Source organism: Herbidospora galbida (assembly GCF_005233835.1).
GTDB classification, from domain to species: Bacteria; Actinomycetota; Actinomycetes; order Streptosporangiales; family Streptosporangiaceae; genus Herbidospora; species Herbidospora galbida.
In genome coordinates this window covers 1-57671 of record NZ_SZQA01000007.1, presented here as the reverse complement: position 1 = coordinate 57671, position 57671 = coordinate 1, and the positions used below count along the sequence as shown (strand labels likewise).

Below are 57671 nucleotides of genomic sequence, written 5' to 3'. Positions count from 1 at the left end.
TACCCCGTCACTCTGCCGGGGCTGGTCTCCTCGCATCTGCTCGACGGCTGCGGGCACTGGATCCAGCAGGAACGTCCCGGGGAGATCAACGAGATCCTTACCGGCTGGCTCGACGTCCTGCCCTAGGCCACCTTGGGTGCGCTCGCCGTCCAGGTGTTGCAGGCGCCGGGCTTGCCGGCCTGGTAGCCCTTCTTGGTCCAGTGGAGCCGGTTGGCGGGTGAGCCGTTCCACTTGTAGCGGGCGTACTCGCGGGGCTCCATGCCGGCGATGAACGGCTTGAAGTCCGTGATCTTGCGCCCCAGGGTCTTGGCGGACACCCCGGCCAGGCAGTCGGCCTGGAGGTAGAAGCGGTGCCGCTGCTCGGCCATGTCCTCGCCGGTCCGGTCGTTGGGCATGTTCCAGTAGGCCCGGCCGATGCCCGTCTGCCCCTGGACGACGCCGCTCCACTCCCGCATGAGCGCCCCGAACACGTGGACGTCGTTCTTGGCCTTGATCCAGTCGTCCGCCAGGCGGACCTCGATGGTCTGACCGCAGATCTCGGAGTAGGAGCCGGCGATCTTCACCCCGGTGGAGCAGGACTCCTTGTCGGACTTGAACGTGACCGCCACCTGCTGGAAGCCGTCGATCGTGCCCTTCCAGGCGGTGTTCAGGCAGGAGACGAGCTTCCTGACGTACTTCTCGGTCGAGGCCCGGGTGGTGCCCTTGACCGCCTTGCACGAGACCTTCGGGAGCACGCCCTTCTTGTAGATCGCGTTGTGGGTGAGCGTGGGCTGACCCTTCACGGGCGCGGCGTGGGCCGTGCCGGAGATCAGGAAGAGGCCGGTCGCCGTGGTGGCCAGTAAGCGAGTGATCATGCGACGGAGGCTAGCGGCGGCCGTTTCCGTGATCGACGAAATGCACGGAATCTCCACACGTGTAGATTTCGGCGTATCCCCTCGACCGGCGGGGCCCGGAACCCGACCGGCTCAACCGCCACCTGCGCGAGCTGGGGATCGACCCGGCCGCCGAGGACTCCATCGACAACCCCAACACGATGGCCCTCGCCCTGGCCTCCCGGGTGACCGGTGTCCTGATCACCCCGGACGACCTGCGCCGGCCCGTCCTCGGAGCCGCGATCCCCGCCGGCCGTGAGGCGGCTACTGCGGGGCGAGGCTGATCGCCACCGATTGGGCGCGGTGGTCGGACAGGCCGCGCGGGTCGGGCAGGTCGCTCGTGTGGACGCTCACCCCTCTGGTGAAGGTCCAGTCGAGCTGCCACAGCGGGAGCGCGCCCGCGTACCACGACGTCGGGTAGAGCGACCGGTTCGCCCTGTTCGCGCTGGTGAGCCGGTCGAACAGGGGACGCAGCTCCCCCATCGCGCCGGTGCTGTTGAAGTCGCCGCTGACCAGGGCGGCGGAGGGGTTGGCGGCGAGGTCGGCCAGCAGGCCGCGGAACTGGGCGTCGCGGCGGTCGGCCCGGCCGCGCAGCTCCGTGTAGAAGCGGGACGTGAACGGGTTCTCGTCCAGGACGTACTGGGCCGGGATGTGGACGTTGTAGACGGACAGGGTCGCGGCGCCGATCCGCAGGTCGGTGCGGAGGACCTTGGCGAGGTCGAAGGCCGCCTGCCACGACGGCCGGGGCCCGAGCGCGGCCGCCGGGCCGACCCTGCGGACGACCGTGACGGGGAAACGGGACAGCGTGACGAGTTCGCCCTCGGCCGCCAGATGGTAGCCGGGGAAGGCGCGGCGCAGCGCCGCCAGGTCGTCGACCTCGCGGGGGCGGTCGTCGACCCAGTTCAGGTACTCCTGCAGGACGTAGACGTCGGCGCGCTGGTCGGTGAGGAAGCGGTAGAAGCTCTGGGGGTCGTCGTCCTGGTGCCAGTATTCGGTGTTCCACGAGAACACCCGCACCGCCCCGGCCGGCGGCGGGCCGTCCGGGGCGGTCAGCGCGCCGGGGTTCAGGCCGCCGTGCGGGGCGGCCAGCAGCAGCGATCCGGCCGCCAGCAGGGCCGCCGGGCCGCGGCACCGGGCGGCGGCCAGGAGGGTCACCGGCACGGCCAGATAGAGGGCGGGCGGGATCAGGTCGGGGATCAGCCACAGCCAGAACCGGCCCGTGAGCAGGTGGTGCAGGATCACGAAGCCCAGCCAGACGGCCGCCGCGACCCCGGCCGCCTTCCTCAACGGGCCGGCTCGGGGGTGCGGGCGTCGTACAGGCGCCGGAAGGAAGAGGAGGCCAGCCACTGCAGGGCGCCGGTCGCGACGCCCGCGAGGATGACGAGACCGACCACGAAGTGGACGGCGACGAAGTAGGCGCCGAAGAGCGGGCACTTGCGGGCGAACACGAACCGGAACATCCCGGCGTCGCCGAGCGCCCACGCGGCCAGTGCCGTCAGCGGCAGCGCCGCCCACCACGGGCCCAGCAGGAACGGCGCGGGGAGGGTGAGGACGGCCAGCGCCGACGCCAGCGATGCGAGCGCCCGCGCGGGGGTCTCGTAGCCCTGGGCGAAGCGGCGCTGGCGCGCGTAGAGCGGGACGCGCAGGCGGCCGCGCTGGAACAGCTTGCGCAGCAGGGTCGGGAGTTCGCGGTCGTGGCCCATCCGGCCGCGGACGGCGCGCGTGATCCGCACCCGGTAATGATCGCTGAGACGCCGGCCGTAGTCGACCTCCTCGGTGTGGCGCAGATCGGGGTTGAACGGGCCGGTCTCGCGGAACACCGAGGCGCGGATGGCGAACATCGCCGACCACAGGAACGACACCTCCCCCTCCGACGCGATCGACCAGTAGTGGTGCTGGTGGGCGCGGTAGTCCTCGACGCGGGTGGAGCGGATCAGCGGGTCGGGGTCCTCGATGCCGCAGACCGCGCCGAGCGACGGGTCGGCCGCCAGCAGGGCCACGCCGGTGGCGACCGCGTCGGGGGCCAGGGCGACGTCGGAGTCGACGAAGAAGAGGATCTCCCCGTTCGCGTGCGCGGCGCCGAGATTCCTGGCCACGGCGGGGCCGCTGTTGCCCGGGGTGCGGATCACCGGTACGCCCATCGACGCCGCGACGGCGGCCGAGTCGTCGGTGCTGCAGTCGTCCACGACGACGACCTCCAGCGGGGCGTGGGTCTGCTCCCGGATCGCCGTCAGGACCAGCGGGAGGAACCGGGCGTGGTTGTAGGTCGGGACGATGACGGTGACCAACGGGGGTTCCATCGGGGTCACACCTCCGAGATGAGCAGCTCTTGCAGGTGATGGGTGGACAGGCCCTCGGGCGAGTGCAGGTCGTAGTCGTGGACGGCCAGCTCCGGGGAGGTGAAGGTCCAGTCCATGCGCCACAGGCGGAGGCCGGCGAAGGACAGGGTCGCCGGGTAGAGCGGGCCCTGGGCCGCCGTCAGGCCGTCGAGGCCGCGCAGCCGGCCCATGCCGGGCAGGGCGTTGAAGTTGCCGGAGGCCACGACCGGGTTCGGGTTGCCGCCGGCGTCGGCGGCGAGCGCGTCGACCTGGACCTTCCTGGCGGCGTCGAGGGTCGCGATGGCCCGGTAGAAGCGCGGGGACAGGGGACTCGCGCTCAGGTAGAGCATGTCGAACAGGTGAACGTTGTAGACCGAGACGGTCCGCCCGCCGAGGTCGAGGTCGGTGCGCAGCGCGGCGTGCCGCCAGCTCGGCGCGTACGGGTTGAGCGCCTCCCCCACCGCCGCCTGGCCGGTCACCGGGAAGCGGGAGATGGTGAGGAGGCCGTCGAGGGTGACGATGTGGTGGCCGGGGAACTCGCGCCGCAGCACGTCGGCGTCGTCGATGGGGGTGGGCGCGCCCGGCCCGCAGCCGGAGTGCTCCTGGAGCAGGTAGACGTCGGCCCGCCACTTCTTCAGGTAGCGCAGGAAGCGGTCCGGGTCGTCGTCGGTGTTCCAGCAGTAGGCGTCCCAGGAGACGACCTTCACCGCGTCGCGCGGCACCGGGCCGCCGCCTCCGCCGAGGTGCACCCCCGACTGGGTCGCGCCCAGCACCAGCGCGACCGAGGCGAGACTCGCCGTCCACCACCGGGTCCTGGTCGCCAGCGGCACGGCCAGCAGCAGGGCCACCGGCACCAGGAGGAACAGCAGCGGCGGGATCACCAGGTCGGGGACGACCCAGAGCCAGGTCCGCCCGCTGAGGATCCGGCGGGCCACGATGAGCGCGAGCGCCGCGATCGCCAGGCTGACCAGCGCCCGGTCGCGCCGCGACGACACCCGGTGGCGGAGCAGGACCATCGGCACGGCGGCGACCGCCAGCAGCGGGACGGCGAAGAAGACCACCAGCGGCGCCCCGCCGCCCCACCACCAGAAGTCCCCGCTCAGCCAGTTGACGACCGTGACCGCCAGCCAGGCGGCCGGAACGGCGACCGCCGCCCACCGGATGATGCGAACGGCGCCGGGAGCCCGCTTCTCCGGGGCCTCCTCGCGCCGCGCCGAATCGAGCATCACGTCCGCCGGAACCAGAACGAGGCGGGCAGGTAGTGCTGGGTGACGCCGAGCCGCTCCCACAGCGGGCGCAGCAGGCCGCGCAGGTCCGGGTCGTGCTGGACGAACGCGCTGGGGAGTTCGACGTCGTACCGGCCGGGGTCGCCGAGCAGGAAGGCGGCCAGCAGGTACTGCTCCGAGTAGTGCCGCCAGCGCCACTCGGGCGGGTAGTCGAACGGGAGCATGATGTCGTGCAGGTGCACCAGCACGCCGGGCGGCAGCAGCGGCAGCACCTCGAAGAAGAACACCGTCACGTCGGAGCCCATCAGCACCCGGTGGGAGCCGTCGAGGAAGACGACGTCACCGGGTTCGAGACCGGCGAAGATCTGCAGGTCCGCGCGTTCGAGCGGGCTGCGGACCGTGACGTCGCAGAGGGCGTCGACGTTGGCGCGGGGGGCCGGGTCGATCGAGGTGATCCGGGTGCGCAGGCCGTGGTCGTCGATGGCACGGCGGGCGAACTTGGTCGAGTTGCCCGAGCCGATCTCGACGTACCGGCGCGGATCGGTCTCGGCGAGCAGGCCGTACAGGCCGAGCGCGTCCAGCGGGGGCAGCCAGCCGTTGTCCCAGTAGGGCGTGGTCCCCGAAGGCCGGTCGCGGACGGGGATCGCGGCCAGCGCGTCGGCCAGGTCCCGGAATCTCCTCAACCGGTCGGCGTAGCGGTCGCGGTTGGCCTCGATCAGCGCGGTCAGCTCGCCGTGCGCCGGCCGACCGTGGCCGAACCTCGGCTCGGGGTCGATCGGGTGGTCGATGAAGATCGGGCGGCGCAGCCCGAACGCCGACAGCACCACCCCGTGCACGCCCGGGTGCCGTTCCAGCCACGCCAGCGGCCGGTCGGCGAACGGCACGGCGCTGATCATCCGCAGCAGCGCCCCCGACACCGGCCCCGCGGGCACCTGCCTGGCCAGATGCCTGATCTGAGTGGTCATGACGACGCTCCTTGGGTGAGGGGGGCGGTACGGGTGAGGGTCAGCACGCCGAGGACGACGGCGGTCGACACGACGTCGACGACGGTGATCAGCACCCGGCTCAGCGCGACCAGGGTGATCAGGCCCGGCCCGGTCAGCAGGGTGGCGAGGGTGAGCCCGAGCACGACCTCGCGCGGGCCGAGCCCGGAGGGCATCACGAGGGTGAAGATCCCGGCCACGGTGGAGAGCGCGAACCCGCCGATCCCCACCGACAGCGCCCCGCCGGGCGGCGCGCCGAGCGCGACCGCGAGCAGGCCGACGTGCAGGCCGCTGATCAGCCAGCCGAGCGTCATCAGCCCGGTGACGGCGAGCAGCGTCCGCCGGTCGGGCAGCACGACCGGCCGGCCCTCGCCCCGGCGCAGGATCCGCTGCGCCGTCCCGAGAAGCCGTCCGAACAGCCCGGGAGCCAGCAGCGGCAGGAGCGCCGCGCCCAGCAGCGGCAGCAGCGCCCACCAGAGCGGGTCGGCGGCCACCAGCCACGGCAGGGCGACGAGCCCGACCACGAGCCCCGCCACCACGCCCAGGCCCTGGCTGGCGACGAAGGCCCCGGCCAGCCGCGCGGCGGGCGCGCCCAGCGGACGGGCCATGGCCGCGTGGGCGACCGCGGGCCAGACCCCGCCGGGCAGGTAGCGGGTGATCCCGGCGAGGAAGAAGACGCGGGCGGCGACCGGCAGGGACAGCCGGGTGCCCAGGCCCGCGAGCAGCATGCGCCACCCGAAGAAGCCGGGCAGGCCGCCGATCGACGCCAGCACGGCCGCGAGGATCGCGGTCGACCAGCCGACCTGGCGCAGGCTGTCGCCGACGCCGTGCCGCACCCGCCAGAGCTGCCAGCCGAGGAAGGCGAGCACGAGCACGACGGCGGCCCAGCGCAGGACGGCGAACACGCGTCCCCGGGTCACGCGGGCACCCGGGCGTACAGGCGGCGGAAGGAGCGGGAGGTGAGCCACTGGAGGATGCCGACGCCCGCGCCGGCGGCGATGGTCAGGTTGATCAGGAAGTGCATGGCGGCGAAGTAGAGGGTGAAGGCGAGGCCTCGGCTGCTGAGCACGAACCGGTACATCCGGCGGTCGATCCAGAGCCACGACAGCAGCAGCAGGACGGGCAGCGCGGCGGTCCAGGCCAGGCCGGTGAGCAGGGGCAGGGGGAGGGTGGCGGCGCTCAGCGCGGCGGCCAGGCTCGCGCCCGACTCCGGCGAGCCGACCACCCCGGCGGCGTACCGGCGTTGCAGGAAGAACGGCACGTGGACGCGGGTGCGGGTGAAGACCTTCCGCAGCGCGGTGCGCAGCTGCGCGTCGTCGTCGTGCCGGCCGCGCACGGCCGAGGTGAGAACCACCGTGTAGCCGCGGTCGGCGAGGCGTTCGCCGACGTCGGCGCCCTCCGACTGGGTGAGCACGTCGGTCCACGGCCCGACCTCGGCCCAGACGCGGGCGGGGAAGGCGATGATGGCGACCGGCAGGAAGCCGGTGATCGGGCCCTCGGCGACCAGGTACCAGTAGTGGCGGTAGAGGTTGCGGTACTCGCGTACCAGGCTGACGCGGTTGAGCGGGATCGCCTCGTAGTTGCCGCTGACCGCGCCGATCCCGGGGTCGGCCGACAGCAGGGCGACCGCCTCGGCGACGGCGTCGGGGGCGAGGGCGACGTCGGAGTCGAGGAAGAACAGGATCTCGCCGTTCGCGTGCGCGACGCCGAGGTTGCGGGCGACGCAGACCCCGCCGTTGCGCGGGGTGCTGAGCGGTTCGATCCCCATGGCGCGGGCGACGGCCACGGAGTCGTCGGTGCTGCAGTCGTCCACGAGGACGATCTCCACATGGGGGTAGGTCTGCGCGCGGACCGCCTCCAGGCACTGCCCGAGCACGTACCCGTAGTTGTAGTTGGGGATGATCACGGAGACCAGCGGTCTCATGAGTCACCGGCCTTTCTGGGGAGCAATCCGGCCGCCGCCCCGGCGAGCAGGGCCGTGTGGACGAGGAAGTGCACCACGACGAAGTAGACGAGGAAGGCGGGCCCGCGCTCGCGCCAGACGAACCTGGCCAGCGGCGGATCGGCGGCCGCGAACGCGAGCAGGAAGAACACCGGCAGCGCGGGGGCGACCGGGCCGAGCGGGAGAGTGGCGAGGGTGAGCGCGGCGGCCAGGATCCCGCTCGCGCGGTTGACCACGAGCGCGTCCTTGCGCAGGCGGTTGCGGGCCGACCGGCGCAGCAGCCGCGCCCGCCGGAACTGCTCGGAGAGCAGCGGCAGCAGCCGGTCGGCCTCGTCGTGCCGGCCGGTGATCGCGCCGGACAGCCGGATGCCGTGCCCGGCCAGCAGCCGTTCGCTGTACTCGTCGTCCTCGGCCGCGCGCAGGGTGACGTCGAACGGCCCGACCTGCTCGAACACCCGCCGGGGCAGCGCGGCGAGGGCGAAGACCGCCGTCGCCGTCTGGCCCGTCCCCCGGCTCAGCGCGTGGTGCAGGTGGAGGGTCCGGTAGACCTCGACGGGGCCGTCGTCGATGAGCGGCTCCCGGTCGTACACCCCGTAGACGCAACCGCAGCCGGGGTCGGCGGCGAGCAGGCGCACGGCGGCGGCCACCGCGTCGGGCGCGAGGGCGACGTCGGAGTCGAGGAAGAACAGGACCTCGCCGCGGGCCCGCGCGGCGCCGCTGTTGCGGGCCGCCGACACCCCTTGGTTGTACGGCTGCCGCACCACCACGCAGGGGTACTCGGCGGCCGTCTCGGGGGTGCCGTCGGTGCTGGCGTCGTCGACGACGATCACTTCGAGGGGACGGTGGGTCTGGGCCAGGGCCGAGGCCAGGCAGAGCCGGAGGGTCTTGGCGGCGTTGTAGGCCGGGATCACGATCGACACGAGGGTCATCGGGGTCTCCTTCAGCGCAGCAGGGCGGCGGCCAGCGCGGGGTTGCGGGCCAGCACGAAGGCCGTCCCGAGCACGACGGCCAGCCCCAGCGCGGTGACGGCCAGCCCCCGGTCGCCGAGCAGGCCGCGCACCGGGTCGCCGCCCCCGCCGTCGACGAGCACCACCTGCAGGTAGCGGAACAGCGCGAACAGCACGAACGGCGTGGCCAGCACCAGCGCCCCCGGCCCGTACGGCCCGAGCGGCGCCTCGGTCCGCACGTAGACGAGCCCGGCGACGGCCGACAGAACGGCGGCGAACTGGAGGAGGTGGTCGGTGAGCTCGACCGAGTAGCCGCGCAGCGCGGGCCGGTGGTCCGGGCCGCTCTCCAGCAGTTCCCGGCGGCGCTTCCCGACGATCAGCAGCAGCGACAGCGAGAACACCGTCACCACCAGCCAGCCGGAGATCGGCGCCCCGATCGCGGCGTACCCCTGCACGACCCGCAGCGCGAACCCCAGCGCGACCGCGCCGACGTCGACCAGCGGCACGTGCTTGAGCGACCGGCTGTAGGCCACGTTGAGCGCCAGGTAGGCCAGCAGCGGCCAGTACGGCCGTCCGGGCCCCGCCGCGACGATCAGCGCGAGCAGCACCACCAGCAGGGTCCGGTAGAGGTGGGCGGCCCGCACCGAGACGCGCCCGGCGGCGATCGGCCGGTGCCGTTTGACGGGATGCAGCCGGTCGCGGTGCCGGTCGGCCAGGTCGTTGCCGATGTAGACGCAGGCCCCGGCCAGCACGAACCCCGCGACCGCCCAGGCCGCGTGGGCGAGCGCGGTGAGGGTCCACTGGCCGGCGTCCAGCAGGGGCAGCGGCACGAGCAGCAGGCTCTTGACGCTGTGCAGCGGCCGGAGCAGCGTGACCAGATCGCCGATCCGGCCCGGCCGCGGGCGGGCGGCGAGATCCGCCTCGATGACACCCATGTGGCGTCTCCCGGCCGTCAGAAGAGGAACTTGACGAAGGACAGCGCGCCCTGCCGCCAGGCGTCGCGGCTGGTGCGCCCGGCGGTCTTCCCCCGGGCGTTCTCCCGCCACCAGTCGTAGGTGGCGAGGATCGCCTCCCGGTTGGAGAGGCGGGGGGCGAAGCCGAGCCGGTCGCGCGCCTTGGCGATGCTGACGTAGGAGTCGTCGAGCAGCTTGTAGAGCAGCCGGTCGTACACCGGGGACAGGCCGGTGCGGCCGAGCAGGCGCAGGACGGCGAGCGCGGGACCCGCCGGGACCGGCCGCACGCGCCGGCCGTGCCCGGCGGCGTCGAGCACGGCCTGGAAGTCCTCGCGCAGGGTGGCGAACTCGGCGGCGGCGACGTTGTAGGTGTCGCCGGCGACGTCGGCGGGCGCGTCCAGGACCAGCAGGATCGCGTCGACGAGGTCGTCGACGGCCAGCATCTGGATGCGCGCGCCGCCCTTGCCGAGGATGGGGAAGCCGTGTCCCTCCTCGGCCCACTCGAAGAGCATCGCGAACAGCCCCATCCGCCCGGGGCCGAGGAAGGTCTTCGGCCGGATGATCGGCACACACAGCCCGTCGGCGCGGAACTTCTCCGCGACCTCCTCGGCGGCGGCCTTGGCCCTGCTGTAGGGGTCGACGGGTTCGCGGGGGTGGTCCTCCGGGGTCGGGACCAGCTTCGGCAGGCCGTACACGGCGGTGGAGGAGACGTGCACCACGCGCGGGACGCCGGCGTCCCGCGCGGCGGTCAGCACGCTGCGGGTCCCCTCGACGATCACGCTGTGGATCTCGTCGTCGGGGTAGCTCGGCAGCGCGGAGGCGCAGTGGACGACGGCGTCGGCGCCGTGGAACAGCTCCGTCATGCGCGCGGTGTCGCGGATGTCGGCGGCTTCGCCGTCGACCGGGTTCAGGTCGACGCCGAGGGCCGGGCGGCCGGTTTCGCGCAGGCGGCGCAGCAGGGTCGAGCCCAGCATGCCCGCGCTGCCCGTGACTACGATCCCCATCGCGGCGCCACCTTCTCCTTGACGAATCGGGTCACCAGCCGGAGCAGGCCCTGGCCGAGGGTCTGGTCGAGGCTGTCGAGGAAGTACTCCACGTCGGCCGGCTCCACCACGAGCGGCGGGGCGGCCACCAGCGGGTTCGCGCCGTTGAGGGTGTAGTAGGCGTAGACGCCGTGGTCGCGGTAGAGGGCGTCGATCACGGCGCAGGTGATCAGCTTGACCCGGAAGTTGGGGTCGCGCGCCAGCCCCACCGGGGCCAGCCTCGCCACCCGGTCGAGGAGCTTCGGGCCGCCGTCCAGGAAGATCCCGTAGAGCGCGCCGACCCCTCTGACCTGGGCCACCGTGTCCGGGTAGGTCTTCCTGATCCGTTCGAGGCCGGGCGCCAGCACGCGTTCGATCGCGCGGGCGCGGGCCGGATAGTCGTCCTCGACGGCGATGTTGACCGCCTCGACGGCCGTGGCGGTCTCCTCGCCGAACCCGTAGTAGGTGGTGCTGGTGCTGTTCATCAGGGAGTCGCCGAGGTTGTCGTAGGCCTTGCGGAACACCGGCTCCCGGGCGATGTAGGCGGAGATGGACGACTTGCCGCCGCCGAACGACTTCGACGTGGTGACGACGTCCGGGACGAGCCCGGGGTAGCGCATGAAGTGGAAGAGGCTGCCGGTCTTGCCCCAGCCCGTGTAGATCTCGTCGAAGATGAGCACGATGTCGTGGACGTCGCAGAGCTCGCGCAGCCCGCGCAGGAACTCCTCGGAGCAGGCCGTCATGGTCGACGCGCTGAACGGCTCGATCAGGATCGCGTAGACGTCCTTCCCGGCCAGTCTCCGTACGGCGTCGAGATCGCCGTACGGGAAGACCTCCACGCCCGGGATGCCGGGGAAGGTGAAGTTCTGGTGCGCCCCGGTGAGGCTGCCGGAGCCGAGCAGCTTGCCGTGGAAGGCGATGTCGGCGCGCAGGATCCGGTGCCGGCGCCCCCGGTGGTACTTGTACGCCAGTTTGACCGCCCCCTCCACCGCCTCGGCGCCCGAATTGGGGAAGAAGGACATGTTCAGGTCACCCGGCAGCAGCTGGGCGAGATTGTGGCCGAGCGCCGCGACGTACGGAGAGAAATAGGTCTTGTGCACCTCCATCCGCCGAAGCTCCTGGAACCTTTTTCGGGCGGCCAGGATCCGGGGGTGGTTGTGGCCGTGGTTGAGCACGCCGACCCCGCCGGTGAAGTCGAGGATCCGCCGGCCCGACCGGGTCCAGAGGTAGGCGCCCTCGGCGCGTTCGACCAGTTCACGGCCGAACCCGAACGAGGTCATCAGGGACACCTGGCTGCGGTTGACGTGCCGGCGGTAGAGGTCGTGGACGTGTTCGGGAGTGAGCTGCTCGCATTCGTCGACGCTGATCAGATCAGACATGCGGCCACTTTGTGGCCCGTCCATAAAAAGCCGGTAAAGGCGTGGCTTGACAGAGTTCGGCATTTTTGTCCGGAAACCCGGATTGTGTAGGGCACGAAATACGGGGACGCCGCCGGGCCCCAAGTGTCTGAACTGAAGAATGGAACAAGCATCCCAGTATGTGAACAATATGTGGTATTGCCGGTCTATGCGGTTTCGTGTCCTCGGCACACTGGAAGTCCGCTCCGACGGCCACCGAGTGGTCCGGCTGGGCGCGGCCAAGCAGCGCGTCCTGCTGGCCGTCCTGTTGCTGCACGTCAACCGGCCGGTCCACGTCGACCGGCTCGTCGACGCGTTGTGGCCGCAGCGCCCGCCCCGAACCGCAGCCGTGGCACTGCGGACCTACGTGTCGGCGCTGCGCCAGGTGCTCGGCCTGGCCGGCCGGGCCGAGCCACCGCTGCTGTCGACGGTGCCGAGCGGCTACGAGATCCGCCTGACGGCGGCCGACCTCGACCTGCTGACCTTCGACGACCTGGCCGCCCAGGGCCGGCGCGCGCTGACCGCCGGAAAACCGGGCCTGGCCTCCGAACGGCTGCGCGGCGCGCTGGGACTGTGGCGGGGCCGCCCTTTCGAGGACGTGACCCTCGACCCCCTGCTCGAAGCCGAGCTGATCCGCTTGGAGGAGCGCAAGCTGGCCGCCCAGGAGACGTGGATCGAGTCGCAGCTGGCCCTCGGCCACCACGACGACCTGCTCGCCGACCTGGGCGCGCTCGTCGCCGAGCAGCCGCTGCGCGAACACCTGCACGCCCACTGGATGCTGGCCCTCTACCGGTCGGGCCGCCAGGCCGAGGCGCTGCGGGCCTACCGCGACCTGCGGCGACGCCTCAACGTGGACCTGGGCATCGAACCGAGCCCGCCGCTGCAACGGCTGCACCACCAGATCCTGGGCGGCCACGCCGACCTGGCCGCGCCGGCGGGCACCCCGCCCGTCGTCCCCCGGGAACTGCCGCGCGACATCGCCAGCTTCACCGGCCGGACCGCGGAGATCGCCTTCCTGGACGAGCTCGCGACCGTCCCCGACGCCGCCGCGGCCAGAGGGAGCAGCCCGGTGATCGGCGCCGTCGACGGGATGGCCGGCGTCGGCAAGACGACCCTCGCCGTGCACGTCGCCCACCGGCTGGCCGACCGCTACCCCGACGGGCAGCTCTTCGTCGACCTGCGCGGCTTCACCCGGGGCGGCACCCCGGTCGACCCCGGCGACGCCCTCGACCAGTTGCTCCGCTCGCTCGGCGTCCCCGGCGACCGCATCCCGCACGACCCCGGCGCCCGCGCCGCCCTCTACCGGACCCGGCTGGCCGGCCGCCGCGTCCTGGTCCTGCTCGACAACGTGGCCACCGAGGCCCAGGTCCGCCCGCTGCTGCCGGGCTCACCGACCTGCCTGGTGCTGATCACCAGCCGCCGCAGGCTGGCCGGCCTGGAGGACGTCCGCCCGCTCTCCCTGGACGTGCTCCCCCGCGCCGACGCCGTCACCCTGTTCGCCCGCACCGCCGGGGAGCAACGCGTCAGCGGCGAGGCCCCGGGCCTGCTCACCGAGATCGTGGAACTGTGCGGCCGTCTCCCGCTCGCGATCAGGATCGCCGCCGCCCGCCTGCGCATCCGGCCCGGCTGGACCCCCGCCCACCTGGCCGACCGCATGCGCGACCACCAGCACCGCCTGGGCGAACTGGAGGTGGGCCCGTTGAGCATCGCCGCGGCGCTCGACCTCTCGTACCACCACCTCACCCCCGGCCAGCAGGACATGTACCGCCTGCTCGGCCTCCACCCCGGCCCCGACATCGAACGCCGGGCCGCCGCCGCCCTGGTCGGCACCACCGTGGACCACGCGGGCCGCCTCCTGGACGACCTGGTCGACGCCCACCTGCTCCAGGAACCGGCACCCGGCCGCTACCGCTTCCACGACCTCCCCCGCGCCCACGCGAGCGCCACCCTGGCCGACGAGGACACCGACCACGACCGCCAGGAGGCCCTGACCCGCCTGTTCGACCACTACGTCGAGACCGCCTCGGCGGCGGTGGAGACGGAACTGGCCAACCTGCTCGCCGTGGCCGTCCACGCGGCCAGACACGGCCGGCCCGCGCACGCCCTCGGCCTGTCCGCGACTCTCCACCGGCACCTGCACGAAAGCGCGCGGTACGACGACGCGCGGGTGCTCCACCGGACCGCGGTGCACGCGGCGAAGGCGATCGCGGACCTGTGCGACCTGGGGGACGACCACCTGACGCAGGGGCGCTTCGGGCCGGCGGCGGAGTACTTCGAACAGGCCCTGAAGATGGTCGGCGCCGCGTCCCCGGACTGACGCTCACCCGAGGTAGTGGACGAGATCCTCGAGAAGACCGGGACCGGTGGGCTCCCAGGAGAGCGCCTCCCGGGTGAGGGCACTGGAGGCGGGGCTGTCCGCGGCGATCATCGGAGCCAGCCAGCTGTACGAGACGGCGGCCTCCTCGGGTGAGAGCGACGCCACCGGAACGTCGAGCCCCTTGCCAACCGCCTCGGCGACGTCCCGGAACGGCACACCCTCGTCCTGGACGGCGTGCAGGACCGACCCGGCCGGAGCCCTCTCCAGGGCGAGGACGAACAGCCGGGCGGCGTCGGACCGGTGCACGGCGGGCCACCGCGCCTCGCCGACGTACCCCGCGTGCCCCGCGGCCCGCGACGCGGCGACGTAGAAGGCGATGAACCCGTTGTCCCCCGCGCCGTGGACGGTGGGCGGCAGCCGGAGCACCGACGCGCGGACCCCGGGCTGCTCCAGCACCCAGCGCGCGGTCTGCGCCCGCCGGTGGAGCGGCGACTCCGACGTGCCGGGGAGGTCCCGCTCGGTGCCGACCCGGCCGGGAGCCAGCCCGAGCAGGCCGGACGCCAGCACGAACGGCCGTCCCGTGGTGCCCAGGGCGCCGACCAGGGCCTCGACGGCCGCGCGGTCGGCCCCGGCGGCTTCGGCGAATCCACCGGAGAAGGCCACATCGTGCTTGAACGCCAGGTGGACGACCCCGTCGGAGGCCGCCGCCGCTTCCCGGAGCAGGCCGAGATCGTCGAGAGTGCCGCGAACGACCTCGGCCCCCGCCCTGCCGAGCGCCTCGGCCGAGGCGTCGGAGCGGGCGAGCCCGACGACGTCATGTCCCTTGGCCAGCAGTTCCGGCACCAGGGCCGACCCGATCCATCCCGACGCGCCCGTCACGAACACACGCATGATTCTTGCTCCTTTGATGTCATGAACTGACATCACACTAGGCGATGTCAGTCCCTGACATCAAGACGACAGGAACTGACATCGCCTAGACTTCGCGCATGGCGAGATGGGAGCCGAACGCGCGCGGCAGGCTGGAGGACGCGGCTCTGGACCTCTTCACCGAACGCGGCTACGACAAGACGACCATCGCCGAGATCGCCCAGCGAGCGGGCCTGACCGAACGCACGTTCTTCCGCCACTTCGCCGACAAACGCGAGGTCCTCTTCAGCGGCTCGGCCCACCTCCACGACGTCCTCGTGGGCGCCGTCGCCGAGGCGCCCGCCGACGCGCCGCCCCTGACGGTGGTGGCGACGGCCCTGGAGCGGGTGGGCTCGCTGTTCGAGGAGCGCCGCTCTTATGCCCGTCGGCGGCAGGCCGCGATCAACGCCAACGGGGAGCTGCTCGAACGCGAGCTGGTCAAGCTGGCCGGGCTGGCCGAGGCCCTCGACGCGGCCCTGCGGGCGCGGGGAACCGCCGAAGGACCGGCGTCGGTCGCGGCCGAGACGGGGATCGCGCTGTTCCGGTCGGCCTTCACGTCGTGGATCGCCGCGGACGACACGGCCGGCCTCTCCGAGCACATCCGCGCGGCCTTCACCAGCCTCCACTCCCTCGCCGTCGCGTCCTCCGCGAAGTGAGCGGACCGGCTCCCCGTCACGACAACGTGACGGCCAGCAGACCCAGTACGTAGGCCACGGCGAAGAGCAGCGGAACCCACTGTTCGACGTGGGTCAACGGCAGGTACCTGCGCCAGTCACGTCCCTCGCCGAGAGCGACCCATTCGGCGCGGGAGTAGGCGAAGGCGGGCAGCCGCTCTTCGAACACGCTGATCACCTGGAACTTCGCGCTGTTGAGCTGGCGGTAGGAGCGCACGATGACATACCACGCGGCGCACTGACCGAGCAGGATGATCAACCCGGCGGTGAGGGTCAGGACGGGGAGACTGCCCAACCTGCCGCCCACGGCTCCCAGCAGAGCGACCACCGCGCTGTTGAGAGACAGGAAGAAGGTGTTGGTCAGGCTCCGCCGGGCGCTGATCCGATCGGCCATCTCGACGCACAACTTGTACTGCTCCAGGACCGCCGCCTGGTATTTCTCCGTCGCGTCCGAGTAGCTCGAGGCGGTGACACCGCTGTTCCACAGCCGGTCTCCTATGTTGCTCATGTCCCTATCATGAGGGCCTTCGTGCCGGCGGCACACGGGCTTACGCGGGGTTCGCCGCGACATCCCCGGCGGAGCGGCAGGACCGCTCCCGACCAGCCGATCAGCCCCCGCCCGGCCCCGGCCGCCGGCTTCGCAGTGCCCGGACGACCGCCACCGACACCCCCGCGAGCACACCGCCGGCCGCGGTGAGCACCGCCGCGCGGACCCACCGCGACGACGGCGCGCGCCTTGGCGCCCGGTCCGCCGCGAGCGGTTCGGCCACCGTCTCCATGTCGACGTCTATGTCGACGTCTATGTCGACGCGGAGCCGGGTCAGGGCGACCGCCTGGTGGACGTTGCGCAGGGCGCGGGTGAGGGTCAGCGGATCCTGGGTGGCGGCCAGGAGGCGCGTGACGGCCGGTTGGCGCAGCAGCCGGCGGGCGGCCGCCAGCGTGGCCGGGTCGACGTCGGCAGGCAGGCCGGCGTCACCCTCGTCGGCGAGCGCGAGCCGGGCGAGGACGAGGGCCGGGGGCAGGCGCTTCTGATGGCCGATGCGGGCGGCCGGGTCGGCGGGGATGCGACTGCCCACGGCGTCGGCCAGGCCGAGCACGTCTATCACGTGCACGTGGGGCCCGGCCGCGACCGAGCCCAGGCCGATGGTGATGGATTCCAGGACGACCCCGGATCCGGGAGCCAGGGCGTGCTCCTGATCGTCGATGCGCACCAGGACGTCGGCGCCCTGGGCGGCGAGCTGGCGGGCACGCCGGCCGGTGCGGGCGCTGGCGACGCGGCTGTGATCGTCGAGGGTGACCGGGTGGGGGTGGCCGGACTCCCGCTGCCACCAGGCGCGCTCGTCGACGATGCCGGACCAGCGGCCCCGGGGCCGGTCGGGGGCGCGTAGCCGGAGCCCGCAGGCCGCCGCCCAGGCGGCCAACGCCGCCGGGACCATCCAGCCCACTGCGCCGGTGGGCAGCGCGGCGGCGACCATGAACAGCCCGAAAGTGGCGGGGAGCAGCAGCCGGCCGTGCATGAAGTCGCCGCCCACCCTGACGACGAAGGCGGCGTGCAGGAGTGCCCCGGCGGCGGGCGCCCCGAGGAGAACCAGAAGCCGGCGGTCGCCGGCGGGTGCCGACCCGGCCAGCCAGCGTCCGGCCCATCCGGCGACCAGCGCGCCGGGCACCGCGAGGAGGTAGGGCGTGGCGTGGTTGTCCAGGTAGGCCAGGCCTCGGCGCCAGTTGTTGTGGCCGGCCTCCTTGACCAGCGCGGTGTTGGGCACCGTGGCGGCGAAATAGGCCATGCGGAACAGCTGGTAGGCGGCGGGTACGGCGAGGGCCACGCCGATCGTCCGGGCGGAGCCCGCCACCCCCGGCCGGCTCAGCGACAGCTGGGTGGTCAGGAAGGCCGCGCTGAACAGGGTCAGGTCGGGCCGGATGAGCGGCCCGAGACCGAGCAGCACCGGCAACCAGTCCACCGCGGGTGACGCGGGGCGCGGCCGCCCGCCGGGGGCATCGGTGTAGCGCCGGGTGAGCAGCCACTGGCAGCCGCCGAGCCACCCGAAGGTGAGCCCGGTCTCCAGCCCCGAGGTGGCGAAGTCCCAGAAGGGCGGCAGGGCTGCCAGCACCAGCGCCCCGGCCGGCCACGGGCGAACGGGCCCGAGGTGGCGGACCAGCCGCGCCGACGCCGCGGTGGCCGCGGCCAGGCCGAGCACGGACAGGCCGAGCCCGGCGCCGACCGCCAGCCACTCCAGTGCGACGTACCGTCCGAGGGTCGCGTCCAGGCCCACGAGCATGGCCGACCACAGCGGGCTGGTCGCCGCCTCGACCCGTTCGCCGCGGTTGAAGGCGAACGGCTGGCGGCCGTGCCGGGTGACGGCGACGACCCGGAAGTTGATGAAGGCGTCCTCCGTGGCCCAGCGGCGTCGCCATCCGGCGGCGGCCAGCACGGCGACCGGGACGGCCAGCTCCCACGATCGGCGATGCCCGCCCGGGACGGCGGCGAGGTCGCACGGTCGTCCGGCGCAGTACCTGCGGACGAGGGCGGCGGGGGTGTGGATCGCGGGCTTCACTGGACCCTCCATCAGTCATGCAGCAGTGCGGCGGTCGGCCTCCGGCGTCGCGTCCAATCAGCCGGCGAGAAGGGGCGGCAGACCACGCCGACCGTCGTCTGCCCGGCGAGCACGACCTGGCCGGACTCCCCCGCGCCGGCCAGGATGCCGATCTCGGGGGTCCCGTCGTTCCGGTCGGCGAAGACGAGATCGCCGGGGCAAGGCGGGTCGGTGACCGGAACGGCCACGGCGCCGGCGGCGTCGGTGGCCCACGTGACGAAGTCGAAGGTGATCGGGTACCGGGCGTCGACGGCCTGTTCCAGGCACCAGTTCACCAGCCCCACGCCGTCGAAGTGGCGTCGGCCGCGGCAGTCCTCTCCCCAGACGATCCGAGGGGCTTCGGACCCGTTCTCGATGCATCGCGGGCTGAAGAACTCGAAGTACGGTTGCCAGTCGTCCTCGGGGAGCGAGGCGAGTTCGGCGAGGTACACCAGCAGGTCGATGTCCGTGCGGCGGGCGACCCGACCGCCGGCGATACCGCCGGCGGTCTGATCGAAACGGCCAGCGCAGAGGTGCTCGCCGCAGCGGGCCGCGAACACGGCGGGGTCGGCCGGATCGGTGCGCGACGGCACCAGCGTCACCCCTGCCGGCTGTAGCCGCGTGCCGTCTCGGTGGCCGGGGCGTGCCCCGGCCGCGCCGGTCAGGACGTGGGCACGGTCGGCGACCTGCGCCAGCGCCAGGTCCGCCGCCCGGCGGGCGTATCGCTCGGCGGTCACGACAGGCTCCGGGACGACACGCGGGCCGGCTCGTCGACCGTGAGGACGGACCAGTGGGTGGTCATGCCGACGGCGATCCGGTCGCCTCGCCAGGCGATGGCGAACACGCCGTTGCCCATGCCGACCCCGCACACCGGCGTGGCCGTACGCGCGTCCCAGATCCGCACCGTCCGGTCCTCGCCCGCGGTGGCCAGCCGACGCCCGTCGGGCGACCAGACGACCGACACCACGGCTTCGGAGTGGGCCGCGAACGTGGGCGACGGCCGGCCCGGCCCGTCGCGGTCCGGTGCGGGCGGATCCCAGACGTCGGCGTCCCAGAGCCCGACGGTGCCGTCGCCCGCGCCGACCGCCAGCAGCCGGCCGTCGGGGGACCAGGCCACCGAGGCCACTCGGCCGAGATCGCCGCCCAGCACCACCGGCCGCGCCCCGGGCACGTCGGCGTTCCACACCCGTACCGTGCCGTCGTCGCCGCCCGATGCCAGCCGTGCGCCGTCGCCCGACCAGGCCACGGACGGCACCCAGCCCTGGTGGCCGGTCAGCACGGCCGGGACCGAGCCGGCCTCGTCGAGATCCCAGATCCGCACGGTGCCGTCGTCGCCGGAGGTGGCCAGGCGCCGGCCGTCGGCCGCCCACGCCGCTGAGCGCACCAGACCGTCGTGACCGGTCAGCAGCACAGCGGGGGCGCCCGGGGCGAGGGTGTCCCAGATCCGTACGATCCGGTCGGCACCGCCGACGGCCAGCCGCCGGCCGTCAGGCGCCCACGCCACGACCCACACGCCGCTGGTCAGATCGCTCACCTCGGTGCCCGCCCGCTCGGGCAGGTCGGGATCCCACAGTCGCACCGCGCCGTCCTCCGTGCCGGTGGCCAGCCGCCGCCCGTCGGGCGACAGGTCCACCGAGAACACCCGCCAACTGTGATCGGCCGCGCTCACGGAGCGAGTTCCGGCGTCGGCCTTCCACACCCGCGCGGTCTCGTCCTGTCCGCCGGAGGCCAGCCGCCGGCCGTCCGGCGACCAGGCCACCGACCAGACGAAGTCCTCGTGGCCGGTCAGCACGGCCGCGTCCGCGCCGGAGGCACCGGCGAGCTCCCAGATCCGCACGGTCCGATCGGCCCCGCCGGAGGCCAGCCGCCGCCCGTCGGGCGACCAGGCCACCGACCACACCAGGCCGGCGTGGCCGGTCAGCGCCAGCGGGGCGCCACCGTCCACCGGCCATGTGCGGACGGTGCCATCCCCGGCCGATGCGATCCACCGGCCGTCGGGTGACCACGCCACCGACCACACCCAGCCGTCGTGCCCGGCCAGCACGACCGGCGCGGCATGCGTGTCCTGCGACGGGCCGGGGACGTCCCAGATCCGTACCGTGCGGTCGGCGCCCCCCGAGGCCAGCCGGCGCCCGTCCGGTGACCACGCCACCGACCAGGCGCTGCCGGCGTGACCGGTGAGCACCGTCTTCGGCCGCCCCGGCGCGTCGGGATCCCACACGCGCAGCGTGCCGTCGCCGTCGGCGGTGGCGAGCCGCCGGCCGTCGGGTGACCAGGCCACCGACCACACGCTGCCCGCGTGACCGACCAGCGGCACCGGCGGGCGGCCGGGATCGTCGGGGTACCACACGCGCGCCGTCCCGTCGTCAGCTCCCGAGGCCAGTCGCTGACTGCCGGGCGCCCAGGCCACGGTGCGCACGCCTGCGTCGTGGCCGGTCAGGGTCGTCGAGGGAGGTCCGGAGGCGCCGGTCGGCCACGTCCGCACGGTGCCGTCAGCGCCTCCGGTGGCGAGCCGGCGACCGTCGGGTGACCAGGCCACCGACCACACGCCTCCCCAGCGGGGCCACTCGCCGGAGGGCGCGGGGTGGCCGACGAAGACCCGATCGAGGGCGTCGGGCCGCACCTCCGTCGCCCGGCGGAGCCGCACCGGCGGGAAGAGCGCGTCGAGGGCGTGCTGCGGATCGAGGTCGCCGCCGAGGTTGGCGAGGGTCAGGGCACGGTCGCCGATCGTCGAGACCGCGCTCATGGCGTGACTGATCCGGCGGAATCGGTCGAGAGTCTGCTGCCCGGCCCGGAAGGTGGGCAGCGCGGCCAGCGCGCGTTCGAGGTCGGCCTCCGGAGCGTGCGGGCCGTCCTGGTGGAACCGGCGCAGCAGCCAGACCGGATCGGTGGCCACCTCCTGCAGGTCGAACACGTCACCCGCCGCGACGAGGTGCTCGACCAGATGGTCGCGCAGATAGGGCTCGTCGACAGCAAGGCTGCTCCACCGTCCCGGCGTGTCCTGCGCGTCCTGGTGGGCGGTCAGCAGCTGACGGTGTGCCAGTGCGGAGTCGGGGATCTGCAGCAGCAGGAAGGCCCGCTGCTGATCGTGCAGACGTACGCCACCGTCGAACACCAGCAGGTTCCGCTTGGCGAACGCCGTGCACAACTGCCTGCTGGCCGCGTCGTCGAGTCCGGCCGTGTGCCGCCACAGCCGGGCGACGGTGGCCTCGGGTGCCGTCACGTCCTCGCCGAACACCACCAGCTCGCCGTAGCGCCGCCGCTCGTGCTCGTCCAGCGCGCTCCAGGCCAGCTGCAGGGCCCGGAACTGGTTGGCGAAGCCTTCGTCGGTGTACACGTCGCCTGCCCTGTGCACCTCGGCCAGCGCGGCGGCCCAGGAGGTACCGTGGGAAATGGTGGCGGCGAGCAGAGCCAGCGCCAGGATCACCCCGCCCAGCGCCTCGACCAGCTCGTCGGCCTCGGCGGGCAACGGCCCGGCATGAGAGGTCATCTGGGCCAGGAACTTCCGGGCCTCCTCGAGCCCGAGCCGCTCCAGCGCGAAGGCGGGGGTGTGCAACCGAGCCAGGACCAGCGGATGCCGGGTGGTCAGCACGGTCCGCCCCTCCGCCCCGGTGACCAGCAACGCCTCGGCTGCCGCCGCGGACCAGACGTCGTCGATGACCAGCAGCACCCGCTGCCCGCTGAGCGCCTCGCGCAGCGTGGCCCGTCCGTCGACCTCGTTGCGGAACCCGCCTTGGAGACCCAGCAGGCGGGCCAGCCCGACCTGGGTGGCCACCGGATCGGGACGCTCACCGAGCATGATCCAGTAGACGCCGTCGGGGAAGGCCCTCCGGACCGTGGGATCCCGGGCGAGGGCGGTGGCCAGCACGGTCTTGCCCATTCCGCCCGCGCCCTGCACGCCCACCACACCCAGGGCGCCGCCTCCGGCGTCTGCGCGACCGGCGCCAAGCACGAGGGAGCGGAGGGTGTCCAGCTCGGCCGGCCGGACGAAATGGTTGATCGGCAGCTCGGGAACGCCGTGCAGCGGGCCCGGCAGATCCGGCGGAAGGGCCGCCTCGGCGCGGGGCGTGCCCGCGGCGACGGCGGCTCCGTCCGACGACCCGGGCGCGAGCGTGGGCAGGCAGAGGAAACGCGGCGCCTGCTGGGCGAGATCGGTCAGCACGGCGGCCAGGTCGCCGGTCCGCTCCGTCAGCGCCTGCTCGGCGGAGCCCAGGAACTGCAACCCGGCGATGACGGGCACGCTGCCCCACGGGCACGGTGAGACGTAGACCGGCGCCACGAGCCGGCCGCGCGCCAGCAGCCGGGGCAGCTCTCGCTCCATGATGAACTCCGAGGTCAGGGAGTGCTCGCTGACCAGCAACAGGCTCGCGACGGCGTTGTCCAGCGCGGCGTCCAGCTCGTCGCTCCACTGTCCGGCGACCATGGTCTGGTCCCACCAGACGCGGTAGCCGCGTTCCCCCAGCACCAGGCCCAGCATCAGCACGAGGCGGCGGCACAGCTCCCTGTCCTCACGGGCGTAGGAGACGAAGACATGCGGGCGATCGGGTGGCGCGCTGCTCATCATCGAAGCGTAGATGCACGTTCCAGACAGCGGAACTTCTCTTCGTCACGCATGATGAAGTCGAAAACGGAGGAAACAGGGCGAGTCGCAAAATAACGCCGGCCTGGAAGCCGGAGAGTGCCGCACGTCGGCCGGCCGATGACCTCACGGCGAAGATGTCCGCTTCTGGACATTGGCGCGCTGGAGCACGAAACCTAAGCTTGGGCATCACGGGGTTTCCGCCAAACATGTCCGCCGATGGGTGCTATTTCGGCATGGCCTAAATGGGGGCCACTATGGCCGGGCGTTACGGGACCATCTCCCATGTGATTCGAACAGCCCGGCCCCGACAGTGGGTGAAGAATGTCCTCGTCATGGTCCCCGGCCTCTTCGGCGGAGCCGTGTTCGAGCCGCGGGCGGCGCTGGCGCTCGGCCTCGCCTTCGCCGCGTTCTGCCTTGCCGCGTCGGGCGTCTACTTCGTCAATGACGTGCGGGACGCCGAGCAGGACCGGCAGCACGACAACAAACGGTTCCGCCCGGTCGCGGCCGGAACCTTGTCTCCGGCATCGGCCCTCGTCGCCGGCGGTTGCCTGCTGACGGGCGCTCTCGGCCTCGGGTTCGCCGCAGGCGCCGGACCGGTGATCGCGCTCTACATCGCGATTTCTCTCGCGTACTGCATGGTGCTGCGTGACGTCCTCGGCGTGGATCTGGTGGCCGTCGCGTCGGGATTCCCGCTGCGGGTCATCGCCGGGGCCCAGGCCGTGGGCACACCGGCCCCCTTCTGGCTGCTGGTCGCCGTGTTCACCGGGGCGTTGTTCGTGGTGGCGGGAAAACGCTACAGCGAGGCCGTCGTCTTCGGAGAACTCCGGGCCCGGATTCGCCCGACGCTGGCCCGGTACCGGGCACCACAACTTCGCGGGATCCTGCTGGCTACGGCCGTCGCGTCTGTCGCGTCGTACGCGCTCGGCGCTGCCGCGTCCTATGACCGGGACGGCAAAGTGTTCCTCGCCCTGTCCCTTATTCCCTATACGCTCGTCCTCGTGCGGTACGCGATAGCCGTGAAGCAGGCTCGGGGGAGCAATCCTGGGCACGTCCTGCGTGGAGATCGTGTCCTGCAACTGCTGGGCGTCGTCTGGTTCTGCCTGTTCGCGATCAGAACGCTCGCATGACCACGGCGAGACCGCTCACCGGATGGGGCAGGGTGGCCCCCACCAACGCGCGGGTCCTGACGGGCGCGGACGACACGACGCTCGCCGCCGCCGTCCGCGAGGCCGGGCCCCGCGGCGTGCTCGCCCGGGGTGCCGGACGGGCTTACGGTGACGCCGCGCAGAACAGCGGCGGAGTCGTCGCGGACATGACCCACCGGAACCGGATTCTGCATCTCGACGAGGTCGGCGGCGTCGTACACGCGGAGGCGGGCGTGACCGTGGACGCGCTGCTCCGCGCCGTGGTGCCCCGCGGCTGGTGCCTGCCCGTCGTTCCCGGCAGCGCGCACGTCACGGTCGGCGGCGCGATCGCGGCCGACGTGCACGGCAAGAACCATCGGCACGGCGGCGCCTTCGGCGGCCACGTGCTCGCGTTCGATCTGCTCACGGCCGACGGTCAGGTGCGGCAGGTCCGCCCTGCGGCCGAACCGGAGATCTTCTGGGCCACGCTGGGTGGCATGGGCCTGACCGGCATCGTCCTGCGCGCGGCGCTGCGACTCGTCCGCCTGCGCACCGCGTGGGCCACGGTCGTCCAGCGCCGGATCACCGGGCTGGACGCCCTGCTCACCGGCCTGGACACCGCCCAAGGGCCGGACGAGCACGTCGTCGCCCGGATCGACCTGTCCGGACCTCGGGTGCGCGGGGTGCTCAGCCACGCCCGGCCCGCCGCGACCGCCGACGTTCCGCCCCGGCATCGGGCCCAGCCGCTCGCATACGTCGCGTCCCGCCCGCTGCCCTGTCCCCCGTTGCCCGGAGCGCTGCTGTCGAAGCCGACGACGCTGGCCGCGGCGAACGGCGTCCTACGCGTTGCGGCCCCTCCGGTCACGACCAGGGTCCTGCCGCTGGCGGCCTTCCTCTTCCCGCTGGACCGGATCGTCGCCTGGAACCGCGTCTACGGGCGTCACGGGTTCGTCCAGCACCAGTTCGTCGTGCCGCCCGACGCTCTGGACGTGCTTGGGGCCGCGCTCAGGGTGCTCGCAGCGGGACCCGGGGGCGTGCCGCTGGCCGTGCTCAAGAGACTGGGCCCGGGTGACGCGGGGCTGTTGTCGTTCCCCATGGACGGATGGACCCTCGCCGCCGACATGCCCGCAGCCCCCTCGCTGGCCCCGCTGCTCGGCCGTCTGGACGACCTCGTCGCCCGCGCGGGAGGCCGGGTCTACCTCGCCAAGGACTCCTCCCTGAGTGCCCGGCACATGGCCCGGATGTATCCGAGGCTCCCCGAGTTCCGCGAGATCCGCCGCACGCTGGACCCGCAGGGTGTGTTCAGATCCGACCTGGCCAGGAGACTGTCGCTGTGATGGACGCGCTGGGCCGCCCCCAGTCAGTACTGCTCCTCGGAGGGACCTCCGACATCGGCCTCGCGGTCGTCGCCCGGTATCTCGACGGGCGTCCGCTCCGCGTCGTGCTGGCGGCACGCGACTCCCCCCGGCTGAAGGAAGCGGTCGCACAGTTGTCCAGCCGCGGCGCGGTCGTCGAAACGGTCGAGTTCGACGCGGCCGAGCCGCAGACGCACGCGGCGGCGCTCGCGCCGTGCTTCGCCCAGGGTGACATCGACCTGGCGATCGTGGCCTTCGGCCTGCTGCCCGACCAGCGGGCGGCGATGGCCGACCAGGCCACCGCCGTCCGGACGGCCTCGGTCAACTACACCGGAGCCGTGAGCGTGGGCGTGGTCCTGGCCCAGGCGATGACCGCGCAGGGTCACGGCGTGATCATCGCGCTCTCGTCCGTGGCAGGCGAACGCCCGCGCCCGGCCAACTTCGTGTACGGCTCCGCCAAGGCCGGGATGAGTGCGTTCTACGACGGCCTGGCCGACTCCCTCATCGGTACGGGGGTGCGGGTGGTCGTGGTGCGGGCCGGGTTCGTCCGAAGCCGGATGACCGCCCATCTTTCGGCCCCGCCGCTGGCCGGAACCCCCGAGCGGGCCGCCGCCGCGATCACCGAGGCCGTCTGGCGAGGTCGCGCGGTGGCCTGGACCCCCGGCTCCGCCCGCGTCCTGGCCGCGGTGATCCGCGCCCTGCCGCGCCGGGTCCTGCGGCGGCTCCCCTTCTGATCTGCGGACGTCCACCGGCGTCCGCTCCGTCGGACCCACCCGGGCCGGCTGCTGGTCTTCGACGTGTGCGACGTCGCGCACGTCCTGGCCCACGTAGAGAGGGCCCGCTGGCCCTCGCCCTCGGGGCTCGACCCGGAGTTCATCGCGCACGCGCACGCCAACGGATGGGCGGTCCCGCAGCTCGATCACGCTGACCTGGATCTACTGGACGATCGGCGCTTCGGTACGGCGTCAGGGACCTCGCCCGCGGGTGGGTCGTGCGCCGACGGGCTCGGAATGGACCCCAGCGCACTGCCGTGAGCTGGGGTCTCCCTTCAGGAACGCACGCCCTTCCGGGAAGCGGTGACGGCGTAGCTGACGGCGAGCAGGATCAGGGCCGGCGGGATGATGACCCACATCGGCCAGAAGTAGAGGAGTTCGCCCTCGGTGATGCTGAGCAGGACCCAGATGACCAGGTTGAGGGCGACCTTGGCGGCCCAGGCGATCCAGACGACCTTGAGCCAGCGGGGTAACGCGCCCGTCGTCACGGCCGGGGCCTTGGTCTGGGTGGCGGTCACGGTGGGGGACGCGGTCTGGGCGCTGGGGAGGTCGAGCAGGAGGTTGTCCAGGTCGGCGAAGGTGACCGACGTGTAGGCACGGCTCATGCGGTCGTTGTACTCGTCGAGGCTGAGGCGGCCCTCGTCAACGGCGGCCAGCAAACGGGCGACGGCGGCCTCGCGATCATTGTCAGAAACCCGGACGTCACGTCGATCTGCCATGGACTGCCTCCTCGAGGGTGATGTGTTCGCTGGCGAGGAGGCGGTCGATGGCGGCCGTCTCCGCGTTGTCGGCGTTGCGGTCGGTACGGCGGCGGTCCGCCATAACGGTCAGGTGGGGCCGGGCCGCCTCGCGGTCGACGCGGTCGAGGAAGGCCGCCAGCATGAGGTCCCGGCTGCGGCGCAGCGCGGGGTCCACGTGGCCCGACGCGAGGGCCAGCCAGGTGGCGGCGACGTCGGCGGCGGAGGCGCCCCGGCGGGCGGTCGCCCAGTCGATGACGCGGGGGCCGTCGCCGGTGAGCAGGACGTTGTGCGGGTGCAGGTCGAGATGGAGGAGGTGGCTGCCGACGCAGACCGCGGGGAGCCAGCCGGGGGCGCGTACGGCCGACAGCTTCTTGAGCAGGTCGGCGAGGAGTCTGCCGTGGTCGGAGACCCGGCGCGGGTGGGCGGCGGCGTCCTGGTAGAGGCTCGGGCCGTCGAGGCGCTCCATCAGGATGTCGGGGCCGTCGGCGTCGTAGACCTGCGGTGCGGGGAAGCCGCCACGGCTGGCGTGGCGCATGACGGACGCCTCGCGTTCGAGGCTCCGGCCGTCTTTGGCGCGCCGGATGACCTTGCCCGCTCCGGCCTCGTAGATGTCGCAGTCGCGCCCCGACCCGATCAGGCAACCTACGCGCATGCTAGCCAGGTTAAGTGGTGAAGCGCCGCCATAGGCCGCCCTCCCGGTGACATCTTCTCCCCGCTGATTCGGTGTCGGCATCAGGTGTGCCGCAGGCTCGGCCAGAGGGCGGACCAGGCGACGGGAGCGGGGCCGCAGATCCGGATGACGTTCTCGCTGACCTGATTGTCGATGTCGTGGCCGATGTCGACCGGGCCGACGAGGCGGCAGTCGGTGAACCGCGCGGGGATGCGGCGGTTCTCGGCGGCGTGGACCAGGAGGACGGGGCCGTCGGCGCCGTCCGGGGGCGGGCCCCAGTCGGCGTAACTCATGTGTCCCGAATAGGCGGCGGGGAGGCCGTGGTCGGGGCCGTACCGCGCGATCGCGGCGGCTTCGCCGTAGTTCTGGGCGAGGATGACGGCGCGGGGGCGGTCGGCTTCGGGGATCTGGTTCCACGCGTCGGCGACCGACGCGACGAACTCCGGCCAGCCGATCTGCTCCCCCACCTCGGCGTTCAACGCGTTCGGCAACCCCGCGGCGGCGGGCGGCAGGACCGGGAGCCCGATGACGACGTTGACGGCGGCCGCGACCGCGATGCCCGCGACGAGGACGCGCCGCCGGACCCGGCCGACGACGGGCGCCACACCGGCCGCCATCGAGACCATCAGCAGAGGCAGGACGTAGTACGACTTGCCGCCCGCGAGCTGCACGACGGTGAACAGCAGCACGGTGGCCACGGGGATCAGCCGGGCCCAGCGGACCGACGGGTCCCGCCACAGGCGGATGAGGCCGGCCACCCAGATCGGGAAGAACAGCGGGGAGAGCTGCACGATCAGCAGCGGGAAGAGCATCGCGCGGTCGTCCGCGCCGTCTTCGCTGATCCCGGCCGCGACCGCGAACTGCGGCCAGCCGTGCGCGGCGCTCCAGATCAGGTTGGGCGCGGCGATGACCGCGGCGATGAGCGCGCCGATCGGCAGCCAGCGGGTGCGCAGCACGTCTCTCGGCCCGACCAGCAGGAGCGCCGCGAACAGGGTCACCACCAGCAGCCCCAGCAGCTGCTTGTTCTCCATGCCGACGCCGACCGCGACGCCGATCGCCACGAACCAGCGGCCGTCGCCGGTGCGGAGCAGGCGCAGCACCAGCAGGCTGATCACCAGCCAGGCGAGCATGTCGAAGGTCGCGGTGGCGAGCAGGTGGCCCAGGCCCAGGACGATCGCGGAGGCGGCCGCGCAGCAGGCGGCGACCGACTGCACCCGGCGGTCGCCGCCGAGTTCGCGGGCGATCAGGGCGACGGTCACGACCGAGGCCACGCAGAGGATCGTCGCGACGACGCGGAGCGCGGCCGGGCTGTCGCCGAGCAGGGCGGTGCTCGCTCGGGCGAGCAGGGGGGTCAGCGGTGGCTGGTCGACGTAGCCCCAGTCGGGATGATCGCCGGCGACCATGAAGTAGAGCTCGTCGCGATGGAATCCGTACCGGCCGGACAGGGCGGTCAGCAGGACCACTAGCGACGCCGCGACCGCGGCGATCGGACCCGCCGCGAGGGATGGCAGACCCCTGAGGCGACTGCCGCCTTCCTCCGGCGACTTCGTGTCAGAGCGTTCGATGGCCACCCGGAGATTCTGACAGCAATCGGTCAATATGAACAGCTCATTTATGTCAGACAGGAATGGCCGTATTCGCAGGCCGACCGGGCCGGGCGCAACCCCTGTCTTTCATGGCGCCGACCAGTAGGGGTGACCCCTGCCGCCCGCCGTTGGCCTGTTGTCTCCGGCCACTTCCTGCCAATGGCGGCCGGGCCGCCCGCCGCTACTGTAGCGGTAACTCGATTTCCCCAGTCAATTCAACCCGAATTATCAATTCGCGAGGACGCGAAAAGCACCGTCTTTTCGAGGTGAATACTCAAGGAGGTGACACGTTGCTGCAAGCCATCGATCTTGTCAAGCGATACGGCCCGGTCCTGGCGCTGGACGGATTCAGCCTGAGTGTGGCGGCCGGTGAGATCGTCGGCCTGGTCGGGCACAACGGCGCGGGCAAGACGACCTTCGTGGAGATCGTGTCGTACCTGATCCGTCAGGACGGCGGTCACGTGACCGTCGACGGACGTCCGCCGTCGGCGAGCAGGGGGCGGGTGGGCGTCGCGCCGCAGCACATCGCGCTCTATCCGTCCGTCACCGTGCGCGAGCACCTCAACCTGTTCGGGAAGCTCGCGGGGCTGCGCCGGGCCGCGCTCGACAGCGCCGTCGAGGAGCTGACCGTCGCGCTGAGGCTCGGCGCGTTCATCGACCGCCGGACGGCGGGGCTGTCCGGCGGGCAGCAGCGGCGGGTCCAGGCGGCCACCGCGCTGATCAACCGGCCCGGTCTGCTGCTGCTCGACGAGCCGACCGCGGGCGCCGACCTGGAGACCCGCGAGGCGATGCTCGACGTCGTCAAGCAGCGCGCCGGCGACGGCGCGGCCATCGTCTACACCACGCACTACCTGCCCGAGCTGGTCGAGTTGCAGGCCACGATCGCGGTGGCCCGCAACGGAAAGATCATCGCGCGGGGCACCTACGACGAGCTGGTGGACGGACTGCCCGGGGAGGTGCGGCTGATCCACGACAACGAGGAGGAGGTCCGCGTCTCCACCACGCAGCCGGCGGCCACCCTGATCGACCTGCTGGGCCGCGCCGAGCGGCCGATCAGCACGATCGAGGTGCACAACCCCTCCTTGGACGACCTCTACCGATCCCTGGCGGTCAGCGATGCTTCTTGACACCGGCCACCGCGCCGGGCCGGCCGCCGCCCTGCGCGAATCCCTCTACCGGATCCGCGCGCTGGCGAACAACAACACGCTCATCCGGCTCCGCGACCCCGGCCAGACGATCAGCTACGTGGTCATGCCCATGGTCCTGATGCTGGTCCTGAAGCCGCTCTACGTGCGGGCGGTCGAGGGCGGCACCACCAAGGTGGTGACCGGGCTGCTGGTCATGTTCTCGGTCTTCGCGATCTCCATCGCGGGCAACGCGATCCTGGCCGAGCGCACCTGGAAGACCTGGGACCGGCTCCGGGTGAGCCGGGCGCCGGCCGCCGAGCTGCTGATCGGCAAGACCCTGCCGATCTATCTGGTGATGATCGCGCAGCAGACCATCCTGCTGGTGTACGGCTGCCTGGTCATCGGCCTGCCCGTCCCCGGCAACGTCCCGCTGGTGCTGGGGTCCATCCTGATCTGGGCGTTCACGTTGCTGGCGATCGGCGCGCTGCTGGCCGCGATCGTGCGCAGCCACGGCGAGCTCAGCGTGATCGCGGACGTGGGCGCGCTGACGCTCAGCTCGCTCGGCGGAGCGCTGGTGCCGCTGAGCCTGATGCCGGAGTGGGCGCAGGTCGCCGCGCAGCTGTCCCCGGGCTACTGGGCCCTGAAGATGCTCCAGGCCGCCGTCGTCGGCGACACGGCCGGAACGATGCTGCCCGCCGCGATCCTGCTGGGCATCGCGCTGGTCTGCGGCGCGTTCGCGATCCGCCGGCTCACCCGCGGCTGGGGCCGCGGCGGGCTGCTCTAAGAATTTCCACCTCAAAATTCGGTGAATAGGGGCGTGTTGATGACGCAGCAACATCCACCCGTGGACGATTCCGATATTGCGATCATCGGCATGGCCGGTCGATTCCCGGGAGCCGATGACGTCGAGAAGTTCTGGCGGAACATCAGCACCGGCGTCGAATCCTTCACGCGTTTCTCGGATGAGGAACTGATTGAGGCGGGCGTGCCGGCGGCGACGTTCTCGAAGCCGAACTATGTCCGGAGCCGGCCGATTCTCGACGACATCCGCGGCTTCGACGCGGCGTTCTTCGGCTACAACCCGCGCGAGGCCACGCTGGCCGATCCGCAGCAGCGGCTCTTCCTCGAATGCGTGTGGGAGGTCCTGGAGTCGGCCGGGTACGGCTCGCCGGAGAGCCGCGGCTCGGTCGGCGTGTTCGCCGGCATGAACATCAGCGGCTACCTGCTGACCCGGCTGCAGGCGTTCGCCATGGGCATCGACACGTCCGCGCTGATGATCGGCAACGACAAGGACTCGCTGGCCACGAACGTGTCGTTCCGGCTGGACCTGTCCGGGCCGAGCGTGACCGTGCAGACGTTCTGCTCGACCTCGCTGGTCGCGGTGCACCTGGCCAGTGAGGCGCTGCGCCGGGACGAGTGCGACATGGCGCTCGCGGGCGGCGTGTCGGTCCGGATTCCGGACCGGACCGGCTACCTCTGGGAGGAGGGCGGCCAGGAGTCGCCCGACGGCCATGTGCGGACCTTCGACGCGCAGGGCCGGGGCAGCATGTTCGGCGACGGCGCGGCCGTGGTCGCGCTGAAGCGCCTGGGCAAGGCGATCGAGGACCGCGACACCGTGCTCGCGGTGATCCGCGCCTCGACGATCAACAACGACGGCGCGATGAAGTTCAGCTACCTGGCTCCCAGCATCGACGGCCAGCGCCGCTGCGTGGCCAAGGCGATCGAGAAGGCGGGCGTGCACCCGTCGCAGATCTCGTACGTCGAGGCGCACGGCACCGCCACGGAGGTCGGCGACCCGATGGAGGTCGCGGCCCTGACCAGGGCGTTCGGCCAGACCGAGAAGAAGCAGTACTGCATCCTCGGCTCGATCAAGCCGAACGTCGGCCACCTCGACCGCGCCTCCGGCGTGACCGGCCTGATCAAGGTCGTCCAGTCGCTGCGGCACGAGCTGATCCCGGGGACGCTGCACTACACCTCGCCGAACCCCGAGATCGACTTCGAGACCAGCCCGTTCTACGTCACGGCCCAGCCCACCCCCTGGCCGCGCAGCGCCGACCGGCCGCGCGTCGCCGGGATCAGCTCGCTCGGCATGGGCGGCACGAACGCGCACGCGATCATCGTCGAGGCCCCCGTCCCGGCCGCGCGCCGGGAGCGGCCCCGCCGCTGGCAGATCCTCCCGGTGTCGGCCCGGTCGGCCGCCTCCGCCGAGCGGATGGCGGCCCGCCTGGGCGAGCGCATCGCCGCCGATCCCGGCCTGGACCTGGGCGACGTCGCCTACACCCTCCAGAAGGGCCGCAAGGTCTTCAACCACCGCAAGGTCGTCATCGCCGACGGCAACGCCAGGGCCGCCGCGCTGCTCGCGGACCCGGCCGGGCCGCTGGGCCGCACCGACACGGCGGTCGGCCGCAAGACCGGGTTCCTGATCGCCGGCGTCGGCGAGCAGTATCCGGGCATGGTCGCCGCCCTCTACGGGGCCGAGCCCGCCTTCCGCGCGGACGTGGACGAGTGCGTCAGCCTGCTGGGCCTCACCGAGGCGTCCCAGCTGTCGGACGTCTTCGTCCCGGCCGGACCCGCGACCGCCCCCGACCTGGCCACGCTGCTCGGGCGGACCACAGACGCCTCCCCCAGATCGGCCCCGAACGCGCATCTCATCCAGCCCGCCGTGTTCGTCGCCGAGTACGCGCTGGCCCGGCTGCTGATGAGCTGGGGCGTCAAGCCGGAGATCATGGTCGGCTACAGCCTCGGCGAGTACGTCGCGGCCTGCCTGTCCGGGGTGCTGTCACTGGCCGACGCGCTCAAGCTGGTCGCCTACCGGGCCAAGCTGATCACCTCCCAGCCGGAGGGCGGCATGCTGGCCGTGGCCGCCGACGAGAGGCGGCTGAAGGCGGTGCTGGGTGACCTCGACCTCGACGTCGCGGTCCGCACCGGCTCGCAGCTCGTGCTGGCCGGGCCGGAGGAGAGCGTCGAGGCCGCCGCGGCGCGGCTCAGAGCGGCCGAGATCGGCTGCCGCCGCCTCCAGACCACGCACGCCTTCCACTCCCGGATGCTCGAACCGGTCGCGGCCGAGCTGACCTCCTGGATCAGCGCGAACGTGACGCTGAACCCGCCGGCCATCCCCTACGTCAGCAACGTCACCGGCGAGATCGCCACCGCCGAGCTCGTCACCGACCCCGGCTACTGGGCCCGCCACATGTGCGAGACGGTCGAGTTCGGCGCCGGGCTCGCGCACGTGCTGCGCGGCGGCGACATGGCCCTGACCGAGATCGGCCCCGGGCAGTCGCTCGGCGCGCTGACCCGCGGCCACCCCGACTGCGACCGCAACCAGTGGCCGCTGATCGTCACCACCCTGCCCGGCCAGGGCGACCAGGTGGAGACGCTCGCCGCCACCGCGACGGCCGTCGGCAAACTCTGGCTGGCCGGGGTGCCCATCGACTGGGACGCCCTGCACACCGGCTCCGACACCGGCTGGACGCCCGGCCGGGTGCCGCTGCCGACCTATCCGTTCGAGCGCCAGGACTACTGGCTGGAGATCGACCAGTCGGCGCTGAACACCGGCGTGCCCATGCTCGACGAGAGCGACCCCACGAGCATCGCGACCGCGCTGCCCCGCCTGCCGGACGAGCGGTGGATCAACGTCCCGGTGTGGCGGCAGACCGCGCCCCAGCTGGTGCGCGAGGAGGAGCAGACCAAGTGGCTGCTCTTCACCGACGCCGGTCTGGCCGACACGCTGACCGATTCCTTACGCGCCGCACTGGACGCGCTCGGCCACGAGGTCGTCCTGGTCCGGCCCGGCGACGCCTACGCCGACACCCCCGACGGCTTCGTCGTCCGCCCCGGCTCGCAGGACGACCTCGTCGCCGCCCTGCGGACGCTCGGCGGCCGTGACTTCGCGCCGGAGCGGGTCGTGCACCTGTGGACGGCCGACCCGGCCCCCGCCGACGGCGACGCCACCCAGGAGTGCCTGAAGCGCGGCCTGTACACGCTGGTCTCGTTCGCCAGGGCCGCGGTCGACCTCGGCCTGCCGACCTGGGCGCTGGACATCGTCACCGTCGGCAGCCAGAAGGTACTGACCGGCGACGACATCCTCCCCGAGCGCAACACGCTGCTCGGCCCGACCCGGCTCATCCCCGTCGAGTACCCGAGGGTCAAAACCCGCCTGATCGACATCGACGCCGGCACCGGACCGGCCGCCCTGCGGGGGCTGCTGGCCGAGCTGCGGGCCGACCCCGCCGACCAGGTCGTCGCGCTGCGCGAAGGCCGCCGCTGGACGCCGGGCTACGAGGTGCTGGACGCCGCCAACATCGACCGAACCACCCCGGTCGTGGACGTGCGGCGCGGCGGGACGTACCTGGTGACCGGCGGTCTGGGCGGCATCGGCCTGGGCATGGCCGAGCTGCTGGCCGCGAAGTACCAGGCCAACCTGGTCCTGATGGGACGCACCGCGGTCCCGCCGAAGGAGCAGTGGAGCCAGATCCTGGCCGCCCCCACCACGGCCGACGAGGTGCGGCGGCGGGTCGAGGGCCTGCGCCGCCTGGAGGCGAACGGCACCGAGGTCGTCACGGTGGCCGGCGACGTGTCCAAGGTCGCGGACGTGCGGCGGGCGGTCGACGCGGCGATCGAGCGGTTCGGCGAGCTCAACGGCGTCCTGCACTGCGCGGGCGTGCCGGCGGTGGGCCTGATGCAGTTCAAGACGGTGGCCGACATCGAGCGCACGCTCGCGCCGAAGGTGGCCGGTTCGCTGGCCCTGGCCGAGGTGCTGAAGGACGTGCCGGTCGACTTCCTCGCCCTCTACTCCTCCACCACCTCCGCCACCGGCGGCGGCGCCGGCCAGGTCGACTACTGCGCGGCCAACGCGTTCCTGGACTCCTTCGCGCTCAGCGACCCGCTGCCCGGCGCGCTGGTCACCTCGGTCGACTGGTGTGAGTGGACCTGGAACGGCTGGACGGAGGGCCTCGAGAACTACGACGAGGGCTCCAAGCAGTACTTCACCTGGTACCGGGGCCTGTTCGGGCTCAGCTTCGAGGACGGCTTCGAGACCCTCGTCCGGGTGCTGAACAGCGGTGAACGGCACGTGGTCGCCTCCACCCAGGACTTCGCGCCGCTGGTGGCGATGAGCCGCAAGTCGTCCATCGAGAGCCACCAGGCGACGGTCAAGAAGCTCAGGGACGCCTTCGGCCGGCACCCCAGGCCGGACCTGTCGACCGCGTTCGTGGAGCCGCAGAACGAGGCCGAGGAGAAGATCGCCGAGGTGTGGACCGAGGCGCTCGGCCTGGAGTCGGTCGGGGTGCACGACAACTTCTTCGAGCTGGGCGGCAACTCGCTGCTGGGCATGGAGATCATCACGGAGGTCCGGAAGGCGCTCGGCCTGACCTACCTCCCACCGCACATCCTCTACCAGTCGCCCACGATCTCGTCGCTCGCCGAAGCGGCCACCGCGGGCGAGGCCAAGGAAGAGCAGACGGCCGACGTGCGCGAACAGCAGCGCACCTCGCGCATCGAACAGCGGCGGAACATGCTCCGGAGCGGAAGGACGTCATGACCGAAACCGACTACGCCTCGGCGGTGGCCCTGATCGGCATGTCCGGTCGTTTCCCGGGCGCCGACAGCGTCGCCGACCTGTGGCGCAACGTACTGTCCGGGATCAAGGGGCTGCGCGAGATCACCGACGCGGAGCTGCGCGAGACCGGCGTCGAGCCCGGCCTGATCGCCGACCCGCGCTACGTGCGGATCGGCGGCCCGCTGACCGACCTGGAGATGTTCGACGCGGGGGTCTTCGGGATCAACCCCCGCGAGGCCGAGATGATGGACCCGCAGCACCGGCTGTTCCTGGAGACCTCGTGGGAGGCCCTGGAGAGCGCCGGCTACTGCCCCACCGACGTGCCGGGACAGGTCGCGGTGTTCGGCGGGTGCGGGTTCCCCGACTACGTGGTGAAGAACATCTTCCATCTGGCCAACGCGCCGGGCGGCGCGATGCTGATGGCGATCGGCAACGAGCGTGACTCGCTGGCCTCGCTGGTGTCGTACAAGCTGGGGCTGCGCGGACCGGCGGTGTCGGTGCAGACGTTCTGCTCGACGTCGCTGGTGGCGGTGCACCTGGCGTGCCAGAGCCTGCTGACGTACGAGTGCGACATGGCGCTGGCGGGCGGCGCGTTCACGCCGCTCCCCCAGCCGGCCGGCTACCTGTACGAGCAGGGCGGCATCATGTCGCCGGACGGGAGGGTCCGCAGCTTCGACGCCGAGGCGGGCGGCACCGTGATGGGCAGCGGCGTCGGCACGGTGGCGCTCAAGCGCATGTCGGACGCGCTCGCCGACGGCGACGTGATCCACGCCGTCATCCTCGGCTCGGCCTCCAACAACGACGGCCGGATGCGGGCCGGTTACACCGCGCCGGGCGTGGACGGCCAGGCCGACGTGATCGAGTCGGCGCTCGGCGTGGCCGGGGTCAAGCCCGACACCATCGGCTACGTCGAGTGCCACGCCACCGGCACCATGCTGGGCGACTCGATCGAGCTGGCCGCGATGAACCGGGTGTTCACCCAGCCGCGTGAGACCCCGGCCGTGCTCGGTTCGCTGAAGCCGAGCCTGGGCCACCTCGACCGGGCCTCCGGCGTGACCGGTCTGATGCGGGCCGCGCTGAGCCTCAAGCACGAGCTGCTCCAGGGTGTGCCGGACTACGCCCAGCCGAACCCGGCCCTGGCCACCGCGCAGGACCGGTTCACCGTGCTGACCGAGCACCGGCCGTGGCCGGAGGGTCCGCACCCGCGCCGGGCCGGGGTCAGCTCGTTCGGCCTCGGCGGGACCAACGCGCACGTGGTGCTGGAGCAGGCGCCGCCGCGCCCGGCCCTCCCGCACCGGCGGGGCCCGCACCTGCTGACGTTCTCGGCGGGCGACGAGAACGCGCTCAACGAGCTCGGCGAGCGCCTGGCCGGTCATCTGGCCGGTGACTCCGGCGAGGACATCGCGGACGTGGCGTTCACGCTGCAGATGTCGCGCGGCGGGTTCGCGCTGCGGCGCGCGGTCGTGGTCGCCGACCGCGACGACGCGGTCGTGGCGCTGACCGACCCCTCCCGCTGGATCAACGCCAAGACCCAGCGCCGGAACCCGAAGGTGCGCCTGGTCACGCCGGAGGGCGTGCCGGAGGCCTGGTGGCCGGAGCTGCTCGCGGCGGTCGACGCCGTGATCGGCATCGAGGACGGCACCGACCGGCACGACGCGGTCGGCGCGCTGGCGGACGGGCTGCGGCGGCTCGGCGTCCAGGTGTCGCGCGAGGACGCCGGTCAGGCGTCGGAGGAGATCGCCGTCGCCCCCGTCGACGGGGTGCCCGCGGCCGAGTGGCTGCTGGCCACGCTGGCCCGGCTGTGGCAGGCCGGCAGCGCGATCGACTGGACCGCGTTGCACCGGGGCGCGGGCCGCAGGGTCGAGCTGCCCACCTACCCGTGGCAGAAGCGCCGCTACTGGGTGAAGGCCAACCCGAGCACGCAGGCCGCCCCGGTGAGCAACGACAAGACGTTCGACCGGTCGAAGTGGACGTACCTGCCGACCTGGAGGCAGCGGCCGTTCGCGGTCGCCGACCTGGACGAGCGGCTGCGGGCGGCCGGTCCCTGGCTGGTCTTCGCCGACGACGCCCGGGGCGAGGCCCTGATCGACCGGTTGAACGCGGCGGGCGCCGAGGTCACGGCGGTACGGAGCGGCGAGAGCTTCGATCAGGACGACTCCGGAGATTTCACCATCCGGCTGGACCAGCCCGATGACATGGCCGAGCTGCTGTACTCGCTGCTGGTCGCGCCCCGCGCGATCGTCCACGGGTTCAGCCTGGGCGCGACCGAGCCGGGACCGGGTCAGGACCCGGCCGGGCACTTCGACGCCGAACAGCGCCGCGGCTTCTACTCCGTGCTGGCACTGGCCAGGGAACTGGTCGACAACAGCGGCTCCGCGCCGCGCGCCGAGCTCGCCCTGCTCACCTCGGGGGGGGTCGGTGTGCTCGGCTCGGACCTGCGCCACCCGGAGCACTCCACGCTGGCGGCGCTGGCCCCCAGCCTGGCCCAGGAGAACCCCCGGATCCGGGCCCGCACGATCGACGCCGACCCCCTGGCGGCCGGCGACGAGTCCGTCCAGATCCTCGCCGCGATCCTGGCCCCGCACGAGGGCCCGGTCGCGGTCCGCGCCGGCGAGACCTGGCTGCGGACCTACGAGCAGTTCCCGATCGAGGAGCCGACCGACGAGACCCGCCCGATCAGAGACGGCGAGACCGTGCTGATCACCGGTGGCCTCGGCGACGTCGGGCTCGTGCTCTCCCGGCACCTGGCCGCCGCGTACGGCTGCAACCTGGTCCTGACCGCACGGTCGCCGCTGCCGCCCCGCGAGGAGTGGGCGGCGTTCCTGGCCGAGCCGCCCCCCGGCGGCGAGCGCACCGCCCGGCACATCCGCAACATCCTGGACCTGGAGAGCCGGGGCGCGACCGTGCTCTGCCTGTCCGCGGACGTGGCGGACGAGGAGCGGATGGCGGCCGTGGTCGAGGCCGCGGTCGAGCGGTTCGGCGGGATCGACGTGGTGGTGCACGGCGCGGGCGTGCAGGACGGGGCGTACTTCAACTTCGCCCACCTGATGGACCGCGCCCAGTGCGACGCCCACCTGTCCACCAAGGTCAGGGGCTTCCACGTGCTGGAGAAGGTGCTCGGCGGGCACGCCGCCGAGCGGCGGATCACGCTGTCGTCCATCGCGGCGGTGCTGGGCGGCATGACGCTCGCGCCGTACGCCGCGGCCAACGCGGCGCTGGACGCCTACATCCGGCAGTCCCGGGTGGCGGGCGGAGCCCGCTGGGTGACCGTCGACTGGGACACCTGGAGCATCGACGCCGGCCGTCTGGAAGGCCACAGCGAGGCCGTGGTCGGCTTCGCGATGGCCCCGGCGGAAGGCGTCGACGTCTTCGAGCGGGCCCTGTCGGCCACCGACCGGGTCGGCCATCTGGTCATCTCGACCGGTCCGCTGGAAGGCCGGCTGGCGCAGTGGGTCACCGGCGACATCCACAGCGCCGAGGACACCCCGGACGACCAGGAGCGCCATCCGAGGCCGGATCTCAACAACCCCTACGTGGAACCGAGGGAGGGCACCGAGGCCGCGCTGGCCGGCATCTGGTCGCGGGTGCTGGGCATCGAGCCGATCGGCGCCACCGACAACTTCTTCGAGCTGGGCGGCCACTCGCTCCTCGCGATCGAGCTGACCACCAGGATCCGCACGTCGCTGAACGCGTCGGTCCCGGTGACGGGACTGCTGGAGTGCCCCACGGTGCGCCTGCTGGCCGAGCTGCTCGACGAACGGGAGACCGAATGAGGCAGCCGGAGCACGTGCGGGCGGTCCAGGCGTTCGCGCGCAGGGAACTCATCGGCAAGGACGCCTACCTCGACTCGCTGGCCGAGGCGCCGCTCCCGCTGTACGAGCGGTTCGCGGACACCGGCCTGGCGAACTGGTGGGTGCCGAAGGAGCACGGCGGCCCCGGCCTCGGCCTGGAGGACGGCGTGCGGATCGTCGCCGAACTCGCCTACGCCGACGCCGGCGCCGCGTTCACCCTGTTCATCCCGGTCCTGACGACCAGCATGGTCTCCTGGTACGGGTCCCCCGAACTGCGGGACCACTACCTGGGCAAGCTGGTGGCCGGGAGCGGGTTCTGCGCGACGCTCGGCAGCGAGCACGCGGCGGGCAGCGAGCTGGCCAGGATCACCACGACCGCCCGCCGCGACGGGAACGACGTCGTGCTGAACGGGGAGAAGGCGTTCTCCACGAACGCCGACTTCGCCGAGTTCCTGGTGGTGGTCGCCCGCGCCGAACACGACCCGGCCGGCTACCTCGCGGTGCTGGTTCCCCGGGACACGCCGGGCATCCGGATCGACAAACGCTGGGACGTGCTGGGGCTGCGCTCCTCGGCGACCTACCAGGTGACGCTGACCGACTGCCGGGTGCCGGCCGCCAACGTGCTGCGCGGCAACGGGCTGCGGCTGCTGGAGGTGGGGCTGAACGCCAGCCGCATCCTGATCGCCACCACGGCGCTCGGCATCGCCCGCCGGATCCGGGACGTGTGCCTGGAGTACGGCAGGACCAAACAGGTCAAGGGCGCCATCCTGGCCGGCAACGCGGTGTTCGCGGCCAAGCTGGGCCAGTTCGAGATGCAGATCGACGTGATGGCCAACCAGTGCCTGGCGGCGGCCCGCCGGTACGACGAGATCGCGGCCCGGCCGGACGCGGCCGCGGAGTTCCTCCGGGTGGGCACGCTGAAGACGGCGCTGACCACGAAGATGTTCTGCGGCCAGACCGGCTGGCAGATCGCCTCGGCCGCGTCGGAGATGTTCGGCGGCGTCGGTTACACCCACGACTCGGTGATCGGCAAGCTGCTGCGGGACGTGCGGTACGTGTCGATCGTGGAGGGCGGTGACGACGTGCTGCGGGACCTGGTGTTCAACCGGTACGTGGTGCCGGTGTCCCAGCGGTCGTGACAGCGGTCGTGACGACGGCGCCCGCGTAGCCGGGCGCCACGTCGAGCCAGCGAAGGGAACGCGACGAACCCACCGTCGCGTTCCCTTCGCGCGTCACCGGCGCGTTCCGCAGGCCGGCCAGGCCCGCCCCGGTCGCCTTGACGTACGCCTCTTTGGCGCACCAGAGCCTGAAGTACTCCTCTTCGGGGGAGGCGGCCCGGGTCAGGTGGTCGACCTCGGCGGGATGGTAGAGATGCCGGGCCATGGCCAGGTGGTCGAGGTCGTCGCGGACGCGTTCGACGTCGACGCCGACCCGCAGGCCCGGCGGGGCCACCCCGATCAACGCCCACTCCTCGGAGTGCGACAGGTTGAAGTCGACCGGGTGGCCGACCAGGTACGGCCGGCCGTTGTGCTCCGCGCCGAAGACGAGATCGGCCGGCGGCAGGCCGGTGAGCCCGCCGAGGACGGCCCGCAGGGCGGCGTGCGCGACCGTGAAGCGGCGGCGCTCGACCGGTGTCGCCAGCGCCGCCGCGCGGGCCCGCTCGGACCCGGAAAGCAGCGGGGCCCACCTCGCGCCATCCGGCTGATCGAGGTGGACCCGCCACACGAAGGGGTCCGTCACATCCATTTGAGCAGGGCCTTGGAAATGATCTTGTGGGCCAGCGCGGCCTGCTCGAACACCGCGAAGTGGCCGCCGACGAACGGCTGGAGCTCGTACTCCCTGGTGGTCTGCTCCCCCCACGGCGTCACGGTCTCGGCCCTGATCCGGGAGTCGTCGGTGCTGGGCATGGCCGTGATGGGCAGGTCCAGCGGCTTCTCGTCGCGGTACTCGTAGGTCTCCTTGATCGTGAAGTCGGCGACGACGGCCGGGAGGATCATGTCCAGCACACCGGGATCGGTCAGCAGCCACTCCGGCGTGCCGCCCAGCTCGCGGAGCATCGCGACGACCTCCGGCCGGGACATCTGCCCGACCGGCTTGCCGTCCTCGTAGGCGAGCTGCGGAGCGACGGAACCGGAGACGAACAGGTGCACCGGCGGCGGGCCGCCGCGCCGGCGGATCTCGCGGGCCAGCTCGAACGCGACGAGCGCGCCGAGGCTGTGGCCGTACAGGGCGTATCTGCGGTCGATCGAGCCGAGCGAGACGTCCGACTGGACGATCTCGGCGAGGTCGGCCACCAGCGGGCCCATCCGGTCGTAGGCGGGCTCCCTGAGCCTGCTGTCCCGGCCCGGGAGCTGGATGGGCTGGACGGCCACCCCCGGCAGGACGCGCTGCCAGCTCCGGAAGGTGGAGGCGGCGCCGCCGGCGTGCGGCAGGCAGTACAGCGCGAGCGCGCCGGGGCCCGCGCCGGTCTGGCCGGCGAACGGCATCCACCGGCCGGCCGCGTCGTCAAAGCTCATCGACGATCTCCAAGTGGACGTAGGGCGGAGGCGGCTGGACGGTGCTCAGGTCGGCCTCCAGCACCACGTGGACGCCGTCTCTGCCGACCTCGCGGAATCCGGCGAAGGCGTAGGTGACCTGCATCATCCGGTTCCGGCCGGTCTCCACGAAGTCGGCGCGCACGCTCACCCCGGCCGCCTGGGCCAGCCGCATGATGTGGTTGAGCAGCACCATGCCGACCCCGCGGGACATGACCCGGCAGGACATCAGCATCATGTTGAGCCGCCACACCTTCTCGCCCTTCTCCACCAGGGCGAGGCCGATCTTGCCGTAGCTGCCGAACCGGTCGGTCAGGGAGGCGACCAGCAGCAGGTGGTCGGGCGACTCGCGCAGCTCGTCCAGCTCCTCGTAGGAGTAGGTGCGGCCGGTCGAGTTGAGCTGGTTGGTGCGGACGGTCAGCTCCTCGGCCCGCTGCAGGTCGTCCCGCACGGCGGGAGCGATGGTGAACCGCATGTCCAGCCCGGCCAGGAACTCCTCGTTGGTGCCGACGAAGCCGGACTCCAGGTCGTCGCGTGCGGCCTGCGCCTGGTACATGGGGCGGCGCTGGGCGGACTCGTCGGTGACGAACCGGGGGATGAACTCCGGCCGGGCCAGCGCCTCGTCCAGGTCCACGATGTCGACCAGGGTGACGGCGGGCAGGCCGTGACCGACCTCGCCGCGCTCGAACTCCTGGTCGTCGACGAAGGCGAACGCGTCCAGCCCGAGGTTGAGCGCCTTCGCGATGCGCGCGATGGAGTCGGATTTGGCGTTCCAGTTGATCTGCGGGTGCAGGAACATCTCCTCGACGCCGAACTCGCGCAGCTTCTCCAGGGCGGCGGCGCTGTCGTTCTTGCTGGCGATCGAGTGCAGCACTCCCATCTGGTCGAGCCGGTGGATGTGCGCCACCACCTCGGGCCGCAGGGTGACCTCGCCGTCCTCCAGCAGCACGCCGTCCCACAGCGTGTTGTCCAGGTCCCAGACCACGCACTTGATCCGGCCCTGGACCGGCTTCTCCGGGGCGACAGGGGGGGTTTCGTCGACCACGGTCATCAGATGATCTCCCGTTCTGCCTGGCTGGCGATGGTGATGCGCTGGATCTCGTTGCTGCCTTCGATGATCTCCATGACCTTGGCGTCCCGGTACAGCCGCGCCACCGGGTAGTCGTGGCCGCAGCCGTTCGCGCCGTGGATCTGGACCGCCTCGGACGCGTGCCGGGCGGCGGCGGTGGAGGCGAAGTACTTCGCCACCCAGGTCGCCATGATCGTGGACGCCTCGCCGGCGTCCTTGAGCCGGCCGGCCTCCGCGACGAGCAGGCGGGCCGCCCGCGCGTCGGTGACCATGTCGGAGAGTTTCGCCTGGATCAGCGGCAGGTCCTTGAGGAGCGTCCCGCCGACGGTGCGGCGGGAGGCGTACGCGGCGCAGGCCTCCAGCGCGGCCTGGATGATGCCGACCGAGCCGGTCGCCACGCTGTAGCGGCCGAGGTCCAGGGTGCCGGTCAGCACCATGCCGGCGGTGAAGCCGCTCGGGCCGAGCAGCGCGTCCGGGCCGAGCGCGACGTCGCGGAAGGAGATCTCCGCGATCATCGACGCCCGGGTGCCGAGCACGTCCTCGATCGGCGTCACCTCGACGCCGGGGCTGTCCCTGGGGACCAGGAACGCGCCGATGCTGGTGGCCGTGCGGGCGAAGACCAGGAAGAGATCGGCCCGCTGGCCGTTGGTGATCCACTTCTTGACGCCGTTGAGCACCCAGCCGCCGTTCTTCTCCACGACGTGGCTGGCGATCCCGGAGGCGTCGCTGCCGGCGCCGGGCTCGGACAGGCAGAACGCGGCGAGCACGTCTCCCCGGCCGAGCGCCGGCACCCACCGCTCGCGCTGGGCCGGGCTGCCCCACCGCTGCACCGCCCACGACACCATCGTGTGCACGGTGAGCAGGCTGCGCACCGAGGAGCAGCCCCGGCCGACCTCCTCGTGGACCTCGCCGAGGGTGACCAGGTCCATCCCCCCTCCCCCGGTTTCCCGGGGCAGGAAGGGCGCCCAGAGCCCGGCGGCGGTCATCCGCTCCAGCAGCTCCTCGGGGACCCGGCCCTGCCGGTCGTACGCGTCGGCGTACGGGACGATGTGGGTGTCGACGAACGCGCGGGCGGACTTCCTGTCGGTGACCTGAAGGGTGCCCGGCGCGGTCTCAGCCAGGGTCGCCATGTCAGACCCGCGCGGGGGAAAGCCGGTCCACCAGCTCCGCCATGGTGTTGGCGGACCGGAAGTTGTCGATCTTCAACTCGTCGTTGGGGATGGTGACCTCGAAGGTCTTCTCGATGTACATCACCAGCTCCATGGCGAACAACGAGTTCACGAAGCCCAGGGCGAAGATGTCCTGGGTCTCGTCGATCTCCGCCTGCGGGTAGCGGGCGCGCACGAAGTCGAGGATCTGTTCCTTGGCGTTGCCGGACATGTCTGGCTCCTTAGTTGGCGTCGTAGGTGTAGAAACCGCGGCCCGACTTGCGGCCGTGCAGGCCGGCGTCGGTCATCTGCTTGAGCAGGGGGCAAGGGCGGTACTTGCTGTCGGCGTAGTGCTCGTAGAGCACCTCCACGCTGTAGAGGATGGTGTCGACCCCGATCAGGTCGGCCGTCTCCAGCGGGCCCATCGGGTGGCCGAAACAGCTCCGGAACACCTCGTCGACCGACTCGGCGGTGGCGACGCCCTCGTGGACGAGGAACGCGGCCTCGTTCACGGTGAGCATCAGGACCCGGTTGGAGACGAACCCGCAGGCGTCCTTGACGTCGATGGCCTTCTTGCCCATCGCCGACAGCAGGTCGCGGACCCGCTCGACGGTCTCGGCGGTCGTGTGGAAGCCGGGGATCAGCTCGCACGCCGGCTTGGCCGGGACCGGGTTCATGAAGTGCACCCCGACCACCTTGTCGGGGCGGCCGGTGACGGCGGCGACCTTGGTGATCGGGATCGCGGAGGTGTTGACGACGAAGATCGTGTCCGGCCCGCAGACCGCGTCCATCGTCTCGTAGACCGACCGCTTGACGTCCCAGTTCTCCGTCACGTTCTCGATGACGACGTCGGCCTTGGCGACCGCCTCGGCGCCCACCGCGGTGGTGATCCGGGACAGCACGTCGTCGGGGTCCAGGGCCGGGCCGCCCATCAGGCGGCTCATCCTGGCGTTGCGCCAGATGGTGGCGCGGGCCGCGGCGAGGATCTCCTCGTCCTTGTCCACCAGGACCACGTCGTGGCCGGTCTGCGCCAGGTTCTGGGCCACGCCGACGCCCATCACGCCGGCGCCCACCACACCGATAACTGTCATGACCTCTCCGTTTCTCTGGTTGTCCTGCTGACGGATGGCGCTCATCGGCGCCGGCGGGAGGCCGACGACTCCAGGCCCGAACGGCGGAGCTGGGCGCGGACGTGGCTGCCCCCGTTCTCGCCTGCCGTTCTCGACGCCGGTGCGGGTCCCGAGGTGAGGGCCTCGATGGTCGCGGCGAGCGCGGCCACGGTCGGCGCCTCGTACAAGATGTGCGGCGGGAGCTCGGCGAGGGCGAACTCGCGGCGCAGGGCGGCCACGATGCTGACGCCCAGCAGCGAGTTGCCGCCCAGCTCGAAGAAGTTGTCGAGCACGCCGATCCGGTCGAGGCGGAGCGCGTCGCCCCAGATGACCGCGATGGCCTCCTCCTTCGGCCCGGACGGCTCCTGGTAGGGCGTGACCAGCTCGGGCCGGGGATGCCGGTCCCCGCCGGCGCCCGCCACGGCGGGCGAGGTCACCGCCTCCAGGTTGAACCGCGCGCTGCCGGTGACGACGGTCTCGAAGTCCTGGGTGGAGACGATCACCCGGGGTTCGCCGCTGGCCAGGGCGCGCAGCAGCGAGCGGTACCCCTCCTCGAAGCCGATGCCGACCCTGGCCCGGTTCTCCTTGAAGAAGGTCTGGAGGCCCTCGTCGTAACCGGCCAGGCCGGCCTCCCAGGCGTTCCAGGTCCACTCGCCCCAGTCGATCGAGACGACCTTGCGGCCGGTCGCGGCCAGGCGCAGCGCGTAGCCGTCGAGGTAGGCGTTGGCGGCGCAGTAGTCCACCTGGCCGGGACCGCCGCCGGTGGCGGAGGTGATCGAGGAGAACAGCGCCAGGAAGTCCAGCTCGATCTCGCCGGGCTCGCCGATGCGGAGGGCCTCGGCCAGCGCCCGCGTCCCGGCGATCTTGGGGGCGAGGACGGCGTCCAGCTCGCTCGGCCGCTTGAACTGCATCAGGCCCATGGCCGGGAGGCCGGCCGCGTGCAGGACGCCGTGGAGCGCGCCGAACCGCTCGATCGCCGTGTCGACCGCCCGCTTCACGGCGGCCGGGTCGGCCACGTCGCCGACCACGATCTCGACCTCGCCGCCGAGGTCACGGACGGCCTGGACCCGCCGGGCGGCCTCGTCCCGGCCCGGCAGGCCGGAACGGGCGAGCAGGACGAGTTTGGCCTTGACGTCGCGGGCCATCCGCTCGGCCAGGCCGAGCGCGATGCCGCCGAGGCCGCCGGTGATCAGGTAGACGCCGCCGTCACGCAGCGGAGTGGCGTCCGGGGTGGCCATGGTCTCGTAGCCGGGCAGGTAGCGGCGGCCCCGGCGCAGCGCCACGATCCGGTCGGTCTGCGGGCGGGCCAGCTCGGCGACCAGGCCTGAGGGGGTGTCGAGGTCGATGAAGCGGGTGGTGACCCTCGGGTACTCCAGTGGGATCACCAGCGACGGGCCGATCAGCGTCGAGCCGTCGGGGTTGCCGACCTCGCCGGGGAGGACCTCCTGGGTGCCGGAGACGGCGACGTCCAGCGACCAGCCGTCGACGCCCGACTCGCCCGCCGCCCTCGCCAGGGCGACCAGGGTGTGCAGGCCGTACTCGACGGTGTCCTCGCCGGGCTCCAGGGTCCACAGGTGCACGACCCGGTCGAGTCCGTGACCGGCGGCGCGCAGGCCGCGCAGGAGGGCGAGTGCATCGGCGACGTTTCCCGGGCGGACCGTGTGGCCGTCCCCGACGGCGGCGTAGCCCCCGCCGGGGCGGACCTGGATGACGGTCGCGCCGGTCGCGGCGAGTTCGGCGGTGACCTCGTCGGCCGCGCCCTCGCGGGTGAAGACGAGCCAGGTGCCGGGCCGGTCCGCGGCGGGCGCGGGGGCCGCGGTCTGCCGCCAGACCGGCAGGTGGAGCCACTGTTCCTCGGGCAGCTTGGGCAGGCTGGTGATCGCGTCGAAGAGGTTGCCGCCCTCCAAAGCCAGCGGCTTCGCCTTCGGCTGGGGCGCGTCCGCCGACCCCTCGATCCAGTAGCGGCGCCGCTGGAAGGGGTAGGTCGGCAGCGGGATCCGGCCCGGCAGGCCGGCGGTCGCGGCCTCGGGCAGCCGCCCGTGGTAGGCGTTCCAGTCCAGCTCCGCGCCGACCAGCCAGAGCCGGGCCAGGCACCCGGCCAGCGCCTCGTCGTCCGGGCGCGGGTCGCTCGCGCCGGGCAGCGCGTGCAGGATCAGCGGCCACCGCTTGGGCGGGCAGCCCGCCCCGCGGACCAGCGCGCCGAGCGACTGACCCGGCCCGATCTCGACCACGGCCAGTTCGGGGTCGGCCAGCAGCGTCTCGACGCCCTTCCCGAAGCGCACCGTGCCGCACATGTGCTCGGCCCAGTAACCCGGGTCGCAGACCAGGTCGGCGTCGGCGATTTCGCCCGTCAGGTTGGAGATGTAGGGAAGCTCCGGCGGGTTCAGCCGGATGTTGGCCTTCACCCAGTCGGTCAGCTCGCCGGTGACCGGCTGGAGCATCCGGGAGTGGAACGCGTGCGTGGTGTCCAGCGCCCGGCACGGGATGTCGGCCCGGCGCAGCTCGGCGACGAGCCGCTCCATCTCGTCCGACGGCCCGGCCACGACCGAGACCTGCGGGCCGTTGACGGCGGCGAGGTCCAGGCCGCGCCGCTCCAGCCGGAACTTGCGGCGCACGTCCTCGGCGGGCATCGAGACGGCCACCATCGACCCGGCGGGCATCGCGCCGATCAGCTTGGCCCGGTGCGCGACCAGGGCGATCGCGTCGGGCAGCGAGAGCACGCCCGCGAGGCAGGCCGCGACGTACTCGCCGAGGCTGTAGCCGAGCATCAGCCGGGGCCGCACTCCCCAGGCCATGAGGGTGCGGGCCAGGGCGTACTCGATCGCGAAGAGGGCCGGCTGGGCGATCTCGGTGCGCTTCAGCGTGCCGGCCCGGTCGTCCTCGGCGTTCCCGGCCCGGCCGAGCAGGACGGCCAGGTCGGCGCCCGCGCCGCGCCCGCCGGCGACCAGGCCGGGCAGGTCGACGCCGTCGAGCGGGCCGCGCAGCAGCTCAAGGCATTCGTCCAGGGCCGCGCGGAACGCGGGTTCGCGCTCGTAGATCTCGGTGACCATGCCCGGGTACTGCTCGCCGACGCCCGCGAACAGGAACGCCGTCTGGCGGCCCTGCACGGTGTCGACCCGGGAGAGCAGACCGTCCTGGGCCGCTTCGCCGGTGAGGATCCGCGCGGCCTCGGCCGTGGCGGTGGCGACGACGACCTTGCGGTGCTCGAACGTCTTGCGGCCCGCCTGGAGCGTGTACGCGGCGTCCGCCAGACGCGTGCCGGGAGCGGCCGAAAGGTGTGCGCCGAGCCGCCGGGCGGCCTCCTCGGCGGCGACCGCGTTGCGGGCCGAGACCGGCAGGATCTGGTGGCGGCGGCCCTTCTCGTCCTCGATGGCGGGGGGCCGCGCCGGGGCCTCCTCGATGACCATGTGCACGTTGGTGCCGCCCATCCCGAGCGAGTTGAGCCCGGCGATCCTCGGCCGGCCGTGGCGGGTCCGCCACGGGGAGAGCTCGGCGTTCACGTAGAAGGGGCTGTTGTCGAAGTCGATCTCGGGGTTGGGGGCCGTGTAGTGCAGGCTGGCCGGGATGACCTGGTTCGTCAGGGCGTACGAGGTCTTGATCAGGCCGCTCGCGCCGGCCGCGCGGTCCAGGTGGCCGACGTTGGTCTTGACCGATCCGATCGGGCAGTACCCCGTCTCCTCGGTCGGGCCGAACGCGCGGGTCAGCGCGGCCACCTCGATCGGGTCGCCGAGTTCGGTGGCGGTGCCGTGCGCCTCGACGTAGCTGATGTCCTCGCCGGTGACCTCGGCGTCGGCCATCGCGTCGGCGATCACCCTGGCCTGGCCGACCACGCTGGGCGCGGTGTAGCCGACCTTGAGCGCGCCGTCGTTGTTCATCGCGGAGCCGCGGATCACGGCCCAGACGTGGTCGCCGTCCCTGATCGCGTCCGACAGGCGCTTGAGCAGGACCACGGCGGCGCCGTCGCCGAACATGCTCCCCCTGGCCTGCGCGTCGAAGGTGCGGACGTGGCCGTCGGGCGACTCCATGCCGCCGGGGCCGAAGACGTGGCCGACCTTGTCCGGGACGCGGATCGAGACGCCCCCGGCCAGGGCCATCTCGCACTCCCCCGCGCGCAGGCTCTGCACCGCGAGGTGGGTGGCGACCAGGGAGGTGGAGCAGAACGTCTGGACGGCCACGCTCGGGCCGTGCAGGTCGAAGAGGTAGGAGACGGTGGTGGTGAGGGCGTCCTTGTCGTTGCCCATGATGATCTCGTAGTGGCTGACGTCCTCGTCCTCGCGCAGCAGGCGTTCGCCCATGTGGAGGAGGTAGGTGCTGATGTTGGCGCCGCCGTAGACGCCGACCCGGCCGCGGTGCTCGGGGGCGCCGTAGCCGGCGTGCTCCAGGGCCTCCCAGCAGACTTCGAGGAACAGGCGCTGCTGCGGATCGGTGAGGGCGGCCATGCGGGGGCTGATGCCGAAGAACTGGGCGTCGAAGCCGGCGACGTCGTCCAGGATCGGGCGGGCGGGGACGTACGCGGGATCGTGGACGAGGGCCTCGTCGACGCCGGCGGCCCTGAGCTCCTCCGGGGTGAAGAAGCTGATCGACTCGACGCCGTCGCGGAGGTTGCGCCAGAAGGCGTCCACGTCGCCGGCGCCGGGGAAGCGGCCGGCCATGCCGACGATGGCGATCCGCCGGTCGTCGTCGCTCTTCGTCGCCGCGACGGGGGCGGCGGGCCGGGGGACGACGGCCCTGGCCGGGGTGGCCGTCGCGCCGCGTTCGTCGAGGATGACCGCCAGCCGGTTGACGGTCGGGGCCTCGAAGAGCAGCACCGTCGGGACGGCGACCCCGAACCGCTTCTTGACCAGCGCCAGCATCTGGAGCGCGACCAGCGAGTTCCCGCCGAGGTCGAAGAAGTTGTCGCGGGTGCCGACGGGCTCGACGCCCAGCACCTCCGACCACAGCTCGGCCAGCGCGCGCTCGGTGCCGGTCAGCGGCGGGCTGTAGGGCTGCGGCAGCTCGGGCCGGGGGAAACGCTCGGCGGAGTGCGCCGGTCCGGCCTCGGCGGTGACCTTCGGCAGCCGGTCGGCCAGGCCGCCCGCGGCCACCACGACGGCGGGCCTCCCGAGCGCGATCACCTGGTCGAGCGCGGCCAGGGACTCGGCGGCGGTCATCGAGTGGGCGGCCATGGTGGCGCCCATCCCGCCTTGGAGGCGCTCCAGCGTGACCGACCAGGTGTCCCAGCTCGCGGCCACCCATCCCGGCCGCCGGGCCAGGGCGGTGAGCGCGGCGTTGGCGGCCGAGTAGCTGCCGAAGGCGATGCCGCCCAGGATGGAGGAGGTGGACGAGAACAGCACGCAGAAGTCCACCTCTGGCAGCACCTCCGCGAGGACGCGGGCGCCGGCGACCTTCGCGCCGAAGTGGCGCTCGACGGCGGCCTCGGTGACGTCCCGGAGCGGGAGGAACGTGTCGGGCCCGGTCTCGGCGGCGGCGTGCACCACCCCGTCGACCCGGCCCACCCCGGCGAGCATCGCGCGCATCGCGGCGGCGTCGGTGACGTCCACGCGGGGGGTGAGCACCTCCGCGCCGAGCGCGCGCAGCCGCTCGGCGCCGTCGCCGCGCGGGCCGCTCCGGCTGGTCAGGATCAACCGGCCGGCGCCGGCCCGGATCAGGTGCTCCCCGACGAGCAGACCGACGTCGCCGAGACCGCCGGTGATCAGGTAGGTGCCGCCGGGGCGCACCTTTGGGGCGACCTTCGCCTCTGCGGCCGGGACGAACTCCCGCACGTGGCGGCGGCCGTTCCGGTAGGCGACGAGGACGTCGGCCGACGTCCGCCGCAGCTCGGCGGCCAGGACGCCGGCGTGACCGGCGGCGCTCGCGCGCGGATCCAGGTCCACGCCGCGGCAGTCGAGGGCCAGATACTCCTGGTTGCCGACGATCGGCAACGTCGCCGCGGCCGCCTGGGCCGGGTCGGCGTGCTCCCCCGGCGCGACGGCCTGGCCGCCCAGCGTGGCGACGACGACCCGGGTGCGGTCGTCGCCTTCGTCGCCGAAGGCGTCCAGTAACCGGGCCAGCGGCACGACGGCCCGGCCGTCCGGTCCGCCGTCCGGGTCGAGGAGTCGGAGGTCGGCCACCACGGCGGGGCCGCTCTCCGCCAGCCGCCGGGCGAGCGCGACGTGGTCGGCGGCCGAAGCCGGGTCGACGGTGAAGCCGCCGGGGATCTCGGCGAACGAGGCTCCCGCCCGCACTGTCACGACCTCGCCGCCGTCGGCGCGGAGCGCCTGGGCCAGCGCCTCGGCGACGCCGGTGCCGTCGGCGAACAGGACGTGACGGCCGACGGTGTCCGTCTCGGCCGGCAGCGCCTCGGCGGCCCAGCGGGACTCCAGGAGCTGAACGTGGTCGGGGTCGGCCGCCAGGCGCGGCGCCTCGGCGGGACGCCCGGCCGGGGCGTCGATCCAGTAGCGCTCCCGCTGGAAGGGGTAGGTGGGCAGCCCGACCTTGGCGGCCGGCCGGTCCTGCTCGTAGCCGGGCCAGTCGATCGGGACGCCGGCCAGCCAGAGCCGCCCGACGGCCTCGGCGAGCACCGACCCGGCCGGGCGCGGGTCGGCGGCGGCCGGGAGGGCTCCGACGACCAGCGGCCAGCGCTCGCGCGGGCAGTCGCGGTGCGCCCGGACCATCGCGCCCAGCGACTGACCGGGGCCCAGTTCCAGCAGGGCGTGGTCGCCCTGCGCCAGCAGCGTGCCCAGCACGGCGTCGAACCTGACCGGTGCGCACATGTGCTCGGCCCAGTAGCCGGGGTCGGTGGCCTGCGCCTCGGTGATCAGCTCGCCGGTGACGTTCGACACGTACGGGATCCGCGGCCCGGAGAGCCCGATGTTGGCGCCGATCCAGGCCGTCAGCTCGGCACGGACCGGCTCCATCATCCGGGAGTGGAAGGCGTGCCCGGTGGCCAGCGGGCGGCACGGGATCCCGTCGGCCGCCAGCAGCGCCCGGACCGCCTCCATGGCGGCGGGCTCGCCCGCGACCACGGTCAGGTCGGGGCCGTTCTCGGCGGCCACGTCGATCTCCGCGACGCCGGCGCGCGCGATCCTGGCGGCCAGGTCGGCCGCGCCGAGCGGGACCGCGCTCATCGCGCCCTCGGGCAGCGCGTCGATCAGCGTGGCCCGGTGCGCGACCAGCGCGAGCGCGTCCGGCAGCGAGAGCACACCTGCGAGGCAGGCGGCGACGTACTCGCCGAGGCTGTACCCGGCCAGCACGGACGGGGTGACGCCCCAGCCGATGAGGGTCGTGGCCAGGGCGTACTCGACGGAGAAGAGCGCGGGGTGCAGCAGCGCGGTCGGCATCGCGTCGGTGGTCGCGGCGTCACGGCCGAGCAGGGCGCCCAGGCCGCCTCCCGACCGGGTGTCGCGGGGGCGGAGCATCTCCTCCAGCGGGTCGGCGCCGTCCATCCGGTCGCGCAGGATCGCGCGGCACTCGTCGAGAGCGGCCCGGAACGCGGGTTCGGTGGCGTAGAGGTCCTCGGCCAGGCCCGGGTACTGCTCGCCGGTGCCCGGGATCAGGAAGCCGACCGGGCGGTCGGCGCGGCTCTCCGCCCGCCCCTGCACACCGGCGTCCCGCATCCCGGCGACGGCCTCCCCGGCCGTGGCGGCGACCAGGAACCGGCGGTGCTCGAAGACGCGGCGGCCGACCCGCAGGGTGTGGGCGACGTCGCCGAGCCGCAGATCGGGGGTGTCGGCGAGGTGGTCCGCGAGACCGGCGGTCAGCTCGTCGGCGGCCTTCGCCGAGCGGGCCGACCAGACGAGCAGCTGCGGCCGGGACGTCTCCGCCGGCCGGGAGAGCGGCGGGGCCTCCTCCAGCACGACGTGCGCGTTGGTGCCGCCGATGCCGAAGGCGCTGACCCCGGCCCTGCGGACCCGGCCGGCCCCGCGCGGCCACGCGCGCAGGGCGGTGACCACGTCGAGCCGGGCCTCTCCCGCGCTGAGCTGCGCGTTCGGCGTGGACAGGTTGCGGGTCGGCGGGATCTCGCCGTGCCGGAGCGCGAGCGCCGCCTTGATCAGGTTGGTCACGCCGGCGGCCCGGTCGAGGTGGCCGACGTTGGGCTTGACCGAGCCGATCAGCAGGTTCTGGCCCTGGAACACCTGCTGCAGCGCGGCCAGTTCGGCGGCGTCGCCGAGCGCGGTGCCGGTGCCGTGCGCCTCCACGTAGTCGATGTCGGCCGGCGCCAGACCGGCGGCGGCGAGCGCCTCGGCCATCACGGCCGCCTGTCCCTGCACGCCCGGCGCGGTGAAGCCGACCTTGCGACCGGCGTCGTTGTTGACCGCCCAGCCCCGGATGACCGCGTAGATCTGGTCGCCGTCGGCGAGCGCGTCCTCCAGCCGGCGCAGCGCGACCACGCCGACCCCGCTGCCGAGCGGCGCGCCGAGGCCGCCCGCGTCGAAGGCGCGGCATTCGCCGTCCGGCGGGGCGATGCCGCCCTGCTGGTAGAGGTAGCCGACGCGGTGCGGGACGCCGACCGCCACGCCGCCGGCCAGCGCGAGGTCGCTCTCGAAGGCGGCCAGGCTGCTGGCGGCGGCGCAGATGGCGACCAGCGAGGTGGAGCAGTAGCTCTGCACGGAGTAGCTGGGACCGGACAGGCCGAGGGTGTGCGAGACGCGGGTGGTGAGGGAGTCCTTGTCGTTGGCCAGGCCCACGGCGAGCTCGCCCATGACGGCGCCGACCTCGCTGGGCACCAGGTTGTTCTGCAGGTAGGAGCTCCAGGCCGAGCCGCCGAAGACGCCGATCGCGCCGTCGAAGCGGGTGGGGTCGCAGCCCGCGTCCTCCAGCGCCTCCCAGCTGTGCTCCAGGAAGAGCCGGTGCTGCGGGTCCAGGATCTGCGCCTCCTTCGGGCTGAACCCGAAGAAGCCCGCGTCGAACAGCTCCACCCCGTCGATCACGGCCCCGGCCTTCACGTAACCGGGGTCGGCGAGCAGTTCCTCCGGTACGCCGGCGGCCCGGAGCTCCTCGTCGGTGAAGCGGGTCACCCCGGACCGGCCGGCCCGGATGGCGGTCCACAGTTCGGCCACACCGGAAGCGCCGGGGAACCGGCCGGACATCCCGACGATCGCGATGTCGGTGCCCTCGTCATCAATCACGTCGTCAGTCACGTCGTCAGCTCTCATGTCGGGCGTCCTCACTTCCGCGTCCCCGAGCGGGCGCGGCGACGCCGCGACCCCCGCGCCGAGCTGGTGTCCAGGGCCTGGCGGGCGCCTTCCGCGGCGTCTCCGGCCACCGCCGCGGCGAACTCCGCCACGGTCGGGTGTTCGAACAGCACGGCGGGCGCGATCGGCACGCCGAGCTCCTTCTCGATGGCGAGCACCATGGCCATCCCGACCAGGGAGTTGCCGCCGAGGTCGAAGAACGGGTCGTGGACGCCGACCCGGTCGATGCCGAGGTAGGCGCCCCACACTTCGGCGATGGCGATCTCCGGCTCGGTCCGGGGGGCGGCGTAGTCGGTGCGGAGCTCCGGGCGCGGGAAGCGCTCGCTGAGCGAGACGGCCGTGGTCGCGCCGACCAGCGCGTCGATGTCGACCATCGCGGACCAGTCGCGGAGCACCTCGCGGAGCGGCTGCCGGACCGCCAGGACGCTGCCGTGCCCACCGGCCACGATCCGGTCCAGCAGGGCGCAGCCGGCCTCGTCGGCGAAGCCGTACCGCTCGCGGTAGGCGCGCACGCGTTCGGCCAGGCCGGTGGCGGACTTGAGGCTCTCGGCCTGCCAGTCGTCGTGCTGCCAGGGGCCCCAGGCGATCGACACCACCCGGGTGGAGGGGGCCGAGGCGGCGAGCGCCTCGCCGTAGGCGTCCAGGACGGTGTTGGCGGCGCAGTAGTCGCTCTCGCCGATGCCGCCGAACGCGGTGACGGCGGAGGAGTACAGGACGAGCAGTTCGGGCCGCCGGTCGGCGGGGGTCTCCGGGCCGACCAGTTCGGCCAGCGGGCCCATCGCGAGGATCTTGGGAGCCAGCACCGCTCCGGCGTCCGCGAGCGACCTGCGCCGCGCCATCCCGCCGGCGGGGAGCCCGGCGGCGTGGACGACGCCGGTGAGCGTGCCGAAGTGGTCGCGGCAGCGCTCCAGCGCGGCCCGCAGTTCGGCGGGTACGCCGACGTCGGCGGAGAGCAGCAGCACCTCGGCCCCGCCGGCCTCCAGTTCCGCGACGTCCCGCAGGGTGCGCCCGGTCTTGCCGCCGGGGTCTTCGGCGCCGTCGCGCGAGAGCGCGGTCCTGCCGACCAGCGCGAGCCTGCGCACCCCGGCCCGGACCAGGTGCCTGGCCAGCGCCATCCCCAGGCCGCGGGTGCCGCCGGTGATCAGGTAGACGCCGTCCTCCCGCCACGGCGACGGCGGATCGGGGACGGCGGGCACCTCGCCCCAGCCGCGCAGCCAGCGCCGGTCGCGCCGCCAGCCGGAGACCCGGTCGGACCCGGCCTCGGCGTCGTCGCGGGCGACGTCCAAGAGCAGTTCGCAGCCGATCTGACCGGCCTCGGCGTCGACGTCGGTCGCGCCGGGGTCGAGGTCGACGCCGGTCCAGTCCAGGCCCGCGTACTCGTGCCGGATCGCGCGTCCCAGACCGTGCGTCACGGCCCGGTACGGGGCCGTCGCGTCCGCGCCGAGGATCTCGGTGGCCCCCCGGGTGACGGTCAGCAACCGTACTGCCCGGTCGCCGAACGCCTGGACGGCGAGCAGCAGGCTGTCGAAGCCGTACCCGACGGCGGCGCGCGGGTCGTCGGCGAGGAGGCTCCACAGGTGGGCCACCCGTACCGGCCCGTCACCGTCACCGGCGGCGGCGAACACCTCGGCGTAGTGCGCGGGGTCGCGGGGGTCGATGACCAGGCGGCGGCCCTCGCGGCGCAGCTCGGTCCCGGCGACCACCTCCAGGACCCGCGTGCCCGCGGCGGCGGCGCGGTCGGCGAGTGCCGCGCCGACGCCGCCGGAGTCGGCGAACACGATCAGCGATCCGTCCAGCCGCAGGTCGGCGGGGACGGACGGGCGCGCCGGGTCCCGCTGCCAGGCGGGAGCGAAGCAGAGGTCCGCCGGTTCGGCCGGCCGGGCGGACGGCACCGGCGAGCTGCTGCCCTCGACGATCTCGGGCCAGTAGCGGGTCCGCTGGAACGGATACGCCGGCAGGCTGACGACGCGGCCCGGTCCCGGCTGGACGCGCTCCCAGGTCACGCCCGCGCCGAGTTCCCACAGCCGGGCACAGGTCTCCAGGAGTTCGACCCGGGCATCACGCGGTTCTCCACCGGTCCAGGAGGCCGGCAGGGTGCCGAGGACCGCCGCCCCGGACCCGCCCGCGAGGTTCTGCCGGACCAGCCCGCCGAGCGTCTGCCCCGCGCCGAGTTCGACGAACACGTCGATGTCCTGCTCGACGCAGTGCCGTACCGCGTCGGCGAACCGGACCGTGCTGACGAGCTGGTCGGCCCAGTACGCGCTGCTGGTGGCCTGTTCGGGGGTCATCGGCCGGCCGGTGAGGTTGCACAGGATCGTGGTGGACGGGGCCTGCCGGGGCACCGACTCGATCAGCGCGGCCAGCTTCTCCCGCGCGGGTTCGAGCAGCGACGAGTGGAAGGCGTGCGCGGAGCGCAGCGGGCGGCAGGCGACGCCCGCTGCGAGCAGCCGGTGGGTGACGGCGTCGATCTCGTCGACCGGGCCGCTGAGGACGGTCATCGACGGGCCGTTCAGCGCGGCGATCCCGATCCCGGCGCCGTGGGCCCGGATCTGGTCTCCCCCGGCCGCGACCGCGACCATCTTGCCGGCCGGGATTGCGCTGATCAGGCGGGCGCGTTCGGTGACGACGCGCAGCGCGTCCTCCAGGGTGAAGACCCCTGCCAGGGTGGCGGCGACGTATTCGCCGAGGCTGTAGCCGAGCAGCGCGTCCGGGCGGACGCCCCGGTGCGCGAGCAGCTGGGCCAGCGCGTACTCGACGGTGAACAGGAACGGGTGGGCGACCTCGGCGTGCGCCAGCCGGTCATCGGCCTCCGAGGGGCCCTGCGGCGCCCGGCCGAGCAGGACGGCCAGGTCGCCGGGGTCCGCGGCGGGCCGCTCGTGGAACAGCGGGCGCAGGTCCACGTCCCCGACGAGCTCGATGCAGCGATCGACCGCCTCGGCGTAGACGGGTTCGGACTGGTAGAGCTCCCGGCCGAGGCCGGCGTACTGGTCGCCGACGCCGGGGAGGAGGAAGGCGACGCGCGGCCGCCCCTTGACGCGCGCGGCGGGCCCGGACGAGGCGGCGGCCCGGAGGCCGCGGACGGCCCCGGCCACGTCGTCGCAGACCAAAACGCGGCGGTGGTCGTGCTCGGCGCGGCCGACCCGCAGCGTGTGGGCGACGTCGGCCAGGTCGGCGGCGGGGTGGTCCTCCAGCCAGGAGGCGAG

The 57671-nt window shown here is 73.0% G+C and carries 40 protein-coding genes (1 of these 40 running past the window's edge); 13 read left to right on the top strand and 27 right to left on the bottom strand.

Translation table 11 applies throughout. The annotated features are described in order from the left end of the window. Window positions 1-126, top strand: partial view of an alpha/beta fold hydrolase gene (locus FDA94_RS09840; protein WP_137246743.1) — the 3' end only. The gene continues 837 nt to the left of window position 1, outside the view; the window shows 126 of its 963 coding nt (coding positions 838-963); the start codon falls outside the window, past its left edge; it ends in the stop codon at window positions 124-126. On the opposite strand, the gene FDA94_RS09835 is transcribed toward FDA94_RS09840, so the two are convergent. Then, window positions 123-854: a neutral zinc metallopeptidase gene (locus FDA94_RS09835; protein WP_137246742.1), complete on the bottom strand. Its 732-nt coding sequence runs from the start codon at window positions 852-854 to the stop codon at window positions 123-125. The two genes, FDA94_RS09840 and FDA94_RS09835, sit on opposite strands and share 4 nt — an antisense overlap. A 65-nt stretch (window positions 855-919) precedes the next feature. Between FDA94_RS09835 and FDA94_RS41500 the strand changes: the two genes are divergently transcribed. Next, on the top strand, window positions 920-1156 hold the full coding sequence (locus FDA94_RS41500; protein WP_425460139.1) for a DUF6461 domain-containing protein: 237 nt from the start codon (window positions 920-922) through the stop codon (window positions 1154-1156). On the opposite strand, the gene FDA94_RS09830 is transcribed toward FDA94_RS41500, so the two are convergent. Genes FDA94_RS09830 through FDA94_RS09785 form a run of 10 tightly spaced genes read right to left on the bottom strand, consistent with a single transcriptional unit; the run spans window position 1137 to window position 11642 of the window. Further along, window positions 1137-2159 (bottom strand): endonuclease/exonuclease/phosphatase family protein, encoded by a 1023-nt coding sequence (locus FDA94_RS09830; protein WP_137246741.1) that lies wholly within the window; start codon window positions 2157-2159, stop codon window positions 1137-1139. The two genes, FDA94_RS41500 and FDA94_RS09830, sit on opposite strands and share 20 nt — an antisense overlap. Then, the gene (locus tag FDA94_RS09825; RefSeq protein WP_137246740.1) at window positions 2156-3172 is read right to left on the bottom strand and encodes a glycosyltransferase family 2 protein; all 1017 of its coding nucleotides are present in this window, start codon (window positions 3170-3172) and stop codon (window positions 2156-2158) included. The genes FDA94_RS09830 and FDA94_RS09825 overlap by 4 nt, the downstream gene beginning before the upstream one ends. A 5-nt stretch (window positions 3173-3177) precedes the next feature. Then, entirely contained in the window at window positions 3178-4416 is a 1239-nt protein-coding gene (locus FDA94_RS09820) for an endonuclease/exonuclease/phosphatase family protein (RefSeq protein WP_137246739.1), read from the bottom strand. After that, window positions 4416-5381, bottom strand: coding sequence for a class I SAM-dependent methyltransferase (locus FDA94_RS09815; RefSeq protein WP_212735253.1), 966 nt, complete (start codon window positions 5379-5381; stop codon window positions 4416-4418). The genes FDA94_RS09820 and FDA94_RS09815 overlap by 1 nt, the downstream gene beginning before the upstream one ends. Next, window positions 5378-6319, bottom strand: coding sequence for a lysylphosphatidylglycerol synthase domain-containing protein (locus FDA94_RS09810; RefSeq protein WP_170990867.1), 942 nt, complete (start codon window positions 6317-6319; stop codon window positions 5378-5380). The genes FDA94_RS09815 and FDA94_RS09810 overlap by 4 nt, the downstream gene beginning before the upstream one ends. After that, the gene (locus FDA94_RS09805) at window positions 6316-7323 is read right to left on the bottom strand and encodes a glycosyltransferase family 2 protein (RefSeq protein WP_137246737.1); all 1008 of its coding nucleotides are present in this window, start codon (window positions 7321-7323) and stop codon (window positions 6316-6318) included. The genes FDA94_RS09810 and FDA94_RS09805 overlap by 4 nt, the downstream gene beginning before the upstream one ends. Beyond that, window positions 7320-8270 carry a glycosyltransferase family 2 protein gene (locus FDA94_RS09800; protein ID WP_246059699.1) on the bottom strand — a complete coding sequence of 317 codons (951 nt, stop codon included), beginning with the start codon at window positions 8268-8270 and terminating at the stop codon, window positions 7320-7322. The genes FDA94_RS09805 and FDA94_RS09800 overlap by 4 nt, the downstream gene beginning before the upstream one ends. Before the next feature lie 11 nt (window positions 8271-8281). Continuing rightward, a complete protein-coding gene (locus FDA94_RS09795; RefSeq protein WP_137246736.1) occupies window positions 8282-9223 on the bottom strand; it encodes a UbiA prenyltransferase family protein in 942 nt (313 codons plus the stop codon). A 17-nt stretch (window positions 9224-9240) separates the two neighbouring features. Further along, window positions 9241-10245: an NAD-dependent epimerase/dehydratase family protein gene (locus FDA94_RS09790; RefSeq protein WP_137246735.1), complete on the bottom strand. Its 1005-nt coding sequence runs from the start codon at window positions 10243-10245 to the stop codon at window positions 9241-9243. After that, a complete protein-coding gene (locus FDA94_RS09785) occupies window positions 10233-11642 on the bottom strand; it encodes an aspartate aminotransferase family protein (protein WP_137246734.1) in 1410 nt (469 codons plus the stop codon). The genes FDA94_RS09790 and FDA94_RS09785 overlap by 13 nt, the downstream gene beginning before the upstream one ends. 187 nt (window positions 11643-11829) lie before the next feature. Here FDA94_RS09785 and FDA94_RS09780 point away from each other — a divergent pair, with 187 nt between their 5' ends. Next, window positions 11830-13977, top strand: a complete 2148-nt coding sequence (locus FDA94_RS09780) for an AfsR/SARP family transcriptional regulator (protein WP_170990866.1) — start codon at window positions 11830-11832, stop codon at window positions 13975-13977. Between the two features lie 3 nt (window positions 13978-13980). Here FDA94_RS09780 and FDA94_RS09775 read toward each other — a convergent pair whose 3' ends face one another. Beyond that, on the bottom strand, window positions 13981-14868 hold the full coding sequence (locus FDA94_RS09775) for an SDR family oxidoreductase (protein WP_137246732.1): 888 nt from the start codon (window positions 14866-14868) through the stop codon (window positions 13981-13983). A gap of 98 nt (window positions 14869-14966) precedes the next feature. On the opposite strand from FDA94_RS09775, the gene FDA94_RS09770 reads away from it, so the two are divergent. Further along, window positions 14967-15542, top strand: a complete 576-nt coding sequence (locus FDA94_RS09770; protein ID WP_137246731.1) for a TetR/AcrR family transcriptional regulator — start codon at window positions 14967-14969, stop codon at window positions 15540-15542. Between the two features lie 16 nt (window positions 15543-15558). Here FDA94_RS09770 and FDA94_RS09765 read toward each other — a convergent pair whose 3' ends face one another. From FDA94_RS09765 to FDA94_RS09750, 4 genes are all read right to left on the bottom strand, one after another. Next, entirely contained in the window at window positions 15559-16068 is a 510-nt protein-coding gene (locus FDA94_RS09765; protein ID WP_137246730.1) for a RipA family octameric membrane protein, read from the bottom strand. Between the two features lie 100 nt (window positions 16069-16168). Then, window positions 16169-18112 carry an arabinofuranosyltransferase AftB family protein gene (locus tag FDA94_RS09760; protein ID WP_137246729.1) on the bottom strand — a complete coding sequence of 648 codons (1944 nt, stop codon included), beginning with the start codon at window positions 18110-18112 and terminating at the stop codon, window positions 16169-16171. 11 nt (window positions 18113-18123) lie between these two features. Further along, window positions 18124-18867 (bottom strand): hypothetical protein, encoded by a 744-nt coding sequence (locus FDA94_RS09755; protein ID WP_137246728.1) that lies wholly within the window; start codon window positions 18865-18867, stop codon window positions 18124-18126. Then, the gene (locus FDA94_RS09750) at window positions 18864-22691 is read right to left on the bottom strand and encodes a WD40 domain-containing protein (protein ID WP_170990865.1); all 3828 of its coding nucleotides are present in this window, start codon (window positions 22689-22691) and stop codon (window positions 18864-18866) included. The genes FDA94_RS09755 and FDA94_RS09750 overlap by 4 nt, the downstream gene beginning before the upstream one ends. Window positions 22692-22966: 275 nt before the next feature. Here FDA94_RS09750 and FDA94_RS09745 point away from each other — a divergent pair, with 275 nt between their 5' ends. The 4 genes from FDA94_RS09745 to FDA94_RS09730 all read left to right on the top strand — a co-directional run bounded on the left by FDA94_RS09745 (window position 22967) and on the right by FDA94_RS09730 (window position 26225). After that, window positions 22967-23839, top strand: coding sequence for a decaprenyl-phosphate phosphoribosyltransferase (locus FDA94_RS09745; RefSeq protein WP_170990864.1), 873 nt, complete (start codon window positions 22967-22969; stop codon window positions 23837-23839). After that, on the top strand, window positions 23836-25173 hold the full coding sequence (locus FDA94_RS09740) for an FAD-binding oxidoreductase (RefSeq protein ID WP_137246725.1): 1338 nt from the start codon (window positions 23836-23838) through the stop codon (window positions 25171-25173). The genes FDA94_RS09745 and FDA94_RS09740 overlap by 4 nt, the downstream gene beginning before the upstream one ends. Then, entirely contained in the window at window positions 25173-25925 is a 753-nt protein-coding gene (gene dprE2 / locus FDA94_RS09735; RefSeq protein ID WP_212735252.1) for a decaprenylphospho-beta-D-erythro-pentofuranosid-2-ulose 2-reductase, read from the top strand. Before FDA94_RS09740 ends, dprE2 begins: the two co-directional genes overlap by 1 nt. Before the next feature lie 63 nt (window positions 25926-25988). Beyond that, the gene (locus FDA94_RS09730) at window positions 25989-26225 is read left to right on the top strand and encodes a hypothetical protein (protein ID WP_137246723.1); all 237 of its coding nucleotides are present in this window, start codon (window positions 25989-25991) and stop codon (window positions 26223-26225) included. 14 nt (window positions 26226-26239) lie between these two features. On the opposite strand, the gene FDA94_RS09725 is transcribed toward FDA94_RS09730, so the two are convergent. The 3 genes from FDA94_RS09725 to FDA94_RS09715 all read right to left on the bottom strand — a co-directional run bounded on the left by FDA94_RS09725 (window position 26240) and on the right by FDA94_RS09715 (window position 28945). Further along, window positions 26240-26683 carry a DUF1707 SHOCT-like domain-containing protein gene (locus FDA94_RS09725; protein ID WP_137246722.1) on the bottom strand — a complete coding sequence of 148 codons (444 nt, stop codon included), beginning with the start codon at window positions 26681-26683 and terminating at the stop codon, window positions 26240-26242. Beyond that, the gene (locus FDA94_RS09720; RefSeq protein WP_170990863.1) at window positions 26667-27356 is read right to left on the bottom strand and encodes a phosphotransferase; all 690 of its coding nucleotides are present in this window, start codon (window positions 27354-27356) and stop codon (window positions 26667-26669) included. The genes FDA94_RS09725 and FDA94_RS09720 overlap by 17 nt, the downstream gene beginning before the upstream one ends. 80 nt (window positions 27357-27436) lie before the next feature. Further along, window positions 27437-28945, bottom strand: a complete 1509-nt coding sequence (locus FDA94_RS09715) for a glycosyltransferase family 39 protein (protein WP_137246720.1) — start codon at window positions 28943-28945, stop codon at window positions 27437-27439. A 305-nt stretch (window positions 28946-29250) separates the two neighbouring features. Here FDA94_RS09715 and FDA94_RS09710 point away from each other — a divergent pair, with 305 nt between their 5' ends. The 5 genes from FDA94_RS09710 to FDA94_RS09690 are packed head-to-tail and all read left to right on the top strand — an operon-like array spanning window position 29251 to window position 40574. Further along, window positions 29251-30087 (top strand): ABC transporter ATP-binding protein, encoded by an 837-nt coding sequence (locus tag FDA94_RS09710; protein ID WP_137246719.1) that lies wholly within the window; start codon window positions 29251-29253, stop codon window positions 30085-30087. Then, window positions 30077-30871 (top strand): ABC transporter permease, encoded by a 795-nt coding sequence (locus FDA94_RS09705; RefSeq protein ID WP_137246718.1) that lies wholly within the window; start codon window positions 30077-30079, stop codon window positions 30869-30871. The genes FDA94_RS09710 and FDA94_RS09705 overlap by 11 nt, the downstream gene beginning before the upstream one ends. A 60-nt stretch (window positions 30872-30931) precedes the next feature. Continuing rightward, on the top strand, window positions 30932-35626 hold the full coding sequence (locus FDA94_RS09700) for a type I polyketide synthase (RefSeq protein WP_170990862.1): 4695 nt from the start codon (window positions 30932-30934) through the stop codon (window positions 35624-35626). After that, entirely contained in the window at window positions 35623-39417 is a 3795-nt protein-coding gene (locus FDA94_RS09695; protein ID WP_137246716.1) for an SDR family NAD(P)-dependent oxidoreductase, read from the top strand. Before FDA94_RS09700 ends, FDA94_RS09695 begins: the two co-directional genes overlap by 4 nt. After that, window positions 39414-40574, top strand: a complete 1161-nt coding sequence (locus FDA94_RS09690) for an acyl-CoA dehydrogenase family protein (RefSeq protein ID WP_137246715.1) — start codon at window positions 39414-39416, stop codon at window positions 40572-40574. The genes FDA94_RS09695 and FDA94_RS09690 overlap by 4 nt, the downstream gene beginning before the upstream one ends. Here the strand turns inward: FDA94_RS09690 and FDA94_RS09685 are convergent. The 8 genes from FDA94_RS09685 to FDA94_RS09650 all read right to left on the bottom strand — a co-directional run. Next, window positions 40537-41175 carry a 4'-phosphopantetheinyl transferase family protein gene (locus FDA94_RS09685; RefSeq protein ID WP_212735251.1) on the bottom strand — a complete coding sequence of 213 codons (639 nt, stop codon included), beginning with the start codon at window positions 41173-41175 and terminating at the stop codon, window positions 40537-40539. The genes FDA94_RS09690 and FDA94_RS09685 overlap by 38 nt on opposite strands. Beyond that, on the bottom strand, window positions 41172-41951 hold the full coding sequence (locus FDA94_RS09680) for a thioesterase II family protein (RefSeq protein ID WP_137246713.1): 780 nt from the start codon (window positions 41949-41951) through the stop codon (window positions 41172-41174). Before FDA94_RS09680 ends, FDA94_RS09685 begins: the two co-directional genes overlap by 4 nt. Next, entirely contained in the window at window positions 41941-43020 is a 1080-nt protein-coding gene (locus tag FDA94_RS09675) for an HAD-IIIC family phosphatase (protein WP_137246712.1), read from the bottom strand. The genes FDA94_RS09680 and FDA94_RS09675 overlap by 11 nt, the downstream gene beginning before the upstream one ends. Then, on the bottom strand, window positions 43020-44168 hold the full coding sequence (locus FDA94_RS09670) for an acyl-CoA dehydrogenase family protein (RefSeq protein WP_137246711.1): 1149 nt from the start codon (window positions 44166-44168) through the stop codon (window positions 43020-43022). The genes FDA94_RS09675 and FDA94_RS09670 overlap by 1 nt, the downstream gene beginning before the upstream one ends. A gap of 1 nt (window position 44169) precedes the next feature. Further along, window positions 44170-44418: an acyl carrier protein gene (locus FDA94_RS09665; RefSeq protein WP_137246710.1), complete on the bottom strand. Its 249-nt coding sequence runs from the start codon at window positions 44416-44418 to the stop codon at window positions 44170-44172. A 10-nt stretch (window positions 44419-44428) separates the two neighbouring features. After that, window positions 44429-45277: a 3-hydroxyacyl-CoA dehydrogenase family protein gene (locus FDA94_RS09660; protein ID WP_137246709.1), complete on the bottom strand. Its 849-nt coding sequence runs from the start codon at window positions 45275-45277 to the stop codon at window positions 44429-44431. A 41-nt stretch (window positions 45278-45318) separates the two neighbouring features. Then, a complete protein-coding gene (locus tag FDA94_RS09655) occupies window positions 45319-54429 on the bottom strand; it encodes a type I polyketide synthase (protein WP_137246708.1) in 9111 nt (3036 codons plus the stop codon). Between the two features lie 11 nt (window positions 54430-54440). After that, on the bottom strand, window positions 54441-57671 hold a 3231-nt coding region (locus FDA94_RS09650; RefSeq protein ID WP_137246707.1), incomplete at its 5' end, for an SDR family NAD(P)-dependent oxidoreductase.

Coding starts and splice junctions, on each gene's coding strand:
- FDA94_RS09835 (WP_137246742.1), bottom strand. CDS start 854: ATGATCACTCGCTTACTGGCCACCACGGCGACCGGCCTCTTCCTGATC.
- FDA94_RS09825 (WP_137246740.1), bottom strand. CDS start 3,172: ATGGAACCCCCGTTGGTCACCGTCATCGTCCCGACCTACAACCACGCC.
- FDA94_RS09820 (WP_137246739.1), bottom strand. CDS start 4,416: ATGCTCGATTCGGCGCGGCGCGAGGAGGCCCCGGAGAAGCGGGCTCCC.
- FDA94_RS09815 (WP_212735253.1), bottom strand. CDS start 5,381: ATGACCACTCAGATCAGGCATCTGGCCAGGCAGGTGCCCGCGGGGCCG.
- FDA94_RS09805 (WP_137246737.1), bottom strand. CDS start 7,323: ATGAGACCGCTGGTCTCCGTGATCATCCCCAACTACAACTACGGGTAC.
- FDA94_RS09800 (WP_246059699.1), bottom strand. CDS start 8,270: ATGACCCTCGTGTCGATCGTGATCCCGGCCTACAACGCCGCCAAGACC.
- FDA94_RS09795 (WP_137246736.1), bottom strand. CDS start 9,223: ATGGGTGTCATCGAGGCGGATCTCGCCGCCCGCCCGCGGCCGGGCCGG.
- FDA94_RS09790 (WP_137246735.1), bottom strand. CDS start 10,245: ATGGGGATCGTAGTCACGGGCAGCGCGGGCATGCTGGGCTCGACCCTG.
- FDA94_RS09785 (WP_137246734.1), bottom strand. CDS start 11,642: ATGTCTGATCTGATCAGCGTCGACGAATGCGAGCAGCTCACTCCCGAA.
- FDA94_RS09780 (WP_170990866.1), top strand. CDS start 11,830: ATGCGGTTTCGTGTCCTCGGCACACTGGAAGTCCGCTCCGACGGCCAC.
- FDA94_RS09775 (WP_137246732.1), bottom strand. CDS start 14,868: ATGCGTGTGTTCGTGACGGGCGCGTCGGGATGGATCGGGTCGGCCCTG.
- FDA94_RS09770 (WP_137246731.1), top strand. CDS start 14,967: ATGGCGAGATGGGAGCCGAACGCGCGCGGCAGGCTGGAGGACGCGGCT.
- FDA94_RS09765 (WP_137246730.1), bottom strand. CDS start 16,068: ATGAGCAACATAGGAGACCGGCTGTGGAACAGCGGTGTCACCGCCTCG.
- FDA94_RS09750 (WP_170990865.1), bottom strand. CDS start 22,691: ATGAGCAGCGCGCCACCCGATCGCCCGCATGTCTTCGTCTCCTACGCC.
- FDA94_RS09745 (WP_170990864.1), top strand. CDS start 22,967: ATGGCCGGGCGTTACGGGACCATCTCCCATGTGATTCGAACAGCCCGG.
- FDA94_RS09740 (WP_137246725.1), top strand. CDS start 23,836: ATGACCACGGCGAGACCGCTCACCGGATGGGGCAGGGTGGCCCCCACC.
- dprE2 (WP_212735252.1), top strand. CDS start 25,173: ATGGACGCGCTGGGCCGCCCCCAGTCAGTACTGCTCCTCGGAGGGACC.
- FDA94_RS09725 (WP_137246722.1), bottom strand. CDS start 26,683: ATGGCAGATCGACGTGACGTCCGGGTTTCTGACAATGATCGCGAGGCC.
- FDA94_RS09720 (WP_170990863.1), bottom strand. CDS start 27,356: ATGCGCGTAGGTTGCCTGATCGGGTCGGGGCGCGACTGCGACATCTAC.
- FDA94_RS09705 (WP_137246718.1), top strand. CDS start 30,077: ATGCTTCTTGACACCGGCCACCGCGCCGGGCCGGCCGCCGCCCTGCGC.
- FDA94_RS09695 (WP_137246716.1), top strand. CDS start 35,623: ATGACCGAAACCGACTACGCCTCGGCGGTGGCCCTGATCGGCATGTCC.
- FDA94_RS09690 (WP_137246715.1), top strand. CDS start 39,414: ATGAGGCAGCCGGAGCACGTGCGGGCGGTCCAGGCGTTCGCGCGCAGG.
- FDA94_RS09680 (WP_137246713.1), bottom strand. CDS start 41,951: ATGAGCTTTGACGACGCGGCCGGCCGGTGGATGCCGTTCGCCGGCCAG.
- FDA94_RS09675 (WP_137246712.1), bottom strand. CDS start 43,020: ATGACCGTGGTCGACGAAACCCCCCCTGTCGCCCCGGAGAAGCCGGTC.
- FDA94_RS09670 (WP_137246711.1), bottom strand. CDS start 44,168: ATGGCGACCCTGGCTGAGACCGCGCCGGGCACCCTTCAGGTCACCGAC.
- FDA94_RS09665 (WP_137246710.1), bottom strand. CDS start 44,418: ATGTCCGGCAACGCCAAGGAACAGATCCTCGACTTCGTGCGCGCCCGC.
- FDA94_RS09660 (WP_137246709.1), bottom strand. CDS start 45,277: ATGACAGTTATCGGTGTGGTGGGCGCCGGCGTGATGGGCGTCGGCGTG.
- FDA94_RS09655 (WP_137246708.1), bottom strand. CDS start 54,429: ATGAGAGCTGACGACGTGACTGACGACGTGATTGATGACGAGGGCACC.